The following is a 57,671-nucleotide window of genomic DNA, read 5'->3' as shown; positions in this document are numbered from 1 at the left end:
GTCCAGCCGGGTACCTCGGCGGCATCCGGACCTGGTGCCGTCGGGGTATCGACGTCGACGATCAGCAGATGCTCGACGAATTGAGGGGAGCGGCCCCACATCGAACCGTCCGGCCCGACGACGAAGCTCGCCCCGTCGAACACCAGCTCGTCCTGTCCACCGACGACGTTCACGTAAGCAATCGGAGCGCCGATCTCGGTGGCCCGTCGCAGGGCGATGGAGCGCCGCACCTCGTCTTTGCCCTGCTCGAAGGGACTGGCATTGAGGCAGAGCAACATGTCGATCCCGGCCGCGGCATAGGCGGGCACGGACCCGCCCGGTTGCCAGATGTCCTCGCAGACAACGACACCGAGCCGCAGGCCGTTCACCGTCGTGATACTCAGGCCGGATCCCGGAGCGAAGTAGCGGGCCTCGTCGAACACTCGGTAGGTGGGGAGCGAGTGCTTGTCGTATCGAGTCGTCACCCGTCCGTCGGCGATGACTGCCGCGCTGTTCCGCGAGCCCTCGGCGTCGCGATCGAGGTAGCCGACCACCACGATGCGGTCGCCGCACCCGGCACTGTCCAAGGCGGTCGCCAATTCGGTGAGGGCGTGAGCCGATGCGGCGGCGAACGACGGCCGCAGAGCGAGATCCTCGACGGGATATCCCGTCAGCGCCATCTCGGGAAACACCACCACGTTGGCACCGTCGTGGGCCGCGCGGACCGTCCACTCGACGATCGCGGCTGAATTCGCTGCGAGATCGCCGACGACGGAGTTGATCTGGGCCAGGGCGAGTCGAAGTGCCTGCACTGCGCCCACGCTAGTGCTCGGACGACGTCCCCGCCGGGCAGCGGGAGCGGAGCGCCCGAAAGACCTGGCACGATCGTGCCATGAGAACGCGCACCAGGAGCACGGCCGTGGCACTGTCCACGGTCGCCGTGCTGGCCGTCGGCTGCTCGAACTCGGAGCCGACTGCCACTCCCGAGAACTCCGCCGCGCCCGACAGTTCGTCGTCGGCATCGGCCGTCGGTCCGATCCCCTCGGGGCTCGAAGCGTTCTACACCCAGACTCCGGAGTGGGAATCCTGCGACCGGTACAACACCGACGGCAGCGAACTCGGAAGTGCTGTCGAATGCGCGATGGTGACAGTGCCGTTGGACTACGCCGACCCCGAGGGCACAACGATCGAGGTCGCCATCTCGCGGACGAAGGCAACGGGCGAGAAGATCGGATCGGTACTGATGAACCCGGGCGGGCCCGGCTCGTCGGGGCTCTACCTCGCCGGGCAGGCCGAAGGCACCGCGATCGCAGAGCGCTTCGATCGGATCGGCTTCGACCCACGCGGTATCGGAGCATCCGAGCCGGAGGTGCGGTGCCTGACATCCGACGAAGTCGACCAGGAACGTAGCGAACCAGACGTGGACGTCAGCCCCGAGGGCATCGCGGCGACCGAGGCCGAACATCGGGACTACGCCGCGCAGTGCGTCGAGCGCACCGGGGCCGACGTGCTCGAGCACGTCGGCACCCGGGAAGTGGTGCGCGACATGGACGTCATCCGCGCAGTTCTCGGCGACGAGAAGATGACCTACATCGGTTACTCGTACGGCACCCGGATCGGGACCGCGTACGCCGAGGAGTTCCCGTCGAACGTGCGCGCGATGGTGCTCGACGGTGCGCTCGATCCGGACCAGTCGCCCGTCGACGAGGCCGTCGCCCAGGGTGCGGCGTTCCAGACCGCGTTCGATCAGTTCGCGGCGGACTGCGCACAGACCGACACCTGCCCGCTCGGAACCGATCCCGCGCAGGCCGTCGAGCAGTTCCGATCGCTGGTGGAACCGCTGATCGACCGGGCGGCCGAGACGACCGATCCCCGCGGTCTCAGCTACGACGACGCGATCACCGGTACGCAGCAGGCGCTGTACTCACAGCAGCTGTGGCGTCTGCTGCGAGCCGGATTGAACGAACTGCGCGACGGCAGGGGCGACACCCTGCTCCGGCTGGCCGACACCTACTCCGGACGGCTCGAGGACGGCAGCTACACCAACATCGACGACGCGTTCAACGCCGTTCGGTGCGTCGACGGCCCGCCGACCACCGATCGCGCAGCGGCCGACGAGGCAGACGTCAGGTTCCGTGCCGCCGCGCCGTATCTGGACGACGGCCGGGCGACGGGCAATGCGCCCCTCGATCTGTGTGCTTTCTGGCCGGTGCCGAACACCAGCGATCCGCACATCGTCGACGTCGAGGGACTGCCGACGTTGGTGGTGGTCTCGACGACCAACGATCCGGCCACGCCCTACCAGGCAGGTGTGGAGTTGGCCGCTCAGCTGCGCGGCGATCTGGTGACCTACGAGGGCACCCAGCACACGGTCGCCTTCTCGGGGGTCGAGTGCATCGACGATCCGTTGGTGAACTACCTCGTCGATCTGGTTCCGCCGGGGGACGGATTGCGGTGCTGACGTGCTACCTCACGACCTGGGAAGAGTGCTGAGAGTTTCACGAAGTGAGACCGAATTCACGATGTAACACAGATTTAACTCCGTTTGCTTACTCTCGCGTTCATGGATCGTCAAAAGGAATTCGTGCTCCGGACCCTCGAAGAGCGCGACATTCGTTTCGTCCGCCTCTGGTTCACCGACGTCCTCGGGTACCTCAAGTCGGTGGCCATCGCCCCCGCCGAGCTCGAAGGGGCATTCGACGAGGGAATCGGTTTCGACGGTAGCGCCATCGAAGGATTCGCGCGCGTGTCCGAGGCCGACACCGTGGCCAAGCCCGATCCGTCGACGTTCCAGATTCTGCCGTGGTCCACCAGCAAGGGGCACCAGCACTCGGCGCGGATGTTCTGCGACATCGCCATGCCCGACGGCTCGCCGTCCTGGGCCGACTCACGCCACGTGCTGCGTCGCCAGTTGAGCAAGGCCGCGGACCTCGGATTCAGCTGCTACGTGCACCCCGAGATCGAATTCTTCCTGCTCAAGGACGCCCCGCAGGACGGCTCACCGCCGACCCCGGCCGACAACGGCGGTTACTTCGACCAGGCCGTACACGACTCGGCCCCGAACTTCCGCAGGCACGCCATCGACGCGCTCGAGTCGATGGGAATCTCGGTCGAGTTCAGCCACCACGAGGCCGCACCCGGCCAGCAGGAGATCGACCTCCGCTACGCCGACGCACTGTCGATGGCCGACAACATCATGACCTTCCGCTACGTGGTCAAGGAAGTCGCCATCGAAGAGGGTGTGCGCGCGACGTTCATGCCCAAGCCGTTCAGCGATCAGGCCGGTTCGGCGATGCACACGCACATGAGCCTGTTCGAGGGCGACGCCAACGCATTCCACAACCCGGACGACCCGATGCAGCTCTCGGAGACCGGCAAGTCGTTCATCGCCGGCATCCTGGAACACGCCAACGAGATCAGCGCCGTGACCAACCAGTGGGTCAACTCCTACAAGCGACTCGTGCGCGGCGGCGAAGCACCGACCGCAGCGTCGTGGGGACCGGCGAACCGCTCGGCACTGATCCGCGTGCCGATGTACACCCCGAACAAGGCATCCTCGCGTCGCGTCGAGATCCGCAGCCCCGACTCGGCCTGCAACCCGTACCTGGCGTTCGCGGTGCTGCTCGCTGCCGGTCTGCGCGGAATCGAGAAGGGCTACACCCTGCCGCCCGAGGCCGAGGAAGACGTGTGGGCGCTGACCTCCGCGGAGCGTCGCGCCATGGGCTACAAGGAACTGCCGGGCAACCTCGATCAGGCACTGAACGCGATGGAAGGCTCCGAACTGGTCGCCGAAGCACTGGGCGAGCACGTCTTCGACTTCTTCCTCCGCAACAAGCGTCGCGAGTGGGAGGAATACCGCAGCCACGTCACGCCGTACGAGCTGAAGGCCTACCTGGGTCTTTAACAGCACGGCGTCGTCATGGGCTACGTTCTAGTCGATCCTTCAATGGTAGTTCCGATGCCGACGCGAGCACCCTCGCGCCGCTGTGTACTGACGACGAGGTAATTCTGTGGCACCCCGAGGTGGATTCTGATGGTGCGTCCTCCGACCTCCAGATCCGTCGTTCCCGGACCGGGCCGTCTCGGCCTCGTCGAAGAAACTGCGCCGTCCGACCTGCGCACCCTCGGCTGGACGGGGGAGGAAAGCCTCGAGCTGCTGTGGTCACTCTCCCGTGCGCCCAACGCTGACCTCGCTCTGCGCACCCTGGTGCGGATGTACGAACTGCTCGGTGCCGGGTGGACGGAGTTCGACTCGGCACTACGCACCGACAAGGGATTCCGCGGGCGCATCCTCGGCCTCGTCGGTGCGTCGAGTGCGCTCGCCGATCACCTGGTAGCCGACGACAGCACCTGGCGTCTGCTGCTGACCAAGGCGGGTCAGAGCAGCGGGGTCTCGGCCAAGATCGAGCTCCCCACCAAGGCCACCCTGGTTGCGGAACTGCTCGAGGCCGTCGGGGCCGAGCCCGAGACCGGCCCCAATGCCGCACCCGACCTGTATCGCGCGTCCGTCATCGGGCCGCCCGCCGTGATCGCGCTGCGCAAGAAGTACCGCGACCAGATCATGGTGCTGGCGGCTTACGACCTTGCCGCGACCGTCGAGAACGAACCCGTCCTGCCGTACACGGTGGTCGGTTCGCAGCTGTCCGACATGGCCGACGCTGCACTCACAGCTGCGCTGGCCGTTGCCGTGGCCACCGTGTGCCCTGACGCTCCGTGTCCGACGCGTCTGGCCGTCGTCGCGATGGGCAAATGCGGTGCGCGCGAACTCAATTACGTCTCCGACGTCGACGTCGTGTTCGTCGCCGAGCCCGCCGACTCGCAAGCAAGCCGCATCGCCGGTGAGATGATGCGCATCGGATCCTCGGCGTTCTTCGAGGTGGACGCGGCACTGCGGCCCGAGGGCAAGCGCGGCGAACTGGTCCGCACCCTGGATTCGCACGTCGCCTACTACAAGCGCTGGGCCAAGACCTGGGAGTTCCAGGCGTTGCTCAAAGCTCGCCCCATGACCGGCGACATCGCGCTCGGCAACGACTACGTCGACGCGGTCAACCCGATGGTGTGGTTGGCCAGCCAGCGCGAGGACTTCGTGCCCGAGGTGCGGGCCATGCGGCGTCGAGTCGAGGAGATGGTGCCGCCGGAGCTCCGCGAGCGCGAGATCAAACTCGGACGCGGCAGCCTGCGGGACGTCGAATTCGCCGTCCAGCTCCTGCAATTGGTGCACGGTCGCACCGACGAGTCGTTGCGCGTTCTCGGCACGACCGACGCACTGACCGCGCTCACCGAGGGCGGCTACGTCGGCCGCGACGACGCCGCGAACCTGACGGCCTCCTACGAGTTTCTTCGGCTGATCGAGCACCGCCTGCAGATGCAGCGGATGCGTCGCACACACACCCTGCCTCCTCAGGACGACGAGGAAGCCCTGCGGTGGCTCGCCCGTTCGGCGCACATGCGACCCGACGGCAACCGCGACGCCCTCGGCGTGCTCAACGCCGAGATCAAACGCAACGCGCAGCGCATCAGGCGGTTGCACGCGAAGCTCTTCTACCGGCCGTTGCTCGACTCGGTGGTCAAGTTCGACTCCGAGACAGTGCGTCTGACCCCCGACGCCGCGACGCGTCAGCTCGCCGCACTCGGCTACGCGACCCCGCAGAACGCGTTGGGCCACCTGCGTGCGCTCGTCGGCTCGGGTACCCGCCGCGGTCAGATTCAGGCCGTGTTGCTTCCGACGCTGCTCGAGTGGCTTGCCGACACCCCCGATCCCGACGCCGGACTGCTCAACTACCGCAGACTGTCCGAATCGGCGGGGGAGCAGACGTGGTTTCTGCGCGTGCTGCGCGACGAAGGCGCTGTGGCACAACGGCTGATGATCGTGCTCGGCTCCTCGGCCTACGTACCGGACTTGCTGATCAAAGCCCCGGAAGTCATTCGGTTGTTCGCCGACGGACCGACCGGCCCGCGACTGCTCGACGTCGAGCCGGAAGAGACGTACCGCGCCATCCTGTCGTCCTCGGCTCGGTACGAGGACCCGGTGCGAGCCATCAACGCGGCCAGGGCATTACGACGCCACGAACTGGCGCGGGTGGCCTCGGCGGACATTCTGGGAATGCTCGATGTGCCTCAGGTGTGCCGCGCGCTGTCCTCGGTCTGGGCCGCCGTCATCAATGCTGCTCTGGCAGCTGCCATTCGGGCCAGCGAGATCGAGCGCGGCGAACCGGCTCCGGCAACTCTCGCCGTCATCGGCATGGGACGGCTCGGCGGCGGTGAGCTCGGCTACGGCAGCGACGCGGACGTACTGTTCGTCTGCGATCCGGTGGACGGATTCGACGAGACCATTGCGGTCAAGTGGGCCAACACCATTGCCGACCGTATCCGGAAGCTGCTCGGTGCGCCCAGTACCGACCCACCCCTCGAGGTCGACACGGGTCTGCGGCCCGAAGGCCGCAACGGCCCGGTGGTGCGCACCCTGGCGTCCTACGCCGCGTACTACTCGCAGTGGGCACAGGCCTGGGAAGTGCAGGCGCTGCTGCGCGCACATCAGGTCGCCGGAGACCAGGATCTCGGAATCCGATTCCTGCTCATGGCCGACAAGGTGCGCTACCCCGAGGGCGGCGTGTCCGCCGATGCGGTCCGCGAGATTCGACGCATCAAGGCGCGCATCGACTCCGAGCGTCTGCCCAAGGGGGCCGACCCCTCCACCCACACGAAGCTCGGACGTGGCGGACTGGCAGACATCGAGTGGACCGTTCAGCTCATCCAGCTCAGGTACGCGCACAAGGTCCTGACGCTGCACAACACCTCGACCCTGCAGTCACTCGACGCCATCGGTGCGGCCGAGCTGATGAGCGAGACCGATGTCGAATTGCTCAGGGAGGCATGGATCCTGGCGACGAAGGCGCGCAACGCACTGGTACTGGTCCGCGGTAAGCCGACCGATCAGCTGCCGGCACCGGGAGCTGTGCTCTCCGCAGTCGCGCAGGTGGCGGGCTGGGAGAACGGCGACGCCGGAGCGTTCCTCGACAACTACCTGCGTGTGACGCGTCGGGCAAAGGCAGTGGTGGAGCGGACCTTCGGCGGGAACTAGTCCCGTCTGTCTCTAATCACTGCCGACGGTGACGAACCCCTGCTGAACCATCCAGTCCCGTGCGACGTCCGCAGGCTCGCGCCCGTCGATGTCGACCTGCTTGTTCAGCTCGGAAATGGCCTCGTTGGTCAACGCGGCCGAGATCGGCGCGGTCACCTCGGCGATCTCGGGGTACTGATCGGCGACCTCCTGGCGGATGATGACGGTCGCGTTGTACCGCGGGAAGAACGACTTGTCGTCTTCGACGACGGTCAGATTCAGGCCCTTGATTCTTCCGTCGGTGGTGAACACCTCACCGAACCTGCACTGCGCGCCCTCGGCCGTGGCCTGATAGATGACGCCGGTCTGCAGAATCTGCACCGGCAACGTGCTCGCGTCGAACCCGTACGTGGCGGCGAGCCCGGGCAATCCGTCCTGGCGACTGTTGAATTCGGTCTCCACACACAGTGCGCCTGCGGCGGGGTCGCGGTTCACCAGAGCGGCGTAGTCGGACAGGGTGCGCACCCCGGTCTCCTGTGCAACCTGCTGATTCATGGCCAACGCATACGTGTTGTCCATCGGTGCCGGGTTGACCCAGTCGATGCCGTTGGCCTTGTCCGCGTCGCGCACGGCCTCGAACTGCTCGGTGGCGTCGGGAATGGGGGTTTCGTTGCCCAGGAAGTTGATCCAGCCGGTGCCGGTGTACTCGTAGGCAACGTCCACCTGGCCGCTCTGCATGGCCAGCCGCACGCTCTGCGAGCCGGCGATGTTGGTCAGGTCACGAACGTCGGCACCGGCCGCGCTCAACGCGAATTCGAGGATGTAGCCGAGGATGATCTGTTCGGTGAAGTCCTTGGAACCGACGGTGAACTGGGCACCTTCGAGGCCGGGGAGCGGGGTGATGCTTCCCGGTTCGACCGACAACGGCATGGCACCGCCGGATTGCAGTCCGCATCCCGAGAGCGCCAGTGTTGCCGCAGCGCACAGGGCCGCGAGTCGTCGAGTGGTGCGCCGCATCAGCGGAGTCCTTTCGGTCCGAGGAATGCCTCGGCGAGTGCGCCCAGCCAATCGACCAGAAGTGCGAGAGCGACGGCAAGAACCGCTCCCACCACCAGGATGATCGGTTGGTTGAGCTTGTAGCCGGTATCGATCAACACGCCCAGACCGCCCGCTCCGACGAGGAAGCTCAGGGTCGCGGTGCCCACGGCCAACACTAGTGAGGTACGCAGACCGGCGAGAATGAACGGAACCGCGAGGGGAAACTCGATGCGCCGCAGGATGCCCATGTTCGACATGCCCTGTCCGCGTGCGGCATCGATGTAGTTGGGATCGACTGTCTGGAAGCCCAACATGGTGTTCCGCAGCACCGGAAGCAGCGAGTAGAACGCGATGGGCAGAACGCCCGCAGTGAATCCGGTCCATCCGGTGGCCAGGAACAACAGAACGAGCAATCCGACTGCCGGCGCTGCCTGACCGATGTTGGCGATACCGATGAACAGCGGAGCCAGCTTTCGATACCCGGGCCGCGTCAGCAGAATCCCGAGCGGTACCGAGATGGCGAGTACGAGTGCCGTCACGACGAACGTGATCGCCACGTGCTCGCGGACGGCGGTGGTGATGCTGCCGGCGTTCAGGGTGCCCGACTGGGTGGCGGTGAGGTCCCGGCTGAACGTGTAGACCAGCAGCGCCGCCACGATGGCGAGAACGACGACCGGCTGGATGAGAAGCCGTAGTCGCTCGGCGCGCTTGGCGGCTCGCGCAGTGTCTTTCGTGTCGTCGCCGGTATCGGCGAGTGTGGTCACGACGGCGTCCCGACGTCGCTGCGCGCCTCGTCGTGATCGTTCGCGTGCTGAGACCGCAGGGATTTGATGGTGTCGATCAGTACGTCGATCGTCACGGTGCCGACGTACTCGCCGCGGTTGCCGGTCACTGTGGCCGTCGCGTTGCCCTCGGACAGCAGCGCTTCCAGTGCGTCCTGCAGGGTGGACTGCGTCGAGACCATCTCACCCATCGGCACACCGACGTCGCGCAGGCTCCCGACTCCGACGAGGTGGCGTCGATCGGTCCAGCGGAGCGGGCGCTTCCGTGCGTCGAGGATGATTCCCCACGCCTCGGGATCGGAGCCCAGAGCGGTGTTCATCGTCTCCACCGAATCGTCCTCGCCGAAAACCGGGACGTCGGACAGTTCGATGTCGCGTACCCGCATCAAGGTCAACTGCTTCAATGCCGCTCCGGCACCGACGAAACCGGCGACGGTGTCGTCTGCGGGGTTGGCGAGAACGGCCTCCGGAGTGTCGTACTGGAGGATGGTCGACTGGTTGCCCAGAACGGCGATCCGGTCGCCGAGTTTCACGGCCTCGTCGAAGTCGTGGGTCACGAACACGATGGTCTTGCCCAGTTCCGCCTGCAGCCGCATCAACTCGTCCTGCAGCAGTCCTCGGGTGATCGGATCGACCGCGCCGAAGGGCTCGTCCATCAGCAACACCGGGGGATCGGCGGCGAGAGCGCGGGCGACGCCGACACGCTGCTGCTGGCCACCCGAGAGCTGGCGCGGATAGCGCTGCCGGTACACCGCCGGATCGAGCCCGACGAGATCGAGCATCTCGTCGGTGCGATCGTCGATGCGCTTCTTGTTCCACCCGATGAGCCCGGGCACCATGCCGACGTTCTGCGCGATCGTCATGTGCGGGAACAGACCCGCCTGCTGAATGGAGTAGCCGATGGTGCGACGCAACTCGTTGGGGTCGATCGAGAGCGCATCCTTGCCGCCGATGGTGATGCGGCCCGACGTCGGCTCGATCAGCCGGTTGATCATGCGCATCGTCGTCGTCTTGCCGCAGCCCGAGGGCCCGACCAGAACGACGACCTCGCCGGCGGGAATCGTCATGGACACGTTGTCCACCGCCGCGAGCTTCTGGCCCGGGTAGCTCTTGGTCACGTTCTCGAGCACGATTTCCGCGCCGGAGACGTTCGATGTACGGGTCGAGTCACTCACGGATACCCCTCGAGGTGGTCAGTTTGCCGATCAACACGTAGATCCCGTCCAGGATCAACGCCAGCAGGACGATCAGGACAGTGCCGGTGAGGGCCTGCGGTAGGGCCGTTGGGCTGCCTACGCGTGCGAGCCCGGAGAACAACAGGTTGCCCAGGCCAGGGCCCTTCGCATACGCAGCGATGGCCAGGATGCCCAAGGCCATCTGCGTGCTGATCCTCATCCCGGTGAGAATCGACGGCCAGGCGAGAGGGATTTCGATGCGTCGCAGCACCAGCGTGCGACTCATGCCGATACCGCGGGCGGCGTCGGCGACGGCCGGATCGACTGCCGCCAGCCCGACGACGGTGTTGCGGATGATGGGCAGCAGGGAATAGAGGACCAACGCAGTCACCGTGGGCCGCACGCCCAATCCCATGATGGGGATGAGAACACCCAGCAGCGCGAACGAGGGGATCGTCAGGATCGTGCTCGCGAGCGCCGTCGCGATCGCCGACCCAGCGGGGCTGCGGTAGACGAGAACTCCGATTGCGACCCCGATGACGGTGGCGATGACGACGCACTGCACGACCGCCGAGACGTGCAGATAGGAGTCGATCGCCAGTTGCCTTCGCCGTCCGACGATGAATTCCCACAGTGCATCCATGCAGTTGTCGTCCTCTGTTCGCCGGTAGCGGATAAATACCTTTACCCCGCGTACCGACTATCAAACTCCGACCGGTACGAATTCTTTCGTCGCTTGCCCGAAACGACGCCGAACGGAAACAATCGAGAACGCGACAACGCCCGGCCGAAAAGATTCGGCCGGGCGTTGTCGGTGAGAAATCAGACGATCACACGTCGTAGTACAGCGAGAACTCGTACGGGTGCGGACGCAGGTTCACCGGAGCGATTTCCTGTTCGCGCTTGAGCGAGATCCAGGTCTCGATCAGGTCGGTGGTGAACACGCCACCCTCGGTGAGGTAGTCGTGATCGGCCTCGAGCCGGTCGATCACGGCATTCAGCGAAGTAGGTGCCTGAGGAATGTTCTTGGCTTCCTCGGGCGGCAACTCGTAGAGGTCCTTGTCGACCGGAGCCATCGGTTCGATCTTGTTCTTGATTCCGTCCAGACCAGCCATCATCTGAGCGGCGAAGTTCAGGTAGGGGTTACCCGAGGAGTCCGGCGCACGGAACTCGAGGCGCTTGGCCTTGGGGTTGTTGCCGGTGATCGGGATACGAACCGCGGCGGAGCGGTTGCGCTGGCTGTAGACCAAGTTGATGGGGGCCTCGTAGCCCGGCACCAAGCGGTGGTACGAGTTGATCGTCGGGTTGGTGAACGCCAACAGCGACGGCGCGTGGTGCAGGATGCCGCCGATGTAGTGGCGTGCGAGATCCGACAGTCCGGCGTATCCGGCCTCGTCGTGGAAGAGAGGCTTGCCGTCCTTCCACAGTGACTGGTGGACGTGCATACCCGAGCCGTTGTCGCCGAAGAGCGGCTTCGGCATGAATGTTGCCGACTTGCCGTTCTGCCACGCGGTGTTCTTGACGATGTACTTGAACAGCTGCAGGTCGTCCGCTGCGCGAAGCAGCGTGTTGAACTTGTAGTTGATCTCCTGCTGGCCGCCGGTGCCGACCTCGTGGTGCGCACGCTCGAGCTCGAAGCCCGCGTTCTGCAGGTTGGTCGAGATCTGGTCGCGCAGGTCGACGTAGTGGTCGTACGGAGCGACGGGGAAGTAGCCACCCTTGAAGCGCACCTTGTAGCCGAGGTTCGGGCTGCCGTCGGCCTCGGTCTCGGCTCCGGTGTTCCACCAACCCGAGGACGAATCGACCTCGTAGAACGCGCCGTTCGCCTGCGAATCGAAGCGCACGGAATCGAAGATGTAGAACTCGGCCTCGGCACCGAAGTACGCGGTGTCGGCGATGCCGGTGCTGGCCAAGTACTCCTCGGCCTTACGTGCGACGTTGCGCGGGTCGCGGCTGTAGGCCTCACGCGTGAACGGATCGTGAACGAAGAAGTCGATGTTCAGCGTCTTGGCATTGCGGAAGGGATCGACCTGAGCGGTGGCGTAGTCCGGAAGCAGAATCATGTCGGACTCGTGAATGGACTGGAAGCCGCGGACGGACGAGCCGTCGAACGCAAGGCCGTCTTCCAGCGTGTCCGCCGTGAACGCCTTGGCGGCGATCGAGAAGTGCTGCTGTGCACCCGGCAGATCCGTGAACCGGATGTCGACGTATTCGATTCCTTCATCCGCGATGAACTTGATGACCTCTTGGGCCGTGGAAAACGCCACGCTTTTGCTCCTTTGTTGAGTCCGTCGACCTGACGGTATGGACTTGGTGTTGCCCGCCCGTCAAGCTCGTGTTTCGCCCGTGTTACGCGTCCTGGTTCACGAGTGGCACGAACAACAGTACGTCCGCGTGTTTTCCCGTGTGCCCGTCCGCGCCTATCCTGGAAATCATGGCACGAATGACAGGGTCCTGGTTGTCCGGACCGGCGGCCGCGAACCCGCGTGAACCCCAGAACTTCCGCGGGGAGGAGTTGGGCCTTCCGAAGCAGGGCGTCGGCGCGCTGGCCGGCACGGGACGTCGAATCCTCGCGCTGGTGCTGGATTGGACGATGGCCACCGGCGTGGCGTCGCTGATTCTCGGTGGTTACACCACGAGCGGACTGATCTCGACGATCGTGCTCGCCGTGTGGTTCGGCGTCGGACTGGTGAGCGTCTCGCTGTTCTCGTTCACCCCTGGCCAGTTCATCGTCGGTATTCAGGTGGCACGCATCGACGCGCAGGCGCGGGTCGGCTTCGTGCGCGCGCTGGTGCGCCAGTTGATTCTGCTGTTCGTCGTCCCGGCCGTCGTCACGGACATGGACGGCCGAGGCATGCACGACCGCGCAACGGGAACAGCCCTGCTGCGGGCCCGCTGAGGGGTCGTCGCACCAGGGCTGTCCGAGTGATCGTGAGAGGCTAGCGGCGCTTCATGGTGCGCTGAACGCCCTTCATCTTGGCTCCGCCGGGAATGGGTCCCTTCGGCATCGCCGGGCCCCCCTTGGTGCCCAATGCGGAGAGCCGCGACTCGATGGTGTCCATGCGCTTGCCGTCGATGTTCTTCGGCAACTTGGACAGATACTTCTGCAGACCCGAGAGCGGAATCTGGTTCTCTTCGTTGCCGACGATGATGTCGTAGATCGGAGTGTCGCCCACCAGGCGGGCGGTCTTCTTCTTCTCCTGAGCCAACAGTGACTTCACGCGATGCGGTGCACCCTCGGCCACGAGAATGACACCGGGCTTGCCGATGACGCGATGCACCGCGTCGAGATGGGTGGTTCCGGCGATTGCGTTGGTCACCCGCCACGATCCCTGCAGATTGTCCAGGGCCCACGCGGCCGCGCCGGCCTGACCGTCGGCCTTCTTGTACACCGACTTCTGCACGCGGCGTCCGAAGATGATGAACGCGACCAGGACGCCCAGGAGCAGTCCGATGGGGAGCAGGAACCACTGGAAATCGAAGGCCAGGCCGATGAGGAATCCGAGGAGCCCCAGCCCGACCACCGCGCCGATCATCAGCGGAAGGAGAACCTTGTCGTCCTTGCGCTGCATCTGAAACGCCTGCCAGAGCTGCTTGCGCCGTTCCCTCGATGCCTGCTTGCGCGCTGCCTTGGCAGCCGCTTTTGCTTCCTTGCTGGGCTTTGCTGCTTTGCCAGCCTTACTGCCGTTCGCCATACCTCACAGGATACGTCCTGTGCCGGCGCTCACTCGCACCGCGCCGGGTTGAGGCGAGGATCAGCGAGCAGCCAGTCGTGCCATCAGCGAACTTGCCTCCTGTGACGCTTCGCCACCGTCGGTCAGGTGGCTCATGCTCTCGGGAAGCTGGCGGCCGTGATGTGCCATGGCCTGTGCGTAGAGGCGTCCGGCTCGGTAGGAGGAGCGGACCAACGGCCCGGCCAACACACCGGCAAAGCCGATTTCGGTCGCGTAATCGGAGTGCTCGACGAACTCCTCCGGCTTGACCCAACGCTCGACCGGATGGTGGCGCGGCGACGGGCGCAGGTACTGGGTGATGGTCAGGATGTCGCATCCGGCCTCGTGCAGGTCGCGAATGGCTTCCTGCACCTCTTCCGGGGTCTCACCCATGCCGAGGATCAGGTTGGACTTGGTGACCAGACCGTCGTCGCGGGCTGCGGTGATGACGTCCATCGACCGCTGGTACCGGAAGGCGGGACGGATGCGCTTGAAGATGCGCGGCACCGTCTCGACGTTGTGAGCCAGCACCTCGGGGCGTGACGAGAAGACCTCGGCCAACTGATCGGGCTTGGCATTGAAGTCCGGGATGAGCAGCTCGACGCCGGTGTTCGGATTCAGCTTCTTGATGTACCGAACCGTCTCGGCGTACAACCACGCGCCGCCGTCCTCCAGATCGTCCCGAGCGACTCCGGTGATCGTGGAGTAGCGCAGACCCATGGCCTGCACGCTCTCGGCCACCCGGCGCGGCTCGTCTCGATCGAGATCATCCGGCTTGCCGGTGTCGATCTGACAGAAATCGCAACGGCGGGTGCACTGCTCACCGCCGATGAGGAAGGTCGCTTCGCGATCTTCCCAGCATTCGTAGATATTGGGGCAGCCGGCTTCCTCGCACACCGTGTGCAGACCCTCACGCTTCACAAGACCCTTGAGCTCGGTGTATTCCGGGCCCATCTTGGCTTTGGTCTTGATCCAGTTGGGTTTGCGTTCGATGGGGGTCTCCGCGTTTCGGATCTCGAGGCGGAGCAGCTTGCGTCCTTCTGGGGCCACAGTCACAGCTTCGATGCTACGCGCCGAAGCGAACCGTCGTGAACTGCGGGTTGATCGACGCCTCCGTGAGCGCCGGATGCTCGATCTCGTGATCCTGCACGGGCATCGACCCGTCGAGCGCGGCCAGAACGGCCTCGGTCACAGCAGCGGTGACCTCGGCGACGGTGACGTCTCGGCCCAGCTCCAGCGACAGCGACGTCACACCCGCATCGGCGATGCCGCACGGCACGATCGCATCGAAACCGGTCATGGCCGCGTTGCAGTTCAGTGAGAAACCGTGCAGCGTCACTCCGCGCTGAACACGGACCCCGATCGCCGCGATCTTGCGTTCGGGCAGCCACACGCCGTCTCTCGGCTGCGCGGCGAGCCACACCCCGGACCTACCGTCGACGCGCCCGCAACCGATGCCGTAGGCGGACACGACGGAGATCAGAGCTTCTTCGATACGGCGTACGTACCTGACGACGTCGATGGGCTGCGCGAGCTTGACGATGGGGTACCCGACCAACTGGCCGGGACCGTGCCAGGTGATCTTGCCGCCTCGATCGACCTCGACAACGGGGGTGCCGTCCCGCGGCATGTCCTCCTCGGAGGTACGCCTGCCCGCCGTGTAGACGGACGGATGCTCGAGCAGCAGCATCGTGTCGGAGCCGGTACCGTCCGCCCGGGCACCGGCCAGCTCGCGCTGCAGTGCCCACGCCTCCGTGTACTCGACGGTGCCCAACTCCTGCACCACGACCGGCTCGGAGCTCGCGCGTGCCGACACGGCGACCGACGAAGAGTTCGCATCACTCATGAATCGGAACGGTACGCCGCGTCAGCCACCCACAGCCACCCGCAGTGCCTCTCCCACGGTGTTGTGCTCGAACGTGTAGCCCGCGTCCTCCAGGGCTTTCGGAATGGCGCGTGGGCCGGTGAGAATGGCTTCCTCGGCGAACTCGCCGATGACGGCCTTCAGCGCGAAGCCGGGGACGACCCAGGGTGCCGGACGGTGCACCGCGCGCGACATCGCGCTGTTGAACTGTGCGTTGGTCACCGGAGTTGGACCGACCATGTTGACCGGTCCACGCAGGGAGTCGTTCTCGATACCGTGGACGATGGCACCGATCTCGTCTTCCAAGGAAATCCACGGGAAGTACTGGCGTCCACTACCGAGCCGCCCGCCGAGGGCGAACAGATACAGCGGGCGAAGCTTGCCCAACATTCCGCCGCGCTGCGACAGCACGACACCGCTGCGCAGCATGATCGTGCGGACACCGGCTTCCGACGCCGCTGTCGTGGCATTCTCCCAATCGCGACAGACCTCGGCCAGAAATCCGTCACCGACGGGAGCCGTCTCGTCGACCACTCGATCGCCCGTGTCGCCGTAGAAGTTGACGCCGCTGGCATTGATCAGGGTGGGTACACCCGCGTCGGCGGCAGCCCCGGCGAGAACCTCGGTGGGAGCGATGCGACTGTCTCGCACCAGCTGCTTGTACGCACCGGACCACCTCTTGTCGCCGATTCCGACACCACAGAGGTTGACGATCGCGTCGGCACCATCGAGCGCGGCCGCGTCGATGCTCCCGCGCGACGGATCCCACTGCGACTCGTCCGGCCCCGCCGGCGATCTCCGAACCAGGCGGGTGACGTCGTGGCTACGACCCCGCAGCGCTGCGACCAGGGCAGTGCCGATCAAACCCGATGAACCTGCAATGACTACGCGCATGTGAACGAAAGCCTCCTTGACGCAAACGGGGCACCATTCGCGAACGAATGATGCCCCGGATGCACGGTTCGTGCCCCTCTTGTCGAGACTCCGATGCGAATGTTTCGCGCTCTCACGAGAATACGTGAGAGGCGCGATTCGCCGGTTGCCTACAGGCCGAGATCGGCCTCGAACGACGCCACTTCGAGACGCTGCTTGATCGTCGTCAGGAAGCGTCCGGCGTCGGCTCCGTCCACCAGACGGTGGTCGTAGGTGAGCGGCAGGTAGCACATCGAGCGAACACCGATCGACTCGTTGCCCGAGTCGTCCTTGACGACGACCGGACGCTTGACGATCGCACCCGTGCCCAGCATGGCCGCCTGTGGCGGAACCAGGATCGGGGTGTCGAACAGCGCGCCCTGGCTGCCGATGTTGGTGATGGTGAACGTGCCACCGGACAGCTCGTCGGGCTTCAGCCCGCCCGAGCGTGCACGGGTGGCGATGTCGTTGATCGCCCGAGCCAGTCCGGCGAGCGACAGGTCGCCCGCATTGTGGATGACGGGGGAGAGCAGACCCTGCTCGGTGTCCACGGCGATACCGAGGTGGACATCGGCGTGGTACGTGATCTCCTTGGCGTCCTCGTTGATGCTCGCGTTGACGTTGGGGTGCGCCTTGAGAGCCTCCACGACCGCCTTCGCGAAGAACGGCAGGTACGTCAGGTTGACGCCCTCGTTCTCGGCGAACTTCGCCTTCGCCTTGGTCCGCAGACCGGCGATCTTCGTCACGTCGACCTCGAAGGTCTGCGTGAGCTGTGCAGACGTCTGCAGCGACTCACGCGTCTTCTTCGCGGTGATCTGCCGAATCCGGTTGATCTTCTGCGTGGTTCCGCGAAGATGCGCGAGCTCCGGACGAACACCTGCGGTGGCCGGGGCAGCGGGCTTCGATGCGGCGGCGGGCGCAGCAGCGGCGGCCGGAGCGGCCGGAGCCTTCTTGGCCTCGGCTGCGGCGAGCACATCCTGCTTGCGGATGCGTCCACCGACACCGGTGCCCTTCACGGTCGACAGGTCGACGTCGTTGTCCGACGCCAGCTTGCGCACCAGGGGAGTGACGTACGGGCTGGAATCACCCGAGGGTGCCGACTCCTTGGCGGGAGCTGCCTTGGGAGCCTCCTGCTTGGGCTCGGCCTTCGGCTCGGCCTTCGGAGCTTCCTGCTTGGGAGCCTCTTCCTTCTTCGGCTCTTCGGCCTTCGGAGCCTCGGGCTCCGGGGTGGCCTCGGGCTCGGGGGCCTTCTCGGCCGGCGATCCCGATCCGATGACGGCGAGCTGGCCACCGACGGCGACCGTGTCGTCTTCCTCGGCGGAGATCTCGAGCAGAGTTCCGGCGACCGGAGACGGGATCTCGGTGTCGACCTTGTCGGTGGACACCTCGAGCAGCGGCTCGTCGACAGCAACCTCGTCACCGACAGCCTTGAGCCACCGAGTCACGGTGCCCTCGGTGACGGACTCGCCCAACTCGGGCATCGTCACCGGCGTGCCGGATCCGGACGAGTCGGACGATGCACTCGCTGCGGGTGCCTCCTCCTCGGCCTGCGGCTCGGGCTCGGCTGCGGGAGTGGGCTCCTCGGCAGCTTCCTCGGGTGCCGATTCCTCGGCGGGCGCTGCGTCCTCGGCCGGTGCATCGGACGAGGGAGCCTCGCCTGCGTCACCGATCTGGGCGAGCTCGCCACCGATCTCGACGGTGTCGTCTTCCTGAGCGACGATCTTGGTCAGGACACCGGCTGCAGGCGACGGGATCTCGGTATCGACCTTGTCCGTGGAGACTTCGAGCAATGGCTCGTCGACTTCGACGGTGTCGCCTTCTTGTTTGAGCCACCTCGTGACAGTTCCCTCGGTGACGCTCTCACCAAGAGCTGGCATCTGGACGGAGAAGGCCATGTCTGTTGACTCCTCGACAGTTGTATGCGGGTGATGTGGTTCGACGACTTGTGGTCGCAGACCATTGTGCTGGCGGAACAGGGTTCATGGACGAGAGTTGCGTGATTCGGTTTGACGGAGGCACCGGTGCACACGGCACCGATCGAGCGTGTTCGGCTCGACACAGCGCCCACGTGGACACTCCCTCTCGGCAATTCACTCACTCACTTCACGAGCCTTGGTTCACTATCAAGAGAGCTGAACCCTCTAATGTCATCCTTCCATTGTTATCGCCTCGCCGTTCCCCTAGGGCGTGCAACACGCCTGGCAAACTGGCGGGTAACAACATTCCGGCACCAGAACCGGTGATCCATCGGCCGTACGAAAAGGATGTTCTCGTGGGATTGTTCGATCGACTCAAGCGCAGCGGCGGGGGCGCGAAACGGGCCCCGGAGGGGTCGGTTGCCCAGTACCTGGCCGATTGGACCGCGGCGCGAATCGGTGTCGAGGCCTACGTCGAGCCGAAGACGACGGTCACCCCGCTGACCGTCGTACTGGTCGCGAACGACGGCGAATGGACCCGTCGGCCGCTCGATGAAAAATATGCACGAAAGATCGGACCCGACCTGAAGATCCCGGTCTACGACGTCCGCAAGACCGGGTATCCCCAGCGCATGCGCGACCACGACGCTCGCCAGAAGATCATCAGGAAGCGCGAGCAGCAGCAGCGCGATCTCTGACCTCACCCGTGCGTGCGGGCGACGATCCGCACGCACGGTCGAGCGCGATCAGCCGTTCTCGACGATGTCCTCGAGGACCGCGAACATCGTCCGCACGGGAACACCGGTGCCGCCCTTACCGGTGTATCCGAAGGGGCCACCGGTGTTGTACGCCGGACCCGCGACGTCGATGTGAGCCCACTCGACGCCGTCGGCGACGAATTCCTTCAAGAACAGAGCGGCGGCCAGCATTCCACCGGCCCGGCCGTTGGTGACGTTCGCCAGATCGGCCACCTTGGAATCGAGTTCGCGTCGGATCTCCTTCGGCAACGGCATCGCCCATGCGTTTTCGCCGATGGCCTGAGAGATCTCGGCGACGCGGTCGCGGAAGTCCTCGGTGCCCATGACCCCCGGAGTTCGATTGCCGAGTGCGACCACCTGAGCGCCGGTCAGTGTCGCGGTGTCGATGAGGTAATCCGGATCGTCCTCGCAGGCGCGCACGATCGCGTCGGCCAACACCAGGCGGCCTTCGGCGTCGGTGTTGATGACCTCGACGGTGATGCCGCCGTACTGGGTCAGGACATCGCCCGGACGCTGCGCAGTGCCCGACGGCATGTTCTCGGCCATCGGCACCGTCGCGATGACATCGAGTGGCAGACCGACCTTCGCGGCCAGGATCACCGTCGCGATGACCGCAGCCGCGCCGCCCATGTCCGAGGTCATGTTCTCCATGCCCGCAGCGGGTTTGATGGAGATGCCGCCGGTGTCGAACGTGATTCCCTTGCCCACCAGGGCGACCTTCTTCGCGCCCCGCTTACCGCCCGAGTGCGTCAGCCGAACCAGTCGCGGCAGGCGTGAAGAACCCTTGCCGACGCCGTGAATGCCGCCGTAGCCGTCCTTCTCCAGTGTCTTGTCGTCGAGGATCTCGACCTTCAGGCCTGCAGCCGTACCCAGGGCCTTGGCCTGCGCCGCGAACTCCTCCGGGTAGAGGTGGCTCGGCGGGGTGTTGACGAAATCGCGCGCTACGGCGACGGATTCGGCGATGGCGAGCGATCGTGCCAGCTCGTTCTTGGCGTCCTTGGAGCGGGTGTCGGGAACGAGCAACTCGACGCGGGCGAGGGGAAGTGCGTCGGACTTCGGTGCCGACAAGGCCGACTTGAACTCGGTGAACTGATATGCGCCGAGAAAGAAGCCTTCAGCGGCCGCACCGAGGTCGAGTGCCGACAGCGTCGTTGCGGCCGTATCGACGCCTTTCAGCGCACGAGCTGCGGTTCCGGCCGACTGGCGGATGCGCTCGCTGTCGATGTCGGCTGCACTGCCGAGGCCGACCGCCAGCACGCTGTCCACGGACAGGCCGGGCGGTGCCGGAATGCGCACCAGCTCGTCGGCCTTGCCGGTGGCACCGACGGACTCGAAAGAGTCCAGCAGCGCTGCGGCGACGGCGTCGTCGGAAATGTCGTCGGTGATGGCGAGTTCGAGTCCGTCGTCACTCGTACTCAGCGCGACGACGAGAACGTCGACTTTCTTACCGAGCTTGCCCGCGAGGACCAGGTCGGGTCCGAGAGTGCGGGAAGGCGTCGAGGGTGAAGGCACGTGGCTGCTCCTGTAGGGGTTGACGTGTACGTACCCCGATCCTAATGACGACTCGTCGCCGGACGCAGTCGGTCTGCCGGGCCCGCAACGGCCGCCATGTGAGCTAGCGTGACCGCCATGACCGACACCGAGCTGATCGAGGGACCACTTCACGCCGTGCACACCGAATTGGGCGCGACATTCGCACCTTTCGGCGGCTGGACCATGCCGGTGTCGTATGCCGGTGTCGTCGTCGAGCACACGGCAGTGCGAGAGGCCGTTGGCCTCTTCGACGTCGGGCATCTCGGCAAGGCGTCGGTGACCGGACCCGGAGCGGCTGCGTTCGTGAACTCCGTGCTCACCAACGATCTGAACCGAATCGAACCGGGCAAGGCGCAGTACACCCTGTGCTGCACCGAATCCGGCGGTGTCGTCGACGACCTGATCGCGTACTACGTCTCGGACGAGGACGTCTTCCTGGTGCCGAACGCAGCCAACACGGCGGCGGTCGTCGCGGCGATGGCAGAGCAGGCACCCGACGGGGTTTCGGTGGTGAACCAGCATCGTGAGTTCGGAGTGCTCGCCGTGCAAGGACCGAAATCGACCGAGGTCCTGCAGGAACTGGGGCTGCCGACCGACATGGACTACATGGCGTTCGAAGACGCCACCTGGAATTCGGTGGCGGTCCGCGTCTGCCGGACCGGATACACCGGCGAACACGGCTACGAGCTCGTTCCTCCTGCGGGAGATGTGGAACCGCTCTTCCGGGCACTCATGGCTGCCGTGCGATCGCGTGGAGGGCAGGTGTGCGGGCTCGGTGCACGCGACACGTTGCGCACCGAGATGGGGTACCCGTTGCACGGACACGAACTGGCACTGGACATCTCGCCGCTCGAGGCGCGCTGCGGCTGGGCGATCGGGTGGAAGAAGGACACGTTCTGGGGCAAGGAAGCCCTGTCCACCGAGAAGGCGAGCGGACCGGCGCGAGTGCTGCGCGGACTGAAGGCCCTCGACCGCGGTGTGCTGCGCCCCGGCCTCGCCGTCAGGGCTTCGGGACAGCAGATCGGAACGACGACGTCCGGCACGTTCTCGCCGTCGCTCAAGATCGGAATCGCACTCGCCCTGCTCGACGCGGAAGCCGCTCCTGAGGTCGGCACGGAGGTCGAGGTCGACGTTCGTGGGCGAGCGTTGCGCTGCGAAGTGGTCGCGCCGCCGTTCGTCGCAGCGAAGACCAGGTGACCGCGCGAGAGCTCGGTGACGTTGACGATAGGATCTCCGGCATGACAGGTGTTTCCGAATTCACGCACGTGCAGCATTCCTCGCCCGCCACTGCCGCGGAGCGCGACGCGGTGCTCGCTGCACCCGGTTTCGGAAAACACTTCACCGACCACATGGTGTACATCGACTACACCCGTGAGAGCGGTTGGCACGATGCGACGATCGCGCCGTACGGTCCGATCGAACTCGACCCCGCAGCGATGGTCCTGCACTACGGCCAGGCCATCTTCGAAGGACTCAAGATCTACCGTCAGCCGAACGGCGACCTCTCGACTTTTCGGGTTGACTCCAACGCCGAGCGTTTCCGCTCCTCGGCTCGCCGTCTGGCGATGCCGGAGTTGCCGGACGAGCTGTTCATCGGATCGATCGAGAAGCTTCTCGAACTCGACCACGACTGGGTTCCCGCGGCCGGCGGCGAGGACGCGCTGTACGTCCGGCCGTACATGTTCTCCACCGAGGCCGGGCTCGGTGTGCGCCCCGCCGACTCGTACCGCTACATGTTGATCGCCTCGCCCGCGGGCGCGTACTTCCCCCGCGGCGTCAAGCCGGTGAGCGTCTGGCTGTCCACCGAGTACGTCCGGGCGGCTCCGGGCGGAACCGGTGCGGCGAAGTTCGCGGGCAACTACGCCGCGTCACTGCTCGCGCAGGCGCAGGCGAGTGACGAGGGATGCGACCAGGTGGTGTGGCTCGACGCCACCGAGCGTCGCTACGTCGAGGAGATGGGCGGGATGAACCTGTTCTTCGTCTTCGGCTCGGGCTCCGACGCGCGTCTGGTGACGCCCTCGCTGTCCGGATCGCTCCTCCCCGGCATCACCCGCGACTCGCTGCTGGCCCTGGCGACGGATGCAGGTATTCCCGTCGAAGAGCGGCGGATCTCCACCGAGGAGTGGCGCAAGGGCGCCGATTCGGGTGAGATCACCGAGGTGTTCGCATGTGGCACGGCAGCGGTCATCACACCGGTGGGCAGCGTCAAGTCCACCGAGGGAACGTTCGAGATCGCAGGCGGCGAGCCGGGCGAGATCACGCTCGCACTGCGTGACACGCTCACCGGCATCCAGCGCGGAACGTTCGCCGACACGCACGGCTGGATGACGACGCTCCGCTAGCTCCCGACGAGCAGACCGATCGCGGCCAGCGCGGTGGTGGTCTCGATCCCGGCTCCGAGCACGTCGCCGGAGAGCCCGCCGAAGCGTCGGACGCAGTGCCGAGTGGCCAGTGTCCCGAGCACCAGAACGGCGACGACCACCAGCGGTCCCTGCCACGGGTGGTCGGGCTCTGCGAACACCGAGATCGCTACTGCGACAACCACCCACAGCGCTGGAGTCACGTTCGACTGCGTGCCTGCGACCAGTGCACCGAAACCGTTCGGAGACGACGCGGCCGTGCCCCGGCGGCAGGCGAGCACCACCGACACCCGGCCGATCGCCGGCAGGACAGCGATCGCCCACCACAGCTGCTGCTCCGCGAGCTGGCCCAGGCCCGCGGCCTGAACCGCCAGAACGAGTGCGATGGTCGCAACTCCGAACGGCCCGGCACTGCCGGACTTCATGACGTCTCGCGCGCGCTCGGGAGGTCCGTAACAGCCCAGTCCGTCTGCGGTGTCGGCCAACCCGTCGAGATGCATCCCCCGAGTGAGCAGTGCCGTGGCCGCGACGGCGATCAGTCCGCCGAGCAGGGGAGACAGGCCTGCCGTCGTCGATGTCCACAGAATGATCGCGCTGATGGCGCCCAGGGCGATGCCGACGATCGGAGCGAGCGCTATCGCGCGCCCGGCGGAGTCCCTGTCGACCTCGTCCGGGCCGCGTACAGGCAGCACCGTCAGCCAGGAGAACGCGAGCACCAGTGAATCGGCTCGCCTGCGCACCGTCAGTGCTCTTCGATAGTGCTGTGGGCTTCGATATCGCTGCGGACTTCGCTGTCGCCGGTACTGACACCGGAGTCGGCGAAGGTGGCCATCGAATTCAGGGTGCTGACACCCGCACGAACCAGAGGCAACGCCGCCAGCGCACCCGAGCCTTCGCCGAGGCGCATCTCCAACTCCACGATCGGCTCGAGACGCAAGTGCCGCAACGCAAGTGAATGGGCGGGCTCGGCCGAACGATGCCCGGCAACCCACCAGCTGCGTGCCCCGGCTGCCGCGTCCTCGGCCACCAGAGCGGCCGCTGTCACCACGAGGCCGTCCAGAATCACGGGGGTTCGCCGATGCGCGGCCTGGGCGAGAAAGCCGGCGAGGGCCGCGATGTCGGCTCCGCCCGCGACCCGCAGCAGATCGGTTGGGTTCTTCGCGACCGGTCGTGCTCGACGCATCGCGTCCCGGATCGCTGCGGTCTTCCTGATCCACCCGGCATCGTCGATTCCGGTGCCGCGACCGACAGCGGCAACCGGCTCGGTGTCGGTCAGGGTGGCGATCAATACCGTTGCAGGAGTGGTGTTTCCGATACCCATGTCGCCTGCGATGAGAAGATCTGCGCCGCCGTCCACTTCTTCGTCGGCGATGGCGGCTCCGGCGGCGATCGCGGCCAGAACCTCGTCCTCGGTCAGTGCGTCCTCGCGGTCGATCGATCCGCTGGACCGTCGAATCTTGAACGCGGACACAGAGGAATCCGTATCGGCGTCGACAGCGATGTCGACAACCCGAACCGCGGCACCGGCGATATCGGCGAGCACATTGACCGCGGCACCACCGGCGCGGATGTTCTCGACCATCTGCGCCGTCACCTCGGGAGGGTACGCAGAGACCCCGTGCGCAGCGACGCCGTGATCGCCTGCGAACACGACGACTCGCACTCGTTCGAGAGAGCGCGGCGGGCAGGTGTCCTGGCAGGCGGCGATCCACTCACCGAGCGCCTCGAGGCGACCGAGGCTGCCGGCAGGCTTGGTCAATTCCCGTTGCCGGTCCGCGGCGGCCGATCGAGCCGAGTCGGACGGAGCGGTCACCGGACGGAACGGCGATGACGCCGAATTCTCTTCCGAAAGAATTGTCACACTGTGCCTTTCGCGGTGATGAAGTCCGCCGGAGGTTCCTTGAGAGTCAGCGCGAGTCCCGCGACGACCAGCAGAACCCTGTCACACACTGCTGCGAGCCGAGAATTGAGCAAGCCCAACTCGTCTCGGAAGAGGCGACCGGAACGGGATTCGGGCACCACGGACAGGCCGACCTCGGGACTGACCAAGACGAGAGTGGAGGTGCAGTCCGCGACCGCCCCCACCAGGTTGTCGACAGCCGGTGCGATGGTGCCGCGGGGGAGCTCCCACGCCTGCGCGTCGTCGAGCATTCCCGTCAGCCACGTTCCGAGATCGTCGACGACGGTGGTGCCGTCCCACGGCTGCGACAGGACTCCCGACAGTGTTGCGACGGTTTCGACAGTGGACCAATGTGTCGGTCTCGACGCGCGATGACGGTCGATGCGGAGCTGCCAGTCCTCGTCCGTGGCGTCGCGCCTGCCGGTGGCGAGATAACGAACCGGCTCGAGAAGGGCAAGCGACTCGGCGTGCCCGGACTTACCGGATCTGGCTCCACCGAGCACGAGGGTTCGTCTCGGTTCGCCCACCGACGTCAGACGGCCTCGCCGGCGCTGACTCGCGGCTTGGGAGCGCGCATCTTGCGGATCTGGGACGCACGAACGAAGGCGTACCAGCCGATCTTGAAACCGCCGTCGGTGGTCTCGGGGAACCGCACCCGAATCTTGTTGTTGATCATCTTGCCGAGGTAGACGCCCTCGCCGACCATGAAGAGCATCATGACGAACATGCCGAGGGTGACGTACTGCTGCACCTGAGGCTGCAGGAACAACGCGAAGATCAGGATCAGCGCGAGTGGCATGAACAGACCAACGAGGTTGCGCCGCGCGTCGACGATGTCGCGCACGTAGGCGCGGACCGGACCCTTGTCTCGCGGGAGCAGGTACTTGTCGTCGCCCGCAAGCATGCGTGCGCGTCGTTCGGCTGCGGCGGCGCGTCGCTCGTTGGACGCGGCCTTGCGATCTTCCTTGCTGCCCTTGTTCGCCTTGCGACGCTCGCGTGCCTCTTTGCTCGTCAGCGGAGCAGGAGCAACCGGTCCGCGACGCCGGGCCTCGGCGTCACGGCGCTTGGGGGTCGGTCGGCCCTTGCCGAGAGACACCGAAGTGGTCGCGTCGCTCCCGGCCGTCGTCGACTCGGATTCGTTCGAGTCGTTTCCGTCCGAATTGTCAGAGTTTCCACGGCGTAGCAGCTTCACGCACTCAGAGTATGGGATGACTCGTCGGTGTCGAACACCGGCCAGGTCAGCGGCGAAACAGCGGATGCCGTTCCGGCGCTGCAGCCCTAGACTTCCGACGATGCGAGTGATGATTGCGCCGGATTCGTTCGGAGACACCCTGACTGCCGCGGCCGCGGCGGAGGCCATCGCCAGGGGATGGGCCTCGGTTCGTGAGAACGATCGACTCGAACTCGCGCCCCAATCCGACGGCGGCCCCGGCTTCGTCGAGGTCCTGGCCTCGCGCATCGGCACCGTGCACTCCGCGGACGTCGACGGGCCACTCGGCAACCCGGTCCGAGCCCACTGGCTGCTCGACGGTACGGCGGCGTACATCGAATCGGCCCAGGCCTGCGGTCTGCATCTGCTCGGCGGCCCGCCCACCACACTGTCTGCCCTGAAGGCAAGCAGCTACGGCGTCGGCCAGCTTCTCGACGCCGCCCTCGATGCCGGCGCTCGAACGGTGTTCGTCGGACTCGGCGGAAGCAGCTGCACCGACGGCGGGCGCGCGATGATTCGTGCACTGGGCGGACTCGGAGCGGCAGTCGTGCGGTTGTCGGACATCGACCTCGTCGCCGCGTCGGACGTGGAGAACCCGCTGCTGGGCGATACCGGTGCAGCCCGCGTGTTCGGCCCGCAGAAGGGCGCCGACGCGGACACCGTCGCTCGGCTGGAGGAGTTCAACACCGATTGGGCCGCAGTGCTCGCTGCCGCCGGTTACGACGTGGCAGATCGTGCCGGTGCCGGAGCCGCAGGCGGACTGGGAGCCGCCCTGTTCGCACTCGGCGGCAGGCAGCTTCCCGGCGCCGTCGTGGTGGCCGAACGGACCGGTCAGCAGGAACTTCTGGACTCCGTCGACCTGGTACTGACCGGTGAGGGCAAATTCGACTCGCAATCGCTGCGAGGCAAGCTGGTGACCAGAATCGCTGCCGCGGGCGGCGCGACCGGTATCGACACGATCGTGCTGGCGGGACAGGTCACCTTGTCCGAGGACGAACTGGCCTCGGCGGGTATCTCGGCAGCGCATTCGATCAGTGAGTTCGCGGGATCGGTGGAGCTGGCGATGTCCGACGCGGCGAACCAGCTCGAACAGCTGGCCGCGCGCGTCGCGGCCGACGTTGCCGACACTGCGGTCGAACCGAGGCGGCGAGCGTGAGGAATAGAGCCACCGGGAGTACGGTTGAGTAATTCACGGGTTGTACGACTGATAGGGAGAGCCCATGACCGTTTCGAATGAGACCACAACGACCGAAACCACGGCGCACAAGGTCACCATGACGGAGACCGCATCGACCAAGGCCAAGGCGTTGCTGGATCAAGAAGGCCGCGACGACCTCGCTCTGCGCATCGCCGTGCAGCCAGGTGGTTGCGCAGGACTGCGCTACCAGCTCTTCTTCGACGACCGAAGCCTCGACGGCGACCTCGCGGTCGACTTCAACGGCGTCACCCTCGCGGTGGACCGGATGAGCGCTCCCTACGTGGAGGGTGCATCCATCGACTTCGTGGACACGATCGAGAAGCAGGGCTTCACGATCGACAACCCGAACGCCACGGGATCGTGCGCGTGCGGCGACTCGTTCAACTGAGCTGACTCGTTCTCGACTGTGACCGGTACACGCACGCGTGTATCGGTCACAGTCGTGTCTGCCTGTCAACACCCCAGCATTTCCGAACCGAAAGGCCCTCCTTCGTGACTCTCGCGGTATCCGGCTCGATAGCGACCGACCATCTGATGCGATTCTCCGGACGGTTCGCCGAGCAGATCGTCGCCGACCAGCTCTCGAACATCTCGTTGAGCTTTCTGGTGGACGATCTGGTCATCCGCAAGGGCGGCGTCGGCGGCAACATCGCATACGCACTCGGAGTGCTCGGCGGTGCGCCACTGCTCGTCGGAGCTGTGGGACCGGACTTCTCCGAATATCGGAGCTGGCTCGAAGAGCACGGAGTCGACTGCAGTGGTGTGAGCGTGTCCGCTACCGCGCACACGGCCCGCTTCGTCTGCACCACGGACGAGGACATGGCGCAGATCGCGTCGTTCTACCCCGGAGCGATGAGCGAGGCCCGTGATATTTCCATCGAGGCACTGGCAGCGCAGCACTCGATGGACCTGGTTCTGATCGGTGCCAACGACCCCGACGCCATGACGGCGCACACGGCGCAGTGCCGCGCTGCCGGCATCCCGTTCGCGGCCGACCCGTCACAGCAGCTCGCCCGGCTCGACGCCGCGCAGGCAACCGACTTGATCGACGGTGCCGCGTACCTGTTCACCAACGAGTACGAATGGGCGCTTCTCAAGCAGAAGACCGGAATGTCCGACGCAGATATCGCCGCGAAGGTGGATCTGCGTGTCACCACCCTGGGTAAGCGGGGCGTCGACATCGTCGCCAAGGGCGGCGAACACACTCACATCGGTGTCGTACCCGAGACGAGCAAGGTCGACCCGACCGGTGTCGGCGACGGTTTCCGAGCAGGTTTCCTCACCGCGCACATGGCCGGAGCCAGCATCGAACGTGCAGCGCAGCTCGGTTCGCTCGTGGCCGTGCTGGTACTCGAGACCACCGGCACCCAGGAGTGGGATCTCAACCGCGACGACGCGATCAAGCGTCTGACGGCGGCCTACGGTGCCGACGCGGGCGAGGAGATCGGGGCATTGCTCCCCGCCTGATCGAGGTTGTTCGTTTGCCCGCCGGATCAATGTGGCTTTGTTGCACTCCGAGTGACCGAAAGTCGCATTGATCCGCCGGGGACGGTCGGTCAGGTCAGATGTTGACCGGATACTCCGGTTCGGCGATCTGCGGCACGATGCGCTTCTCGACGAAGATGCCGTGCCACACCATGAAGATCAGCAGCGTCCACAGTCGTCGGCTGTGATCGGACTTGCCTGCGCGGTGGTCGTCGAGCATTGCGACGACGGCGGCCTTGTTCAGCAGGTGATCGGTCTGCGAATCGGCGATCTGCTGGTGCGCCCAGTCGAAGAGTTCCGGGCCGCGCAGCCAATGGCGCAGTGGCACGGGGAATCCCAGCTTGGCGCGATGCAGCACGTGACCGGGAACGATTCCCTCCAGCGCCTGGCGCAGTGCGTACTTGGTGGTGCTCTTGGTGATCTTCTGCTCGAGCGGAAGCTTCTCGGCGACCTTGTAGACCTCGGAGTCCAGGAACGGAACTCGCAGCTCGAGTGAGTTCGCCATGGTGATCTTGTCGGCCTTGACCAGAATGTCGCCGCGCAACCAGGTGAACAGATCCAGATGCTGCATCCGAGCAACCGGATCCCAGCCCTGCGACTGCGCATAGATCGGCGCGGTGACGTCCTGATGAGTCCACTCGGATCGGAACTCACGCAGCACCGATCGCAACTGCGCGTCGTTGAAGCTGCGAGCGTTGCCGTAGTACCGCTCTTCGAGAGTCATCGATCCCCGGTTGAGCAGGCTCTTGCCGCGCGTGCCCTCCGGGATTCGCTCGCTCAACGAGCCGGCCGCACGACGAAGGAAGGCGGGGAGCGACTCGAACGGCTTCAACGACAGCGGTTCGCGGTAGATGGTGTAGCCACCGAACAATTCGTCCGCGCCTTCACCTGAGAGCACGACCTTCACGTGCTTGCGTGCTTCCTTGGCGACGAAGTACAGCGGCACCAACGCGGGGTCGGCCACGGGATCGTCCAGATACCAGACGATCTCGGGGATGGACGCCGCGAACTCCTCCGGCCCGACGACCTTCACGATGTGTCGGGCACCGATTGCGGCCGCGGACTCCGCTGCCACGTCGACCTCCGAGTAGCCGTCGCGCTCGAATCCGGTGGTGAACGTGATCAGGTCGGGATTGTGACGAATCGCCAGAGCCGCGATGGCCGTCGAGTCGATGCCGCCCGAGAGGAACGAGCCGACGGTGACGTCGGCACGCATGTGTTTGGCAACCGAGTCCTCGAGTGCCTCGGCGATTTCCTGGTACCGCGCCTTCTCGCTGCCGGGTGCGAAGGGCTGCACCGGAAACTTCGGGGTGAAGTAGCGGGTGACCTTCGGCGCGGTACCGGGGGAGAGGGTGGCGTAGCAACCGGATTCGAGCCGGCGAACGCCTGCGTGCAGGGTTTCGGGCTCCGGGACGTACTGCAGCACCGTGTAGTGCTCGATCGCGCGAGGATCGAGATCGGCGTCGACGCCGAGCAGATCCATCAGCTCGAGCACGCTCTTCTTCTCGCTACCGAACGCGGTGCCGCCCGGACCGGTGGCCAGGAACAGCGGCTTGATGCCGAAGGGATCGCGTGCGATGAACATCTCGCGAGTCTCGGTGTCCCATACGGCGAACGCGAACATGCCTCGCAGTCGCTGCACGGCGGCAGCGCCCCAGTAGTGGAACGCCGCGACGATCGACTCGCTGTCACCTTCGGTGGTGAACTCGGCACCGTGGTCGCGTGCAAGTTCTGCGCGCAGTTCCAGATAGTTGTAGATCTCGCCGTTGAAGACGAGCGCGTACCGGTTCGGTGATTCCGGCGGACCCCAACGCATCGGCTGATGGGAGTGTTCGATGTCGATGAAGGACAACCGATTGAAGCCGTAGACGACGTCGTCGTCGTGCCAGGTGCCACCGGGTTCGTCCGGGCCACGGTGTCGCATGCAGTGTGTCGCCGAAGCGACGAGTTCGACTCCGGCGGCGGTCGTTCCGTGAGACGTGAGTACTCCGAGCAGTCCACACACGGCGTCTGCTACCTCTTCTCGCAGTTGGGGACAGTGCAGGGGTCCTGGTCTCCGCGAGTGTCGTCAGCGGGACTGTAGATCAGGAACCGAGTATGCCGCAGACACGCTCGGACGTAGGTAACGACCCAAGGGTGGTTCTCCTCGGGCTTTGGTCTACGCTGCGTAGTACTCGGGCATCTCCATGTGGAAGCCCTTATTCTTCAGTGGTGGGCAATCAGGAAGGCGTGAACGTGGCGCAGAGTCGGATCCTTCGGCGAGCGGGGCTGACAGCATTTCTCGGTGTAGCCGCGTTGATGCTGTCGGGCTGTTCCATCAGCAGCGACAACGTACTCAATTTCGGTTTCGCCTCGGGCGTCACCCCTCAGGGGCGACGCATCGGCGACCTGTGGACGTGGTCGGTCATTGCCGCCCTGGTCATGGGCATCATCGTGTGGGTTCTGATCTTCTGGGTGGTGCTGTTCCACCGTAAGAAGAAGAGCTCACCGGAGTTCCCCCGCCAGACGGCGTACAACGTTCCGCTCGAGCTGTTCTACACAGCGGTTCCGTTCGTGATCATCGCCGTCCTGTTCTACTTCACCGTGGTGGTGCAGAACTACGTCGACGAGAAGCAGGCCGATCCCGACGTCCAGGTGGATGTCACGGCGTACCAGTGGAACTGGAAGTTCGGATACCGGACCATCGACCTCAAGGACGGTGCCGCCAAGTACGAGGGCACCGACGAGGAAGAGCAGGCTGCCGCCGAGGCCGCCGCCACCCCGGGCGAAGGTGCCGAGGGCAGCGAGGACGGCGAGTTCGTTCCGGGCCCGATCAACGGAGCATCCACGCAGGACCTGTCGTACCTGCACTACAACAAGATCGAAACGGTCGGCTCCAGCGAAGAGATCCCCGTGCTGGTTCTGCCCACCGGCAAGCGCATCGAATTCGTGCTCGCGTCCTCGGACGTCATCCACGGATTCTGGGTCCCGGAATTCCTGTTCAAGCGTGACGTTCTCCCGAACCCCGAGGAGAACCACTCCGACAACGTGTTCCAGATCAGCGAAATCGAACGCGAAGGCTCCTTCGTCGGACGGTGCACCGAGATGTGTGGCACCTTCCACTCGATGATGAACTTCGAGGTACGTGCCGTGTCTCCGGAGCGGTTCGAGCAGTACATCGAACTTCGCAAGCCCCTGTCCGAAGGCGGAGAAGCGCTGACCAACGCGCAGGCGCTCGAAGCCATCGGCGAGAGCCCCGTCGCAACGAGCACCGCGCCGTTCTCGACCGACCGCACCGTCCGAACAGCCGCTGTCGCTGAAGGCAACTGACCAAGGAAGCATGCTGATATGAAAATCGAAGCCAAGATCTTCGAAATCCTCACTGTCTTCTTTCTCCTGGTCGGCATCGTGTACACGTTGTTCACGGGCCTGAGCCGCACAGGAGTCGAGTGGGCCGGAGTCACCGCGATCTTCCTGTCGGTGGGTCTGACCTTGATCATCGGTACCTACTTCAGGTTCGTCGCCCGACGCCTGGACACGCGCCCCGAGGACTTCGACGACGCCGAGGTGAGCGACGGCGCAGGCGACCTCGGCTTCTTCAGCCCCGGCAGCTTCTGGCCGATCGTGCTGGCAGCAGCGGCATCCGTCACCGCCATCGGATTCGCGTTCTTCCAGCCGTGGCTCATCGCCCTGGGAGTCGTCTGCGTCATCGCTGCGGCCGCAGGTCTGGTCTTCGAGTACCACGTGGGTGCCGAGCGCCACTGACTCCACCAGCTACACCCGGAAAGGGCCCCGGTCGTTCTCACGAGCGACCGGGGCCCTTTTCTGCTGTCCGGGGCACAGGCGGCAAGGACGGGATGATCGGCTCACGGCGCAGTGGGGTGTGAACCCGCGCAGATGAACGGGAGAGCTGAACGAGGTGGGGCCGTCAGGAGACGTCGGCCTCCGAGTGGGACCGGACGGAGCTGGACGTCGAATCGGCGAGCGAATCGAGGGAGATGTTCAGCGCACCGCACAGTGCGGCGACGGTGAAGAACGCCGGCGTCGGAATTCTGCCGGTCTCGATCTTCCTCAGAGTCTCGACCGAGATACCGGCCGCATCCGCGACGTCGGTCATGGTTCGACCACCACGGGCATGACGGAGAGCAGAGCCGAGCCTGGCACCTCGGGCGAGTTCGCCGGGGGTGAGGGGAATGCGAACCATGACACCGATAGTAATACCGGTGTTCGCAAGCACCTGAGCCGAGAACGGTCGGTACACCGGGTCGGTGGGTCATCCGCCCGGTGGGGGAGGGGAGGGGCCGGCAGGACCTTCGCCGGTGTGGAGCCGTCCTGTAGCGAAGGCTTCGAGCCCGGATAATCTTCGCAGACAACAAAAGAGGGCGACACCGTTGCCGGTGTCGCCCTCTTTTCGGACTCTGTCAGATGTCAGCGTTCTCTGTCGTTGTCGCTTCGACCCGAAGCGATAGCGGTGTCCTCGTCCGAGTGCAGCCCATTGCCGTTCCCGTTCGAGTGGCCGTTCCCGTTCGAGTGGCCGTTGCCATTGGCATGACCGTTCCCGTTCGAGTGGCCATTGCCGTTCGAGTGACCGTTGCCGTGGATGCCCGCCTGGTAGTTGCGGAGCATCGTGAGCTGCTCGTGCTCACCCTTGTGGTGGGCGTCTTCGAGAGCCTTGCTCTGTGCCACCGGATCCGGCGTGAACAGCGATCCCGAGCCGGGCTTTCCGGCCGAGCCGAGCTTGTTCATCTTCTTCGGTACGGGTGCGCCCTGGTAATCGAGGGGAATCGGGTGTCCGTGATCGTCGACCGGTCCGAGCGGCTGGTGGATTTCCACGTACTGGCCGTGCGGGAGTCGCTTGATGATTCCGGTTTCGATGCCGTGCTCGAGAACAGCCCGGTCACTGCGCTGCAGTCCGATGCAGAATCGGTATGCAATGAAGTACGCGAGCGGGGGCATGGTCAGAATTCCGATACGACCGATCCACGTCATCGCGTTCAGCGAGATGTCGAACTTGTATGCGATGAGGTCGTTGATGCACGAGAGCGTGAGGATCACGTAGAACGTGAGGGCCATCGCGCCGATCGCGGTACGCACCGGAACGTCGCGGGGACGCTGCAGCAGGTTGTGATGCGCAGTGTCTCCGGTGAGACGCTTCTCGATCCAGGGGTAGGCGATCATCACGGTGAAGACGAGACCCATGATCACTGCCACCCAGAACACTGCCGGGATGGTGTAGCGGCCGGCGATGTATATCTCCCAGGCAGGCCACAGTCGTGCCATGCCGTCGGTCCACATCAGATAGAAGTCGGGCTGTACGCCTGCCGACACTTGCGACGGGTTGTACGGTCCGAGATTCCAGATCGGGTTGATCTGGAGCAGTCCGCCCATTGCTGCCAGTACACCGAAGGTGACGGCGAAGAAGGCACCGGACTTGACTGCGAAGACCGGGAGAATACGAACGCCGACGACGTTCTGCTCCGTGCGGCCCGGTCCGGGGAACTGCGTGTGCTTCTGGTACCAGACCAGGGCCAGGTGGGCTGCGATCAGCGCCAGGATGATGGCCGGTAGAAGAAGCACGTGAGCGACGTACAGGCGCGGGATGATGATCGTGCCGGGGAAGTCGCCGTCGAAGATGAGCCAGTGCATCCACGTGCCGATGATCGGGATGCTCATCGTGATGCCACCGAGAGCGGCGCGGAGGCCGGTGCCGGAGAGCAGATCGTCGGGGAGCGAGTAGCCGAAGAAGCCCTCGAACATCGCGAGGATGAGCAGCAGGCAACCGATGACCCAGTTGGCCTCACGCGGGCGACGGAACGCACCGGTGAAGAAGATGCGCATCATGTGCACGATGATCGACGCCGCGAACATCAGAGCGGCCCAGTGGTGAATCTGCCGCATGAACAGACCGCCACGAACCTCGAACGTGATGTCGAGAGCGGTGGCGTATGCCCTGGACATCGTCACGCCGTTGAGGGGGGTGTACGCACCGTCGTACACGACTTCGCTGAGCGACGGATCGAAGAACAGGGTGAGGAACACACCCGAGATCAGCAGGATGACGAAGCTGTACAGCGCGATCTCACCGAGCAGGAACGACCAGTGCGTGGGGAAGACCTTGTTGATCTGGCGACGCAATCCCGGCGCCAAGTGGTAACGACTGTCTACGCCGTCGGCCTGCTTGGCGGCGAGGGTTTGCAATGTACTCATGAGTCACGCTCCGGACGACGTTCCCAGAAGGCGGGTCCAAGAGCTTCGGTGAAGTCTCCCGAAGCGACGAGGAATCCCTCTTCGTTGACAGTGATGGGAAGTTGGGGCAGCGCACGCGCAGCCGGTCCGAAGATCGGCTTGCCGTACTCGAGCGCGTTGAACTGCGACTGGTGGCAAGGGCACAGAATTCGGTTGGTCTGCTGCTCGTACAACGATGTCGGGCAACCCAGGTGCGTGCAGATCTTCGAGTAGGCGAAGTAATCGCCGTAGTTGAAGCTTTCTTGGCCCTTGCGCTTGACGACGGTGCTGGCGGCGTCCGGGCGAAGGCGGATGAGCATGACCGAGTTACGAACACCGCGCAGAGATACGAGCAGGTCGTGCTCGCTCTCGCGGTCCGCTTCGCGGAACGGGAAGACGGTCTCCATGGCACCAGCGTCCAAGTCCTCGGGCCGAACGAGAACGACATCTTCCGGTCGCCCGGTGTCTCGTCGGAGGTAGATGGTCTCTCCATCGTAGCGAGGAGTCCAGCCGGATACCCACAACGGAGAATCTTCGCCCTTCGCCCACGGGTTCTTGATCAGGCCACCGAGGGGAAGCAGCGCCATGACGCCGAGTGCGCCACCACCGAATACCAGCGATCGCTTGATCACCTTGCGACGACCGATGGTCGACGTGTCGAGGGAGTCGCCCAGCTCGGCGACGAGCGTCTTGCGGTCCGTCTCCGACGAACCACCGTCGTGGCGATCCTGGATCGAGACCTCTTCCGGGATGAACTTCTTGGTGAACTGCACCGCGCCGACACCGACCGCGAGGATCGCCAGGCCCATCGTGCCGCCGATCAGCGGGGTGTACAGCGAGTAGGCCAGGTAGTTCTCTTCGCCGATGCCGGCGTACTGCCACGGCCAGAACAGGTAGATACCGATGAACGCGACTGCGGCGAGACCGGCGATCGTGAACCAGATCGCGACGCTGCGCTCGGCGCGCTTCTCGGCGCGGGTACCTTCCACAGCCCAACGGTTGCGGCGGAAAGCGACGTCGACGCCGTCGAGGTTGGTACCGAGCTCGACCAGTTCGTCGCGGCTCATCGCGGCGAGCTCTTCGTCGGTGTACTTCTTGTCCGCGTTCACGCCTTCGGAACCGGTCGCATCCTTGCGTCCGGATTCGTCGTCGTTGTTCGCGTCCTTACGGCCGGAATCGCCGTCGGTCATGATCTAGCTCCGATCCACAAAGTTGCTCCGACGACGGCGATGATGCCGACCGTCCAGATAGCGATCATCTCGGTACCGGGACCGAAGCTTCCGATGCTCCAACCGCCTGCGGGAAGCGTTTCCTGGGCCGACTTGACGTACGCGATGATGTCGGACTTCTCCTCGATCGTCAGCTGACGATCGGAGAACTTCGGCATGTTCTGCGGACCGGTGACCATCGCGGTGTAGATCTCCTGCTCGTTGGCAGGGCCGAGGGACGGTGCGAACTTGCCCGAGGACAGAGCGCCGCCTTCACCGGTGAAGTTGTGGCAGGAAGCGCAGTTGAGACGGAACAGTTCGCTGCCGCGTCCGATGTCGCCGCCGCGCAGCGACTCCTGGGCGATCTCACCGTTCTCGTCGCGGATGACTGTGGGTCCGCCGCCGTTGGCGTTGATGAACGCACCGAGGGCGTCGATCTGCTTGTCGTTGAACTTCGGCGGCTTGCGCATCGCCTGTGCCTCGTTGCGAACGGCGGGCATACGGCCGCTCGACACCTGGAAGTACACGGCTGCTTCGCCGACGCCGATGAGGCTCGGTCCGCGATCCTGAACACCCTGCAGGTTGGCACCGTGGCACGTGACGCAGGACGTGTCGTAGAGCTGCTTGCCCTCGCGGATCAGCGCTGCCGAATCGGTATCGGCGGTCGCGACCTGCGGGGTCGGCGTCAGAGCCGAAGCGAGGAACCCTGCGCTCAGAAGGCCCATCATCAGTACGAGCGCACCGGTGATGCGTCGGCGCGTCTTACGCTGCCGTCTCGTCTTGGAGGCGGCGTTGTCGTCGGATGCTGCTGGGGGAGATGAACTCATCTTCTATCCCTTGTCGTGTCGGGACGGACCGAACGTCGGGGGCTGAATCCGTTCGCTCGTTATCTTTGGCGTGCTGACTGTCACTAGCGGATGAAGTAGATCGTTGCGAAGAGGGCAATCCAGACGATGTCGACGAAGTGCCAGTAGTACGAAACGACGATGGCGGCGGTGGCCTGCGCGGGCGTGAACTTACTGACCAGCGTCCTGGTGATCAGGAACACGAAGGCGATGAGTCCGCCGATCACGTGCAGTCCGTGGAAGCCGGTCGTGATGTAGAAGACCGAGCCGTACACGCTGCTCGAGAGCGTCGTGCCCTCGTGGACCATGTGGTAGTACTCGTACGCCTGGCCGGCCACGAAGAACGCGCCCATGACCAACGTGATGATGTACCAGCGGCGCAGTCCGAAGACGTCACCTCGCTCGGCGGCGAACACACCCAGCTGGCAGGTGAACGACGATGCGATCAGCACCGCGGTCACCGGCACAGCGAGAGCGAGGTTCAGTTCCGTCGGCTCCGGCGGCCAGATTCCATTCGCCTGGGCGCGTGCGACGAAGTACATCGCAAACAGCCCGGCGAAGAACATGAGTTCACTAGACAGCCACACGATCGTGCCGACGCTGACCATATTGGGGCGGTTCAGCGAGTGCACGCGTTGGGTGATTGCCGATCCTTGAGTCCCTACAGCGCTCGTCACAAAGAGAAGTATGACCCGTCGTAGTACGGAAGGCATATCCGGGTCCGCTCTTGGCGCGTCGTGTCGGAACGAATCCGAGTGCCTCCTTGTTCCCGTGCTGGTGGGAGGCCCTGTACGGGCCGGTAGGGTCCAGTCGTGCAAGGCTGGCCTCATGGCAAAGCGCACCGAAGGTGGATGGTTTCGGAGACTGTTCTCGCGATCGACGGCCGAACGTCTGGACCCCACCCGTGACGACCTGGTGGCAGTGGCGAGTTGCTTCGACGATGCACAGGCTTGCTCGGCCGTGCTCGACGAAGCGGCGAGGACCCAGCCGGTGTGGACGGAGGCGTCGGACGTGCTGCTTCGGCACCATCTGCTGTTGCCCGCTCACGAAGTGGAGGACGCCGCGTCCGTCGCGGCGCAGGACGGTTACGAAGTCGGACCGAACGTCGAACTCGCGGACAGCGAGGGCTATCGCCCGAAGGTCGACGACGGCGTCCCTCTGGTGCTGCAACGTGTGCAGGTGCTCGACGCCTTGCACTGCTCGCAGGAGCGTTCTCGCATGGCGGGCCTCGCTCAGCGTCGAGGGGGAGCCGTACTCGGCTGGGACGCGCTGCAGCCCGCGCAGCCCGACGCAGCGTCTGGCTAAGCTTCCACGGCACCGAGTGCATCGACGGCAGAAGGGCACGGCAGAACCACCATGACCGCAGCGATCAGCGACGAACAGCCGCGAACCTGGCGTCGAATCCTCGGCGCGTTGACGAACCACACCGACCTGTCCAGCGCCGACACCGGCTGGGTCATGGACGAGATCATGGCCGACAACGCGACAGCCGCGCAGATCGCAGCCTTCGGCGTAGCGCTCAAGATGAAGGGCCCGACGCCGGCGGAGGTGAACGGACTGGCCGAGTCGATGCTGGCGCACGCAGTGCTGGTGCACACCGACACCGACGCCGTCGACGTCGTGGGGACCGGAGGGGACGGAGCAGACACCGTCAACATCTCCACGATGGCCGCCATCGTCGTCGCTGCCAGCGGCATCCGAGTCGTCAAGCACGGCAACCGCGCAGCCTCGTCGAAGAGCGGCACGACCGACGTGCTCGAGGCGTTGGGTGTCCGCGTGACACTCGGGGCCGCCGCAGTCGCGGCGAGCGTCGAGCAGGTCGGCATCGGCTTCTGCTTCGCGCCGATCCACCACCCCGCACTGCGCTTCGCTGCCGCACCGCGCAAGGAAATCGGAATCCCCACGGTCTTCAACGTGCTGGGGCCACTGACGAACCCGGGCCGTCCGCGCGCAGGCCTGATCGGCTGCGCGTTCGAGAACCTGGTCCCCGTGGTCGCCGACGTGTTCGCCGCCAGGGGCAGCTCGGTGCTCGTCGTCCGCGGCGACGACGGACTGGACGAGATCACCCTGTCGACCACCACGACCGTGCACGTGGTGTCCGGTGGTTCGGTGAAAGTCGAGACGATCGACCCGCTCGACTACGGCATCGCCCGAGCGCCCATCGAAGCTCTGAAAGGCGGAGACGCCCAATTCAACGCAGCCGTGGCGCATCGCGTGTTCGCCGGTGAACACGGCCCCGTGCGCGATGCAGTACTGCTCAACGCGGCCGCAGCAATGGCAGCGCACCATGGCGTGTCCGGCGACCTCCACACCCGGATCGAAGCCGGATTGGCCACTGCCGCAACGACAGTCGATTCGGGCGCGGCAGCACGTCTGCTCGCCGATTGGGGTCGATGCACCAACGAACTCGTCGACTGATGTAGAGGACGCCTACTCGCCTATCGAGAAGCCGGCATCGACATCGGCGCTCGAATAGGACTGGAACGCAATGTGAGTGGTGGTGCTGCGCACTCCCCGCACACGATTGATGTGCTTGGTGATGACCTCTGCGATCGAAGCATGATCGCGAACCTTGACGATGGCGATCAAATCGACATCCCCAGCACACGAGTAGACCTCCGACACCCCGTCGACATCGGCAACGGCCTGAGCCGCCTCCGGAATCAAGTCGGCCTCGGCGTCGATCAAGACGATGGCATTGATCATCTGTGCTCCTCAAGCATCTCGAGCTCGGTGTCCGACGCGAGCTACCCCCAGACCCTAGTTGCTGCCGTGCTGCATGAGTCGTTCCGCAGGCTCCACTCCTGCCCTGAACGGTCGTTCCGCAGGCTCCACTCCTGCCCTGAACGGTCGTTCCGCAGGCTCCACTCCTGCCCTGAACGGTCGTTCCGCAGGCTCCACTCCTGCCCGTGCTGCTTCTCGCGCCGTCCGACACCACGACCCCCACGAACCCGCCGACCGTGCCGGGCTGCAGTACCCACTGCTCGTACGCACGATTCGGACGCCGTCCGTACGCAGCCAGGCCGCAATCAGTCCGACTTCCTCCGGCGGCGCGCCGCGAAGCGGGGTGGTATCGGGCAGCACCGTCTCGGCCGACGCGGTGATGGCATCGACAACAGGCATCGGATGCACTCCGCGCGGCGCGACGGCAGCGCCGGCCAGACGCCCGAAGCGCACCACGATCAACTCCCACCCGCCGTCGGACGTCCGCTTCGCCGCAACCAGTTCGGCAATGGTGGCCACTGCTGCCGATCGGTGCATCCTGCGCAGTGCATCGACGGTGATCGCGATTCGGTCGCGTAGACGAGCTGCCGTCTCGTACAGCTCCTTGTCCGCCAACTCGGCGACGCGGCGGCGCATGGAGTAGAGAACGGCATCGTCCTGACCGCACACGAGGGCGAGAAACTGTGTCGGGGCGTCCGAGTACTCGTCGGCCGTCAACGGGCCGGACAGTGCCGCTGGGCAGCCTCCGACGTCGGTTGCCGGGCAGTGGTCACCGTGTCGGACCGAGCGAGCCAGACGTCGAGTGCACGTTCGTAGGCGGCAGAACTCCGCGACGAGCGCAGCGGCCTCGGCGGCGTCGCCGCGAACCGAGAACGGTCCGAGGCTATTCGGCGTCGGCGTGCGAACGATCGACAGGCGGGGAAACGCCTCGTCGGTCAGGGTGATCCACCACCCCTTCCTGGGAAACTTCGAGCGGCGGTTGTACGGCGGGATGTGCGCCGAGAGCAGCCGTAGCTCGCGGACTCCGGCCTCGAGCGCGTGCGCACACTCGACGTGGTCGACGCGAGTGGCCAATGCGACCATCTCCTTCATCCGGCCTCTCGTCTCCGAGCCGGTGAAGTAGTTGCGCACGCGTCGCTTGAGGTTGTTGGACGTACCGACGTACAGCACCTCGTCGGACGGGCCGCGGAACAGATAGACGCCGGGGGTGCCGGGTAGATGAGCAGCCAGGCCGCGTTTGGCGCGCTGGCCGGCCGACACCGCGGGTAGGTAGTCGACCAACTCGGCGTAGCTGTGGACTCCCTGATTGCCCACACGTTCGATGAGGCCGTGCAGAACGTCGACGGTCGCTCGGGCGTCGTCGAGTGCGCGGTGCGTGGGCCTGGTGCCGGACCGGAACAACGTCGACAGTGCGGACAGCTTCACCGACGGGGCTTCGTCGCGCGTCAGAACTCGACGAGCCAGCTTGACGGTGCACAGCACCTGAAACCGTGGCCACGCGATGTCGAGACGACTGGCGGCCGCTTTGAGGAATCCCGTGTCGAAGCCGGCGTTGTGCGCCACCAGCACCGAACCGCGGGCGAATTCGAGGAAACCGGGCAGGACCCGTTCGATGCGCGGCGCGCCGATGAGCATCGCCGATGTGATGCCGGTCAGCTCCACGATGTACGGCGGGATGGATCTGCCCGGGTCGATCAGGGTGGCGAACTCGCCGAGAATTTCGCCGCCTCGAACCTTGACAGCCCCGATCTCGGTGATGGCCTCGGTGTCCGCGCTACCACCGGTGGTCTCGAGGTCGACGACGACGAACGTCGTCTCGTGCAGAGGGGTGTCGAGTTCGTCGAACGTCAGCTGGATGGGCAGGCTCACCGGGACGACGTTAGGGCCGACCTCCGACAAGAACGCTCAGCGCGCCGCCGAACGTCGTCGTGTCACGAAACCTGTCGGTGCCCGACGCTATCTTTCGCTTCGTCGGCCGATTCGGCCGCCGGAAACCATAAAGAGACAAGGATCACAATGATCATCGACTGCAGTGACTGCCTGGTCCGTGACATCGCCTGCGCGGACTGCGTCGTAACGGTGCTTCTCGGGGCTCCGGGGATGCCGTCGAGATCGGACGGGCGGTGGGTCGGTCCGCCGTCTCGTATCACTCTCGAGCAGGAAGAACTCGGTGCCATGGGTGTGCTCGCCGATGTCGGTCTCGTGCCCACTCTCAAGCTCGTCGTGAACGACGAGGACGCCGCCGAGGTTCCGTTGTTATCGACTCGTGACACACCGGGGGATCAGCGCGCCGGCTAGCGAGAATCGGGGCGAATTCACTCGCCTCGGCGAGTTGGGGTCGACACAGGGGTATGCCATTTCGTAACCTTCCTGAGACCTTGCGGAGTCTCGCCAGTCCAAACCGGAGTGGCGTCGCAAGTCACCGCCTAATCGTTCACTCGCGAGAGTGTTCGTACCGGGAACCCGATATCTACTGGGGTGAATCCCGCTGAGCCACCACACGGTGGCCGGTGGGTAGGGCTGCTCTTCCCAGCCCGAACCCGTCAGCTAACTCGGTCGGCGGACGATAGGAAGAAACGGAGCACCATCTTTCGTGGCGTCACAACTTTCCAACCGATCATTGCGGCGAGTCCTCGTAGCCGGAGCGCTCACGGCAGGCGTGGTCATTCTTCCCGCTGCACCCGCAATGGCGGCCCCCCTCACCATTCCCGGCGTCGGAACCTTCGAGATTCCTGACATCCCGGGCCTCCCTCCCCTCAACATTCCTGGTGTGCCTGCGCCTGGTGCGCCGTTGGCACCCCAGGTCACCCCGGCAGCGAAGGCCGTTCAGGCTGCAGAATCCAAGATCGGAGCACCGTACGTGTACGGCGCTTCGGGTCCGGATTCGTTCGACTGCTCCGGCCTCGTTCAGTGGGCGTACAAGCAGGCCGGCATCAGCTTGCCCCGTACGAGCTACGACCAGGCGGCCGCAGGCACTCCGGTCTCGCGCGACAGCCTCGCCCCCGGCGATGTCGTCTCGTTCTACGACGGATCGCACTCGGGCATCTACGTCGGCAACGGCAATGTCGTGCATGCATCCACGTCCGGCGTGCCGGTCAAGGTTGCTCCGCTTGCCTCGATGCCGTTCGACGGTGCTCGCCGTTACTGATTCGAGCGACCGACGTCTGCTGTGATCGACCGACAGGGTCGAGCCGTTCATCGGCTCGGCCCTGTCGGCGTATCCGGACACGGACCGCGCGACACGCCGGTCCGGTGGACAGGGAAGCATCCAGTTCGTAATCTGATCGAGACCTGGTCGATGTTTATTTTGTGACCTGTCACCTCGAACCCCCGTCGATTTCGGACCGTGTTCACGTCCGCGCCCGTAAGAGCATGGGTATGGTTCGTTTTCGGTTTACTTTTCCAACCGTTGCCTCGGTCGAGGTGACATCTGTGAGGACGGAGAGTCGCTTTCCGTGGCGATATCGAGATCTACCCGAGCGTTGCGTACGGCCCGTAACTCGCTGGTTGCTGTTGCACTGACTGCATGCATCGCCGTGGTGCCGACGACGACGGCGACCGCGCAGCCGGGATTCGGTTCGGCGTCCGACGCGCAGACCGAGCTCGCCGAGCTTTCTCGCCAGTCCGAGCAGACCACCGAATCTCTGCACAATGCTCAGATCGATCTCGACGCCAAGAACCAGCAGCAACTCGACGCGCAGGTCGTCGTCGACCAGAGCCGTGCCGCGGTGGACGCAGCGCAGGCTCAGCTGGAGCAGCTCAAACCGGCCATGGACAAGGTCGCCAACGTCAACTATCAGGGCGCGCGGACCAACCGACTGTTCGCCGTCATGGTCAGCGACTCGCCACAGCAGTTGCTCGACCAAATGTCGGCGCTGGACGTGATCTCTGCGGAGACCGCCGACCAGGTTGCTCGTTTCAAGCAGGCGAGCTCGGATGCCGAGACGGCCGAGCAGGCCGCGACGACGGCCGCCGAGCAGGCGCGCGTCGCCGCGGAACAAGCCAAGGCCGTCAGCGACGACCTCCAGGCCAAGCAGAGTGAGTTGCAGGGGCAGATAGCCGAGGTCATGGCCGCCTACAGTGCGCTCTCGTCCTCGGAGCAACTGGCTCTGGCCGGTTCGGCCCTGCCCGACGGATTCGACCCCGCCACGATTCTGCAGAACCTGACGCCGGGATCGGGTGCCAGTGCGCTGCAGGCCGGCCTGACGCAGATCGGCAAGCCGTACGTGTGGGGCGCAACCGGCCCGGACGGCTTCGACTGCTCAGGGTTGGTCGTGTGGGCGTACAAGCAGGTGGGCAAGACGTTGCCGCGGTCGAGTCAGGCGCAGGCGGCAGGCGGAACTCCGGTGGATCAGAAGGATCTGCAGCCGGGTGACGTCGTCCTGTTCTATCCGGACATCTCACACGTCGGCATCTATGCCGGAAACGGCAACGTGCTGCATGCCTCCACCTTCGGTGTTCCCGTGAAGGTGCAGTCGATGGCTTCGTTCCCGTACTACGGGGCGCGTCGATACTGAGGGTGTGTCTCGACGATCGACTGACGGCGGCATGAACGCCTCGAACCGGCCATCCGGGTTGCAGGTTCTCCTCCGATCGTCATGGCTGCGTTGGACAGCGGTCGTGGTCGTCGCAATCGTGGCCGTCTCGGTCGTCCTGATTCACCGATTCGACGGCACGCCCAGTGCCGGGACCGCCGACGTGACAGTCGCTCAGGCCCCGCCGACCTACGATCAGCAGCGCCGCGCCGATGTGACCGTCCTCCTCGACCAGTGGGCGCGGGCGGTTCGCTCCGGAGATCTCGATGCACTGCGCGAGTTGATGGATCCGCAGGCCGACCCCGACTTCGTGGAAGCACAGATGCGTCGGGCGGCAGTGGTTCCGGGCGTCCCCTTCGCCGAGTTCGGCTACGACCTGGGTGACGACCCCGAGACCCCGGTGCCGCCGCCGATCGCCGCGGCGCTCGATTCCACCGATGTGTGGGCACCCTCGGTGTATCTGCGCTACGCGGTCACCGGTCCGGACGTATCGCCGACGCGGCGGCCGGTCTCACTGGTCGTGGCCGAGCGGGACGGTCGGTGGCGGCTGGTCGACGACGCGGACCTGACCGAGTACCGACGCCACACCTGGCGTGGGCCGTGGGATTTCGACCCTCTGACCGTGCGCTCGGTGCCCACCGCAGCCGGGACATCGGTGGTCATGGGCCATCCGGACCGCGAGCAGTTCGTCGAGAGCCTCGCGGCCGAACTTCCGTCGGCAACCGCAGCCGTCACCGACTTCTGGGGAGACGACTGGGCGCGCGACGGGCTGGTCTTCGTCGCATCCTCCGCGGAGGAGTTCGCCGAACTGACGGGATCCGATCCGTCCACCGATGTGGCCGCGGTGACGGTGTCCGACGCGGTTGCGGGGGACGGCTCCCGGCCGACGGGTCAGCGGGTGGTGTTCGGTCCCGACGCGGCGACGCGGTTGACTGCGTTCACCGCGCGCTCGGTTCTGCGACACGAGTTGACCCATGTGGCGGCGAGGGCGCGGACGTCCGACGGTACGGAGTTGTGGGTGTCGGAGGGGTTCGCCGACTACTCCGGGTACCGAAATTCGGGTGCCGACTTCGGGCAACTTGCGCCCACTCTCGCGGCGATCGTGGCGGCGGGTGGGCCGCCGACGGTGCTGCCGAAGAACGAGGACTTCGGGGCCGGTGGTGCCCGGTCGAGTGTGGCCTACGAATCGGCGTGGTCGGTGTTCGCATACGTGGCCGATCGGTTCGGGGAGTCGACCCTGCGTTCGCTGTACGAAGCTCTTGCGTCCGAGAGCTCCACCGATTCTGCCTTCGCGTCGGTGCTCGGGTCGGACCGAGCACAGTTCGTGGCCTCGTGGGGCGACTGGGTGGCTCGCCAGGCCCGCTGAGACGGGGCGCTACGGTTGACGCCATGCGTCGTACTCTGCTCGTGACGAACGACTTTCCGCCTCGCCCGGGTGGTATCCAGTCCTATCTGCACAGCTTCGCCTCGCAGCTGCCGGCCGACGAGCTGGTGGTCTACGCACCTCGATGGCGCGGCGACTCGCACGAGAAATTCGACGCCAGGCAGCCGTTCGAGGTGATCCGGCATCCGACGACTCTGATGTTGCCCACTCCGCTCGTCGCGCGTCGGGCAGCTCGAATCCTGAAGTCCCGAGACTGCGATTCGGTGTGGTTCGGTGCGTCGGCTCCGCTGGCCGTGATGTCGTCGCACCTGCGCAAGGCCGGGGCCGAGCGCATCGTGGCGAGTACGCACGGTCACGAGGTCGGTTGGTCGATGGTGCCGGGTGGGCGGGCGACTCTGCGCACGATCGGCGAGAACACCGACGTGGTGACCTACGTCAGCAAGTACACCCGGGGGCGCTTCAGCTCGGCGTTCGGTCGGACCGCAGCCCTCGAGCACCTGCCGCCCGGTGTCGATACCGATCGCTTCGTGCCCGACGACGCTGCACGAGCGGAACTCCGCGCGCGCTACGGCCTCGGTGATCGCCCGACCGTTCTGTGCCTGTCCCGGCTCGTTCCGCGCAAGGGCCAGGATTTCCTGGTCCGGGCGCTCCCGGGGATCCGCCGGGCCGTCGACGGTGCGGTTCTGGTCATCGTCGGCGGCGGGCCGTACGAGAAGACTCTGCGCGAGCTCGTTCGATCCACCGGGATGGAGCAGCACGTGGTGTTCACCGGCACCGTGCCGTCGGCGGAGCTCGCCGCCCACCACACCGTCGCCGACGTGTTCGCGATGCCGAGCCGAACCCGAGGCGCCGGTCTCGATGTCGAAGGTCTCGGCATCGTGTACCTCGAGGCGTCTTCTTGCGGAGTACCCGTTGTCGCAGGCATGTCCGGGGGAGCGCCGGAAGCTGTGCAGCACAACAAGACCGGCCTCGTCGTCGACGGGACGTCGGTCTCGGACATCACCGACGCGATCGTGAAGATCCTGTCCGATCGCACGCTGGCCACGCAGATGGGCAACGCCGGCCGCGCCTGGGTGGACGCGGAATGGCGCTGGGACGTACTGACCGAAAAACTGCGTTCGTTGATCTAGGCAGTACGGCTCAACGGGCGTAGATCGCCTCGATCTCGTCGGCGTACGCCGCGGTGATGACGTTGCGCTTGAGCTTCATCGTGGGAGTCAGCTCGCCGCTCTCCTCCGAGAAGTCGTGGGGGAGAAGTCGATACTTCTTGATGGACTCTGCATGCGAGACGGACCTGTTCGCGTCGGCGACGGCGGCGTCGATCTCCGCGACGAGTTCGGGATCGGTCTGCAGATCCGCTGCGGTGGCGTCGGCGGCCTTGCCGTGGGAGGACTTCCAGCGATCGAACGCGTCCGGATCGAGGGTGATGAGCGCGCCGATGAAGGGCTTCTGATCGCCCACGACGACTGCCTGGCTGATCAACGCGCCCGCCCGCAGCTGGTCTTCCAGTCCGGCCGGTGAAACGTTCTTGCCGCCTGCGGTGACGATCAATTCCTTCTTGCGCCCCGAGATCGTGATGTAGCCGTCCTCGTCCACGGAACCGAGATCGCCGGTGCGGAACCAGCCGTCGTCCAGCGATTCGGCGGTCGCGTCCTCGTTGCGCCAGTAGCCGTCGAACACGACCGGTCCGCGGAGTTGGATCTCGCCGTCCTCGGCGATGCGCACGGTGTTGCCGGGCAGTGGACGCCCGACGCTGCCCACGCGTTGGAATCCGATGGTGTTGACCGCGAACGCCGCGGTGGTTTCGGTCAGCCCGTAGCCCTCGTAGATCGTCACGCCGATGCCCCGGTAGAAGTGGCCGAGACGGGAACCGAGAGGCGCGCCGCCGGAGATGGCGAGTTCGCACTTGCCGCCGAGCGCTGCCCGCAGTTTGCCGTAGACCAACTTGTCGAACACGGTGTGCTTGGCGCGCAACACGATTCCCGGTCCGCCGGTGTCCTGTGCCTCGCTCCACGCCACTGCGCATTCGGTGGCGAGGTCGAAGATCTTTCCCTTGCCGTCGGCGTGCGCCTTCTGCTTGGCGGTGTTGAAGACCTTCTCGAACACTCGCGGTACCGAGAGGATGAAGTCCGGCTGGAACGTGCCGAACGTCGCAACGAGGTTGGGGATGTCGCTGGTGTGCCCGAGGGTGACCCCGGCGTCGAACGAGGCGATGGACACCGCGCGTGCCAGTACGTGCGCCAACGGAAGGAACATCAGCGTGCTGCGGCCCTGCCTCATCAGTGATTTCAGCGACGTCTCACGAATGCCGAGTGATTCGGCGAGCAGGTTGGCGTGGGTCAGCTGGACGCCCTTGGGGCGACCCGTGGTTCCCGAGGTGTAGATGAGGGTTGCCGGGTCCGACGAGGCGAGTGTCGAAACCCGTTGGTGCACCTCGTCTTCGGTGATCCCGGTCCCGCCGTCGATCAGTGCCTGCACTGCGTCGGTGCCTGCCGAGTTCGCGATGACGAACGTCTGCCGGACCGACGGGGCAGCTGCCACAACGGACTTCGTCTCCTGCACGTGCGCGTCGTTCTCGAGGATCAGCAGGACCGGCTCGGCGTCTTCGAGAATCCACTCCACCTGCCCGGCCGAGGACGTCTCGTAGATCGGTACCGTCACGCCGCCCGCGGCCCAGATCGCGTAGTCGAGAACCGACCACTCGAAACGCGTCGACGACATCAGTGCGACCCGATCGCCCTGCGCGATGCCCGCGGCGATCAGACCCCGCGCCACCCCGACCACCAGGCGCTCGAACTCGGCAGCGGTGACGTCGATCCACTGCCCGTCCGACAAGCGGCGGAACACGACCGCGTCCGGCGAGGTGCGGGCGCGAGCGAAGACGGTATCGACAGCCGAGTCGGTGTCCGCGATGGCGTATTTTGCGGCGACGGTGAACTCGCGCACGGGATTACCTCCGGATAGAACGGGGAGAACGAAAGTCGATAGCTCGGCTTCACAGATACTCTAGACCCGGGCTCACGGCGTCGAAATGCGCCTCGAAAGAAGGCTGCAGGAACGAGCCTGAACAGACGCGAGTGGAGCCTGCAGGAACGAGCCTGAACAGACGCGAGTGGAGCCTGCAGGAACGAGCCTGAACAGAGGGGACGCGCATTGCCCCGGACCCGATATGTGAAGCTCTGTCGATGAGCAGTATTCAAGTTGCGGATCAGACATTCGTGGCCGCCCCCGGTGAGCGGGTGGCGCAGGCGTTCGCGTCGCCCGAGCGGTGGCGTCGATGGTGGCCGGATCTGAACCTGACCATCACCGAGGACCGGGGTGAGAAGGGGATCCGCTGGGCAGTGCGCGGCGGGGTCGTCGGAACGATGGAACTGTGGCTCGAGCCTGCGCTCGACGGTGTGATCGTGCATTACTTCCTGCATGCCGAACCTGCCGCGGACGTCGACGTGGCGGCGCACCAGCACACTCGTCGGGTGGCCGGACGAGCGATGACGTTCGAGCTCAAACGACAGCTCGAGGCCGGTCGGTCTGCAGGTGAGGCACCCCACCACGTAGCGTCGACTCCGGCTCGAGAATGAACCGCGCGGTACGGTCGGCCGGTTCGCGTTGTGCGTCGGCGGATCGATCGTGTGAGATAGGCCTGCGCGAGTTCGGCGGTGCAGAAGCGAGCCGAGCTGATCGAAGTACCCGAGAGGAAGCGGACGAGTAGTCATGGCGGAGAAAACCCAGAGGTCGATCGTCGTCGAAGCCCCACCGAGCCGGGTCATGGACGTCATCGCCGATTTCGACGCGTACCCCACGTGGGTGTCGGCCGCGAAGTCCGTCGAGGTCCTCGAAGTCGGCAAGGACGGTCGTGGCAAGCGCGTCAAGTTCGTGCTCGACGCAGGGATGGTGAAAGACACCTACGAGCTCGAGTACGACTGGGCAGCCGACGGCAATTCGGTCTCCTGGAACCTCGTCTCGGGCGAGATGCAGAAATCCCAGAACGGCTCGTACACGTTGCGCGAGTCCGGTAGCGGCACCGACGTGACGTACGAGCTCACCGTGGACCTGAACATTCCGATGATCGGTCTGTTCAAGCGCAAGGCAGAGAAGGTCATCACCGACACTGCGCTCAAGGAATTGAAGAAGCGGGTCGAAGGCTGAGCGAAGCTCGCACCGAAGCCCGCACCACGGTGTTGCTGTTTCTCGGCAAAGGTGGCGCGGGTAAGACGACGCTGGCGGCTGCGTCGGGGCTGCGACTCGCCCAGGCCGGTGAGCGGGTGCTGATCGCCTCCGTCGACCAGGCGCACTCGCTGGCCGACGCGTTCGCGGGGGACGCCGAGGCCGAGGACCCGTCCGGTGTTCGTTCGATCGCGCCCGGCCTGGACATCGTCGAGATCGACACGCTGGCGTTGCTCGAAGTGCGGTACCGGGGGCTCGGCTCGCTGATGGCCGTGGCGTCCGCCGGACACGAACACGGGGTGAGCTTCGGGGCGATCGAACCGGAGGAGCTGCTCGGTCTCCCCGGAGTCGAAGAGTTGCTCGGAATGCACGAGATCGGCCGTCTTGCCGACGAGAATCGCTGGGACACAGTCATAGTCGACCTGCCCGCATCAGCGGATGCCCTACGCATGCTGCAGTTGCCCGACACCGTCGCCGCGTACGTCGAGCGGATCTGGCCTCTGCACGCACGGATGGTCGCCGGCACCGGTTCCGATGTACGTCTGACCCTCGTGGTGGCGATGATCGAGCGAATCCTCGCGCAGGTCGACTCCGTACGGTCCCTGATCACCGACTCCGCCCGAACCGGCGCGACCGTGGTCGTGACCGCCGAACAACTTTCGGTCGTCGACGCGGAACGAACACTGTCGGCAGCTGCTCTGCTCGGAATCAGAATCGATCGTGTTCTGGTCAACAAAATCCTGCCGAAGCTCAACGCGTCGTCGATCGGTCTGGTGGGCGCTCATCCGGCCGTGTTCTGGTTCGAGAGGTGGCGGGCGGCGCAGCTCGACGCGGTCGCCGAGCTGCGCCGACGCGTCGGCACGGTGCCGATCGTGGAGGTGGAGCACGCTCCCGGCGAACCGGTAGGGTTGGGGCCCTTGCAAGATGTGGCCGATCGCCTCGAACCGGACTCCCTCGAACGGCGCGCGCCGGGCTGGGGTGAGCAACCTTCGGTTGTGCTCGAGTCGGGTCGCGGACTCGAATCCGTGTACGCGATGAGAATGCTTCTGCCGGTGGTGGATTCGACGACCTTGGGCCTGGGGCGAGTGGAGGACGACTTGATAGTGAGTGCCGACGGGAGGCGACGGCGCATCAGATTGGCGTCGGTGCTGCGTCGGTGCGTCGCGGACTCCGCCGAACTCGACGGACCGTGCCTGGTGGTGCGTTTCCGTCCGAACCCCGACGTGTGGCCACTGTGACTCCTACAACCCCGACGGTCGGGGTGTGTCGATGAACTCGGACCATTCCGAGCTGGGGGCGGACCTGCTGGCCCTGGCCGAGACCGTGTTGACGCGACTGGAGCCCATCCTGCGTCGCGTCGCCGAGACACAGCAGGATCGTGACCAACAGGGATGCAGTTGGTGCCCGGTCTGCGCACTCGCGGCGCTGGTGCGCGGGGAGCGCCACGATCTCGTCGAACTCGTGGCCTCCGAGAGCGCCGTGGTGATCGCGCTGTTGCGTCAGTTGCTCGCCGATCACACGACCTCCGGGGCGACGCACTCCGCAACGCAGGCTCCGCCCGCCCCGTCGTCACCCGGAACCGCGGCCGAACCCGGGCCCGGCAGCGCCGGTGCCCCCTCGGACCCGGCAGAGGTCGCGGACGTGTCGATGGACACGAAATCACAGGACGACCGCCCCGCGTCGTTCGTTCCGATTACCGTTCGAGTGAAGAATTCGCGTTCGGACGAGCAGGAGCGTCCGTGATCGACGCGACTCGGGTGCAGGCCGCGTGGGGGACGGCCGAGGAAGGCATGAACGAATGAAGCGGCACCACCAGCGACTGACGGTCGGCATCGACGTGGGCGGGACCAGCCTGCGCGCGTCCGTCGTCGACGAGGACGGTCAGGTGCTCGACTCGACGGCCGCTCCCACCCCGCACACTGCTCGCGCGCTCGAACGCGGTCTGGATCGGGCCGTGCAGGAGCTGGCCGGGCGACACGACATCGCGGCAGTGGGGCTCGCCGTCGCCGGGTTCATCGACTCCGACCGCACGACGGTTCTCTTCGCCCCGCATCTGCCGTGGGTGAACACTCCGGTGGCGACGGAAATGAGCATGCGCATCGGTCTGCCGGTGCTGCTCGAGCACGACGCCAATTCGGCGGCGTGGGCCGAGTATCGCTTCGGTGCCGCGTCCGGTGGCCGCAACGTGGTGATGGTGGCCATCGGTACCGGCATCGGTGCGGCGCTGCTGATCGACGGCAGGATCTATCGGGGTAGCCACGGCGTGGCACCGGAACTCGGTCACATCCAGGTCGTGCCGGACGGCCGGGCCTGTCCCTGCGGCAAGCGCGGTTGTTGGGAGCGGTACTGCAGCGGCACTGCTCTGGTGGACACCGCAGTCGAGTTGCTGGCGGCGGACCCGGCGTCCTCGACGACCCTGGCACGTGAGGTGTTCCTCGACCCGGGTTCGTTGACCGGCCGCCGGATCGCCAGTGCTGCGCACGAGGGTGACTCGATCGCCCGCCGCACCATGGAAGACTTCGCGCAGTGGCTCGGCGTCGGGCTCTCGATGGTCAGCGACGTGTACGACCCGGATCTGATCGTGTTGGCCGGTGGAGTGGCGACGTCGTCGAGTCAGTTCCTGGCGCGCGCGACCGACAAGTACGCGGAGCTGGTGACCGGTGCGGGGCACCGACCGCTGGCCCGAATTCGCAGTACTCAACTCGGTGAGGCAGCAGGCATGATCGGGGCCGCGGAGTTGGCCCGGGCGCAGTTCGTCACCGGGGTCCGCTGACTGTTCTTCGCTCGCTTCCTGTGACCTCTGTCCCCGTGTCGGCGATGATGTGGCTGGTGTCATAAACCGTGGGTACAGTTCACTACGCGGCACGGTTCGAGGACGCACGGCCGCAGTCGATTCGCTTCAAGGCGAGGCGGCACCAAACGAATTCCGGACCATCATCAGGGAGCATGTCAATGTGGTACTGGCTGGTTAAGTACATTTTCGTCGGCCCCCTTCTCATCGCCCTGGGTCGGCCCACGATCGAGGGTGCGGAGAACATCCCGACGGAGGGTCCGGTCATTCTGGCCAGCAACCACAAGGCCGTTCTCGATTCGTTCTACCTCCCGCTCAAGACGCCTCGCCGCATCACCTTCCTCGCCAAGAGCGAGTACTTCACCGGACCGGGGCTCAAGGGCGCGTTCCAGAAATGGTTCTTCACCGCGGTCGGGCAGGTGCCGATCGATCGCACCGGAGCCGACGCGGCACAGGACGCGCTCAACGCAGGCGTACGCGTGATCGAGGCAGGCAAGGTTCTCGGCATCTACCCCGAGGGCACGCGGTCACCCGACGCGCGGCTGTACAAGGGCAAGACCGGGATGGCGCGTCTGGCATTGCAGACCGGAGTTCAGGTGATCCCGGTCGCGATGATCGGTACCGAGAAGATGAACCCGATCGGTTCGCGCGTGTGGCGTCCGGCGAAGGTCACCATCCGGATCGGAAAGCCCATCGACTTCTCTCGCTTCGAGGGCATGGCAGGCAATCGCTTCGTCGAGCGTGCCGTCACCGACGAGGTGATGTACGACCTGATGTTGCTCTCCGGTCAGGAGTACGTGGACGTGTACGCCGCATCCCTGAAAAAGGCTGCACCCGAGGCGGAGTCGGCTCCGACCGCGCAGCGTATCCCGGATTCCAAGGCCAGCTGATCCTGTTCGGCCCGCGTCGCGATCACTGCGCGGCGCGTGTACCGACTGTCGCGTTCGTTCGATCGGACCACGTGATCGCGGCCGTGGCGACGATCGAGGCGAGCGCCCACCACACGTAGCCCGAGGCAGCGAACTGATCCACGAGCGGCCAGCCCAGCCCGCTCCATCGACCCTCGCCGAGCTTCCAGTGCGGCGGGTAGAGCATCAACGCCAGCCCGACGGCCACCAGAGTCGCCAGCAGCGCACTGCGGCGGCGGTAGCCCAGTACGGCGAGCACGACGACGAACGGGATGGCCCACACCCAGTGGTGTGACCAGGAAACCGGCGACACCAGCAGTCCGAACATGGCGTTGATCGTCAGCGCGAGCGCAGTCTCGCCTGCGGCGAACGCCTTTCGCATCGCCACCGCCGCGATGGCGAGCACCACCACCGACAACGCGAGCCACAGGATCGACCGGGGTAGTTCGTCCAACCCGAGCCGCGCGAGCACCCCGGTGATCGACTGATTGGGCGGGTAGGCCGGGCCGCCGATTCGGTCGGAATCGACGATCGTCTCGGTCCAGTACTTCACCGAGTCCGACCACGTCAGCGCGAAGCCGATCGCGGTGAACACCGCAAAACTCAGTACCGACACCACTGCTGCGCGAAAGTCCTTGCGCAACAAGAAGAACAGTACGAACACTGCGGGGGTGAGCTTGACGGCGGCCACGAGACCGATCAGCACACCTCGGGGCCACGGCGTCTTCTTCGGCAAGCAGTCCAGTGCAACGAACGCCATCAACACGATGTTGATCTGTCCGTAGTTCAGCGTCGAGGTGACCGGCTCGAGGAGCAGCACGGCCACGGCGAACACAGCTCCGGCAGACCACCACACGAGCGTGCGGGGACGCAGTCCGAGCGAGGTGAGGGTCACCACGACGGTCACCAGCAGCAAGAGCATGGACAGCACGGTGACCGCGATCGAGGCGGCGTACAGCGACACCGACGACAGCGGGCTGAAAATCGCCGCGGCGATCGGGGGATAGGTGAACGGCAGCGTCGTACCGGTCGCGATCGGTGGCAGCTGACCGTAGAGATCCCCGCCCTCGGCGAACACCTGCCCGCCCAGTCGATACACGTCCAGATCGAGACGGTAATGCTCACCGATCGTCCGCAGCCCCGGAAAGCCGTTGAGATGGAACAGCACACCGACGACGGCACCGATCAGAACGAGGACCCTGCTCGACGCCACCGCCCAACTCGGCCACCGGCGTCGCGTCGGCGCGGCCGGCTCCGATGCTTCGGCGACCGGACGGTTGGAGTCGGGCGAAGTCACTGGCGTTCCCTTTCAGGGCTCTTCGGATCGGGGCTACCGGTACGTGGGGGACGTGTCGGGGACGCGCTAGGGTGAGCCGCGTGCGCTACTTCTACGACACAGAGTTCATCGAGGATGGTCGCACAATCGAGTTGGTCTCGATCGGTGTGGTGTCGGAGGACGGTCGCGAGTTCTATGCGGTGTCCTCCGAGTTCGACCCCGAGCGCGCCGGCCGCTGGGTTCGACGCAACGTGCTTCCCAAGCTGCCACCGTACTCGTCGCCGCTGTGGATGAGCCGGTCCCGAATCCGAGACGAACTGCTCGAATTTCTCGTTCCGCACTACGGTGCCGAGGTCGAATTGTGGGCGTGGGTGGCGGCGTACGACCACGTGGCCCTCTGTCAGCTGTGGGGCTCGATGACCGAGTTGCCGCGTTCGTTGCCGCGGTTCACTCGTGAGCTGCGCCAACATTGGGAGGATCGCGGCAGTCCCGAGCTGCCGTCGGTTCCCGACGATGCTCACGACGCCCTGGCCGACGCGCGGCACAATCTGGCGAAGTTCCAGGCGATCGAGGAGTACTCGTACCGCGGGTGAACACCCGTTGTCCTGCGGCTTCGGCGGTGCGAATATCCTGTAGCGGTGAACTGGACTGTCGACGTACCCATCGATCGCTTGCCCGACCTGCCGCCGTTGTCACCGACGCTGCGCTCTCGATTGGACGATGCGTTGGCCAAGCCGGCTGCGCAGCAACCGCAGTGGGATCCCGAGCATGCTGCCGACATGCGCAAGGTGCTCGAGAGCGTTCCCCCGATCACCGTCGCCGGTGAGGTGGAGGCGTTGTCGGACAAGCTCGCCGCCGTCGCTCGCGGTGAGGCCTTCCTGCTGCAGGGTGGCGATTGCGCCGAGACCTTCGTCGACAACACCGAGCCGCACATCAAGGGCAACATCCGCACGCTGCTGCAGATGGCGGTGGTGCTCACCTACGGCGCGAGCATGCCGGTGGTCAAGGTCGCCCGTATCGCCGGGCAGTACGCCAAGCCGCGTTCGTCGAACATCGACGCGCTCGGTCTGCAGTCCTACCGCGGCGACATGATCAACTCGCTCGTCGCCGACGAGAGCGTCCGCGGCCACGATCCGTCGCGACTGGTGCGCGCCTACGCCAACGCGAGTGCAGCGATGAATCTGGTCCGCGCACTCACCGGTGCAGGCATGGCGGATCTGCACAAGGTGCACGACTGGAACCGCGAGTTCGTCGCACAGTCGCCCGCCGGTGCCCGCTACGAGGCGCTCGCGGGGGAGATCGATCGCGGACTGCGCTTCATGGATGCCTGCGGCGTCTCGGACCCCAACCTGCACACCGCGCAGATCTTCGCCAGCCACGAAGCACTCGTTCTCGACTACGAGCGCGCGATGCTGCGCCTGGACAACACCGACGATCACCCCAAGCTGTACGACCTGTCCGCGCACTTCCTGTGGATCGGCGACCGCACCCGCCAACTGGACGGGGCGCACATCGCGCTGGCCGAGCTGATCTCCAACCCGATCGGTCTCAAGATCGGGCCCACGACCACGCCCGAGATGGCCGTCGAGTACGTCGAGCGGCTCGACCCGACCAACAAGCCGGGACGTCTGACGCTGATCTCGCGCATGGGCAACGGCAAGGTGCGCGACATCCTGCCCGCCATCATCGAGAAGGTACAGGCCACCGGCCACCAGGTCATCTGGCAGTGCGATCCGATGCACGGCAACACCCACGAGGCGTCGACCGGCTACAAGACGCGTCACTTCGACCGCATCGTCGACGAGGTGCAGGGATTCTTCGAGGTGCACAACGGCCTCGGAACGCATCCGGGCGGAATTCACGTCGAACTGACCGGCGACAACGTCACCGAGTGCCTCGGCGGTGCCCAGGACATCTCGGACCTCGACCTCGCCGGCCGCTACGAGACCGCCTGCGACCCGCGTCTGAACACGCAGCAGAGCATCGAGCTGGCGTTCCTCGTCGCCGAGATGCTCCGCGACTGATCATGGCAGTGACACGACCATGACCTCGGAGCCCGGTTCCACCCGAGAACCGGCTCCGGGGCTCTGGGTGATGACCAGAGACCCGTCGGTGTCCACCACCTGACGGACGTCGATCGTCAGGCCCAACGTCGCGAGCGTGCTCCGGGCCGAGCCGACCGACCGACCCAGCAACGACGGCACGGTGACGGCGTTGGACACCTCGAGCACCGCGGTGGACCCGGATCTCACCGTCTGACCGGCTTCCGGTGTGGTTGCGATCGCCTTGCCGCCATCGGTGTCCTCGTCGAAGGTCTCGCGAACCTCGCCGACGGTGATGCCCACCGATTCCAGCGTCGTTCGGGCCTGGTCGACGCTCTGCCCTCGTACGTCGGGTACCTCGACCGGCGGTGCCCCCTTGCTGCGCAGCACCGTGACCGAGCTTCCCGTCGTCAGCACGGTGCCGGGTGGTGGGTCCAGTGCTGCGACCCCGCCGATCGGAGCGGATGTGCTGAAGGCCTCGCCGCCGTCGACGGGCGTGAACGTCCGGTCTCGCAGTTGTTGTTCCATGTCGTCGACGGATGCGTCCGTGTCGATGGAGGGAACGGTGGGGCGACCCAGCGACACCAACAGGAACACCGTGTCGCCCTTGGCGATTCGCGATCCGCCGGTGGGATCGGTGCCGATGAGAAGGTCGGTGTCCACCGAGTCGGAGTACGTTCCGCGCACAGCCGACTCGAGACCGGCGG

54 protein-coding genes and 1 riboswitch (2 of these 55 only partly in view) are annotated in these 57,671 nt (G+C 65.5%); of the genes, 27 read left to right on the top strand and 27 right to left on the bottom strand.

What is annotated here, in order from left to right; translation table 11 throughout:
• On the bottom strand, positions 1–791 hold the start of the coding sequence (locus CH271_RS26215; protein ID WP_094635476.1) for an NAD+ synthase. It extends 940 nt beyond the left edge of the window; the window shows 791 of its 1,731 coding nt (coding positions 1–791); it begins with the start codon at positions 789–791; the stop codon falls past the left edge of the window.
• Between the two features lie 80 nt (positions 792–871).
• On the opposite strand from CH271_RS26215, the gene CH271_RS26210 reads away from it, so the two are divergent.
• The 3 genes from CH271_RS26210 (at position 872) to CH271_RS26200 (ending at position 7,060) form a co-directional block, all read left to right on the top strand.
• Positions 872–2,440: an alpha/beta hydrolase gene (locus CH271_RS26210; protein ID WP_094635475.1), complete on the top strand. Its 1,569-nt coding sequence runs from the start codon at positions 872–874 to the stop codon at positions 2,438–2,440.
• Between the two features lie 102 nt (positions 2,441–2,542).
• Complete coding sequence (gene glnA, locus CH271_RS26205; protein ID WP_032379097.1) at positions 2,543–3,883, top strand: type I glutamate--ammonia ligase; 1,341 nt, start codon at positions 2,543–2,545, stop codon at positions 3,881–3,883.
• A gap of 129 nt (positions 3,884–4,012) precedes the next feature.
• The gene (locus tag CH271_RS26200) at positions 4,013–7,060 is read left to right on the top strand and encodes a bifunctional [glutamine synthetase] adenylyltransferase/[glutamine synthetase]-adenylyl-L-tyrosine phosphorylase (protein ID WP_094635474.1); all 3,048 of its coding nucleotides are present in this window, start codon (positions 4,013–4,015) and stop codon (positions 7,058–7,060) included.
• Between the two features lie 12 nt (positions 7,061–7,072).
• On the opposite strand, the gene CH271_RS26195 is transcribed toward CH271_RS26200, so the two are convergent.
• From CH271_RS26195 to glnA (CH271_RS26175), 5 genes are all read right to left on the bottom strand, one after another.
• Entirely contained in the window at positions 7,073–8,056 is a 984-nt protein-coding gene (locus CH271_RS26195; RefSeq protein WP_037192922.1) for a glycine betaine ABC transporter substrate-binding protein, read from the bottom strand.
• On the bottom strand, positions 8,056–8,841 hold the full coding sequence (locus CH271_RS26190) for an ABC transporter permease (RefSeq protein WP_094635473.1): 786 nt from the start codon (positions 8,839–8,841) through the stop codon (positions 8,056–8,058). Before CH271_RS26190 ends, CH271_RS26195 begins: the two co-directional genes overlap by 1 nt.
• On the bottom strand, positions 8,838–10,034 hold the full coding sequence (locus tag CH271_RS26185) for an ABC transporter ATP-binding protein (protein ID WP_037192918.1): 1,197 nt from the start codon (positions 10,032–10,034) through the stop codon (positions 8,838–8,840). The genes CH271_RS26190 and CH271_RS26185 overlap by 4 nt, the downstream gene beginning before the upstream one ends.
• Positions 10,027–10,677: an ABC transporter permease gene (locus CH271_RS26180; RefSeq protein WP_094635472.1), complete on the bottom strand. Its 651-nt coding sequence runs from the start codon at positions 10,675–10,677 to the stop codon at positions 10,027–10,029. The genes CH271_RS26185 and CH271_RS26180 overlap by 8 nt, the downstream gene beginning before the upstream one ends.
• A gap of 187 nt (positions 10,678–10,864) precedes the next feature.
• Positions 10,865–12,301 carry a type I glutamate--ammonia ligase gene (glnA, locus tag CH271_RS26175; protein ID WP_032368128.1) on the bottom strand — a complete coding sequence of 479 codons (1,437 nt, stop codon included), beginning with the start codon at positions 12,299–12,301 and terminating at the stop codon, positions 10,865–10,867.
• 167 nt (positions 12,302–12,468) lie between these two features.
• Between glnA (CH271_RS26175) and CH271_RS26170 the strand changes: the two genes are divergently transcribed.
• Complete coding sequence (locus CH271_RS26170) at positions 12,469–12,933, top strand: RDD family protein (RefSeq protein ID WP_037192914.1); 465 nt, start codon at positions 12,469–12,471, stop codon at positions 12,931–12,933.
• Positions 12,934–12,973: 40 nt separating this feature from the next.
• Here the strand turns inward: CH271_RS26170 and CH271_RS26165 are convergent, their stop codons facing one another.
• From CH271_RS26165 to sucB, 5 genes are all read right to left on the bottom strand, one after another.
• Positions 12,974–13,729 (bottom strand): DUF4191 domain-containing protein, encoded by a 756-nt coding sequence (locus CH271_RS26165; RefSeq protein ID WP_037192911.1) that lies wholly within the window; start codon positions 13,727–13,729, stop codon positions 12,974–12,976.
• Positions 13,730–13,789: 60 nt separating this feature from the next.
• On the bottom strand, positions 13,790–14,803 hold the full coding sequence (gene lipA, locus CH271_RS26160; protein ID WP_179274619.1) for a lipoyl synthase: 1,014 nt from the start codon (positions 14,801–14,803) through the stop codon (positions 13,790–13,792).
• Positions 14,804–14,813: 10 nt separating this feature from the next.
• Positions 14,814–15,593, bottom strand: coding sequence for a lipoyl(octanoyl) transferase LipB (gene lipB / locus CH271_RS26155; RefSeq protein WP_094635471.1), 780 nt, complete (start codon positions 15,591–15,593; stop codon positions 14,814–14,816).
• 21 nt (positions 15,594–15,614) lie between these two features.
• A complete protein-coding gene (locus CH271_RS26150) occupies positions 15,615–16,505 on the bottom strand; it encodes a TIGR01777 family oxidoreductase (protein ID WP_037192907.1) in 891 nt (296 codons plus the stop codon).
• Between the two features lie 149 nt (positions 16,506–16,654).
• Entirely contained in the window at positions 16,655–18,418 is a 1,764-nt protein-coding gene (gene sucB / locus CH271_RS26145; RefSeq protein ID WP_094635470.1) for a 2-oxoglutarate dehydrogenase, E2 component, dihydrolipoamide succinyltransferase, read from the bottom strand.
• A 377-nt stretch (positions 18,419–18,795) separates the two neighbouring features.
• On the opposite strand from sucB, the gene CH271_RS26140 reads away from it, so the two are divergent.
• Positions 18,796–19,137, top strand: coding sequence for a hypothetical protein (locus CH271_RS26140; protein WP_037192902.1), 342 nt, complete (start codon positions 18,796–18,798; stop codon positions 19,135–19,137).
• A 48-nt stretch (positions 19,138–19,185) separates the two neighbouring features.
• Here CH271_RS26140 and CH271_RS26135 read toward each other — a convergent pair whose 3' ends face one another.
• A complete protein-coding gene (locus tag CH271_RS26135; RefSeq protein WP_094635469.1) occupies positions 19,186–20,709 on the bottom strand; it encodes a leucyl aminopeptidase in 1,524 nt (507 codons plus the stop codon).
• A 117-nt stretch (positions 20,710–20,826) separates the two neighbouring features.
• On the opposite strand from CH271_RS26135, the gene gcvT reads away from it, so the two are divergent.
• Both gcvT and CH271_RS26125 read left to right on the top strand, forming a co-directional pair.
• Positions 20,827–21,927 carry a glycine cleavage system aminomethyltransferase GcvT gene (gene gcvT, locus CH271_RS26130; RefSeq protein ID WP_094635652.1) on the top strand — a complete coding sequence of 367 codons (1,101 nt, stop codon included), beginning with the start codon at positions 20,827–20,829 and terminating at the stop codon, positions 21,925–21,927.
• Between the two features lie 41 nt (positions 21,928–21,968).
• Complete coding sequence (locus tag CH271_RS26125) at positions 21,969–23,072, top strand: branched-chain amino acid aminotransferase (protein ID WP_037192897.1); 1,104 nt, start codon at positions 21,969–21,971, stop codon at positions 23,070–23,072.
• Here the strand turns inward: CH271_RS26125 and CH271_RS26120 are convergent.
• The 4 genes from CH271_RS26120 to CH271_RS26105 are packed head-to-tail and all read right to left on the bottom strand — an operon-like array spanning position 23,069 to position 26,182.
• Positions 23,069–23,830: an adenosylcobinamide-GDP ribazoletransferase gene (locus CH271_RS26120; protein WP_094635468.1), complete on the bottom strand. Its 762-nt coding sequence runs from the start codon at positions 23,828–23,830 to the stop codon at positions 23,069–23,071. The genes CH271_RS26125 and CH271_RS26120 overlap by 4 nt on opposite strands.
• Positions 23,831–23,832: 2 nt before the next feature.
• The gene (cobT, locus tag CH271_RS26115; RefSeq protein WP_094635467.1) at positions 23,833–24,951 is read right to left on the bottom strand and encodes a nicotinate-nucleotide--dimethylbenzimidazole phosphoribosyltransferase; all 1,119 of its coding nucleotides are present in this window, start codon (positions 24,949–24,951) and stop codon (positions 23,833–23,835) included.
• Complete coding sequence (gene cobU / locus CH271_RS26110) at positions 24,948–25,517, bottom strand: bifunctional adenosylcobinamide kinase/adenosylcobinamide-phosphate guanylyltransferase (RefSeq protein WP_037192888.1); 570 nt, start codon at positions 25,515–25,517, stop codon at positions 24,948–24,950. Before cobU ends, cobT begins: the two co-directional genes overlap by 4 nt.
• 5 nt (positions 25,518–25,522) lie before the next feature.
• Entirely contained in the window at positions 25,523–26,182 is a 660-nt protein-coding gene (locus tag CH271_RS26105; protein WP_037192886.1) for a DUF3043 domain-containing protein, read from the bottom strand.
• 100 nt (positions 26,183–26,282) lie between these two features.
• Here CH271_RS26105 and CH271_RS26100 point away from each other — a divergent pair, with 100 nt between their 5' ends.
• The 3 genes from CH271_RS26100 to CH271_RS26090 all read left to right on the top strand — a co-directional run bounded on the left by CH271_RS26100 (position 26,283) and on the right by CH271_RS26090 (position 28,865).
• Positions 26,283–27,356, top strand: a complete 1,074-nt coding sequence (locus CH271_RS26100) for a glycerate kinase family protein (protein WP_094635466.1) — start codon at positions 26,283–26,285, stop codon at positions 27,354–27,356.
• Between the two features lie 64 nt (positions 27,357–27,420).
• On the top strand, positions 27,421–27,786 hold the full coding sequence (locus tag CH271_RS26095; RefSeq protein ID WP_037192882.1) for a HesB/IscA family protein: 366 nt from the start codon (positions 27,421–27,423) through the stop codon (positions 27,784–27,786).
• Between the two features lie 104 nt (positions 27,787–27,890).
• Complete coding sequence (locus tag CH271_RS26090) at positions 27,891–28,865, top strand: carbohydrate kinase family protein (protein ID WP_094635465.1); 975 nt, start codon at positions 27,891–27,893, stop codon at positions 28,863–28,865.
• 94 nt (positions 28,866–28,959) lie between these two features.
• On the opposite strand, the gene asnB is transcribed toward CH271_RS26090, so the two are convergent.
• Positions 28,960–30,888 carry an asparagine synthase (glutamine-hydrolyzing) gene (gene asnB, locus CH271_RS26085; RefSeq protein ID WP_037192878.1) on the bottom strand — a complete coding sequence of 643 codons (1,929 nt, stop codon included), beginning with the start codon at positions 30,886–30,888 and terminating at the stop codon, positions 28,960–28,962.
• 224 nt (positions 30,889–31,112) lie between these two features.
• Here asnB and ctaC point away from each other — a divergent pair, with 224 nt between their 5' ends.
• Together ctaC and CH271_RS26075 are read left to right on the top strand one after the other, a co-directional pair.
• The gene (gene ctaC / locus CH271_RS26080; protein WP_037193526.1) at positions 31,113–32,192 is read left to right on the top strand and encodes an aa3-type cytochrome oxidase subunit II; all 1,080 of its coding nucleotides are present in this window, start codon (positions 31,113–31,115) and stop codon (positions 32,190–32,192) included.
• A gap of 18 nt (positions 32,193–32,210) precedes the next feature.
• Positions 32,211–32,627, top strand: a complete 417-nt coding sequence (locus CH271_RS26075; RefSeq protein ID WP_037192876.1) for a cytochrome c oxidase subunit 4 — start codon at positions 32,211–32,213, stop codon at positions 32,625–32,627.
• Positions 32,628–32,790: 163 nt separating this feature from the next.
• Here CH271_RS26075 and CH271_RS26070 read toward each other — a convergent pair whose 3' ends face one another.
• The 5 genes from CH271_RS26070 to ctaE form a co-directional block, all read right to left on the bottom strand.
• Entirely contained in the window at positions 32,791–33,066 is a 276-nt protein-coding gene (locus tag CH271_RS26070) for a helix-turn-helix domain-containing protein (RefSeq protein WP_037193523.1), read from the bottom strand.
• A 224-nt stretch (positions 33,067–33,290) separates the two neighbouring features.
• Positions 33,291–35,069, bottom strand: a complete 1,779-nt coding sequence (qcrB, locus tag CH271_RS26065) for a cytochrome bc1 complex cytochrome b subunit (RefSeq protein WP_037192874.1) — start codon at positions 35,067–35,069, stop codon at positions 33,291–33,293.
• On the bottom strand, positions 35,066–36,277 hold the full coding sequence (gene qcrA / locus CH271_RS26060) for a cytochrome bc1 complex Rieske iron-sulfur subunit (RefSeq protein ID WP_255138312.1): 1,212 nt from the start codon (positions 36,275–36,277) through the stop codon (positions 35,066–35,068). The genes qcrB and qcrA overlap by 4 nt, the downstream gene beginning before the upstream one ends.
• Positions 36,274–37,122, bottom strand: coding sequence for a cytochrome bc1 complex diheme cytochrome c subunit (qcrC, locus tag CH271_RS26055; protein ID WP_037192872.1), 849 nt, complete (start codon positions 37,120–37,122; stop codon positions 36,274–36,276). Before qcrC ends, qcrA begins: the two co-directional genes overlap by 4 nt.
• Positions 37,123–37,205: 83 nt before the next feature.
• On the bottom strand, positions 37,206–37,817 hold the full coding sequence (ctaE, locus tag CH271_RS26050) for an aa3-type cytochrome oxidase subunit III (protein WP_037192869.1): 612 nt from the start codon (positions 37,815–37,817) through the stop codon (positions 37,206–37,208).
• 151 nt (positions 37,818–37,968) lie between these two features.
• On the opposite strand from ctaE, the gene CH271_RS26045 reads away from it, so the two are divergent.
• Entirely contained in the window at positions 37,969–38,445 is a 477-nt protein-coding gene (locus CH271_RS26045) for a hypothetical protein (protein ID WP_094635464.1), read from the top strand.
• A gap of 51 nt (positions 38,446–38,496) precedes the next feature.
• Positions 38,497–39,558: an anthranilate phosphoribosyltransferase gene (trpD, locus tag CH271_RS26040; RefSeq protein ID WP_094635463.1), complete on the top strand. Its 1,062-nt coding sequence runs from the start codon at positions 38,497–38,499 to the stop codon at positions 39,556–39,558.
• 12 nt (positions 39,559–39,570) lie between these two features.
• Here trpD and CH271_RS26035 read toward each other — a convergent pair whose 3' ends face one another.
• Together CH271_RS26035 and CH271_RS26030 are read right to left on the bottom strand one after the other, a co-directional pair.
• Positions 39,571–39,846 (bottom strand): Lrp/AsnC family transcriptional regulator, encoded by a 276-nt coding sequence (locus CH271_RS26035; RefSeq protein ID WP_027497377.1) that lies wholly within the window; start codon positions 39,844–39,846, stop codon positions 39,571–39,573.
• A 54-nt stretch (positions 39,847–39,900) separates the two neighbouring features.
• Complete coding sequence (locus tag CH271_RS26030; protein WP_094635462.1) at positions 39,901–41,733, bottom strand: DEDD exonuclease domain-containing protein; 1,833 nt, start codon at positions 41,731–41,733, stop codon at positions 39,901–39,903.
• Between the two features lie 147 nt (positions 41,734–41,880).
• On the opposite strand from CH271_RS26030, the gene CH271_RS26025 reads away from it, so the two are divergent.
• From CH271_RS26025 to CH271_RS26005, 5 genes are all read left to right on the top strand, one after another.
• A complete protein-coding gene (locus tag CH271_RS26025) occupies positions 41,881–42,162 on the top strand; it encodes a hypothetical protein (RefSeq protein ID WP_094635461.1) in 282 nt (93 codons plus the stop codon).
• A 115-nt stretch (positions 42,163–42,277) separates the two neighbouring features.
• Positions 42,278–42,441: riboswitch (cyclic di-AMP (ydaO/yuaA leader) on the top strand.
• A 16-nt stretch (positions 42,442–42,457) separates the two neighbouring features.
• Positions 42,458–43,012, top strand: a complete 555-nt coding sequence (locus CH271_RS26020; protein WP_037192860.1) for a C40 family peptidase — start codon at positions 42,458–42,460, stop codon at positions 43,010–43,012.
• A 307-nt stretch (positions 43,013–43,319) separates the two neighbouring features.
• The gene (locus CH271_RS26015; protein WP_037192859.1) at positions 43,320–44,381 is read left to right on the top strand and encodes a C40 family peptidase; all 1,062 of its coding nucleotides are present in this window, start codon (positions 43,320–43,322) and stop codon (positions 44,379–44,381) included.
• 31 nt (positions 44,382–44,412) lie between these two features.
• A complete protein-coding gene (locus CH271_RS26010) occupies positions 44,413–45,765 on the top strand; it encodes a hypothetical protein (protein WP_094635460.1) in 1,353 nt (450 codons plus the stop codon).
• Between the two features lie 23 nt (positions 45,766–45,788).
• Complete coding sequence (locus CH271_RS26005) at positions 45,789–46,913, top strand: glycosyltransferase family 4 protein (protein WP_094635459.1); 1,125 nt, start codon at positions 45,789–45,791, stop codon at positions 46,911–46,913.
• Positions 46,914–46,923: 10 nt separating this feature from the next.
• On the opposite strand, the gene CH271_RS26000 is transcribed toward CH271_RS26005, so the two are convergent.
• On the bottom strand, positions 46,924–48,729 hold the full coding sequence (locus CH271_RS26000; protein ID WP_094635458.1) for an AMP-dependent synthetase/ligase: 1,806 nt from the start codon (positions 48,727–48,729) through the stop codon (positions 46,924–46,926).
• Between the two features lie 239 nt (positions 48,730–48,968).
• Between CH271_RS26000 and CH271_RS25995 the strand changes: the two genes are divergently transcribed.
• The 6 genes from CH271_RS25995 to CH271_RS25970 all read left to right on the top strand — a co-directional run bounded on the left by CH271_RS25995 (position 48,969) and on the right by CH271_RS25970 (position 53,628).
• Positions 48,969–49,361, top strand: a complete 393-nt coding sequence (locus CH271_RS25995) for a polyketide cyclase / dehydrase and lipid transport (protein WP_094635457.1) — start codon at positions 48,969–48,971, stop codon at positions 49,359–49,361.
• A 133-nt stretch (positions 49,362–49,494) separates the two neighbouring features.
• Positions 49,495–49,929 (top strand): SRPBCC family protein, encoded by a 435-nt coding sequence (locus CH271_RS25990; RefSeq protein ID WP_037192848.1) that lies wholly within the window; start codon positions 49,495–49,497, stop codon positions 49,927–49,929.
• Positions 49,930–49,958: 29 nt separating this feature from the next.
• Entirely contained in the window at positions 49,959–51,185 is a 1,227-nt protein-coding gene (locus CH271_RS25985) for an ArsA family ATPase (RefSeq protein ID WP_094635456.1), read from the top strand.
• Positions 51,186–51,216: 31 nt separating this feature from the next.
• Positions 51,217–51,690, top strand: coding sequence for a hypothetical protein (locus CH271_RS25980; RefSeq protein WP_037192843.1), 474 nt, complete (start codon positions 51,217–51,219; stop codon positions 51,688–51,690).
• A 55-nt stretch (positions 51,691–51,745) separates the two neighbouring features.
• A complete protein-coding gene (locus CH271_RS25975; protein ID WP_037192841.1) occupies positions 51,746–52,720 on the top strand; it encodes an ROK family protein in 975 nt (324 codons plus the stop codon).
• 179 nt (positions 52,721–52,899) lie between these two features.
• Positions 52,900–53,628 carry a lysophospholipid acyltransferase family protein gene (locus CH271_RS25970; RefSeq protein WP_037192839.1) on the top strand — a complete coding sequence of 243 codons (729 nt, stop codon included), beginning with the start codon at positions 52,900–52,902 and terminating at the stop codon, positions 53,626–53,628.
• Between the two features lie 22 nt (positions 53,629–53,650).
• On the opposite strand, the gene CH271_RS25965 is transcribed toward CH271_RS25970, so the two are convergent.
• The gene (locus CH271_RS25965) at positions 53,651–54,943 is read right to left on the bottom strand and encodes a glycosyltransferase 87 family protein (protein WP_373453561.1); all 1,293 of its coding nucleotides are present in this window, start codon (positions 54,941–54,943) and stop codon (positions 53,651–53,653) included.
• An 80-nt stretch (positions 54,944–55,023) separates the two neighbouring features.
• On the opposite strand from CH271_RS25965, the gene CH271_RS25960 reads away from it, so the two are divergent.
• Positions 55,024–55,515, top strand: coding sequence for a polyadenylate-specific 3'-exoribonuclease AS (locus tag CH271_RS25960; RefSeq protein ID WP_027497365.1), 492 nt, complete (start codon positions 55,024–55,026; stop codon positions 55,513–55,515).
• A gap of 45 nt (positions 55,516–55,560) precedes the next feature.
• Positions 55,561–56,946: a class II 3-deoxy-7-phosphoheptulonate synthase gene (locus CH271_RS25955; RefSeq protein WP_032394396.1), complete on the top strand. Its 1,386-nt coding sequence runs from the start codon at positions 55,561–55,563 to the stop codon at positions 56,944–56,946.
• Here CH271_RS25955 and pknB read toward each other — a convergent pair whose 3' ends face one another.
• Positions 56,947–57,671: the end of a Stk1 family PASTA domain-containing Ser/Thr kinase gene (gene pknB, locus CH271_RS25950; protein ID WP_052047897.1), read on the bottom strand. Its footprint extends 1,258 nt past the window's final position; 725 of the gene's 1,983 nt are visible here — the last part of the coding sequence; its start codon lies off the right edge, out of view — the gene reads right to left on this strand; the stop codon is at positions 56,947–56,949.

The sequence above is a fragment of the Rhodococcus sp. 05-340-2 genome, from assembly GCF_002258915.1.
Lineage (GTDB): Bacteria > Actinomycetota > Actinomycetes > Mycobacteriales > Mycobacteriaceae > Rhodococcoides.
This window is presented reverse-complemented; position numbering and strand designations above follow the sequence as displayed.

What these genes read in the sequence shown, in the direction of transcription:
- trpD (WP_094635463.1), top strand. Translation starts at nt 38,497, where the DNA reads ATGACCGCAGCGATCAGCGACGAACAGCCGCGAACCTGGCGTCGAATC.
- CH271_RS26200 (WP_094635474.1), top strand. Translation starts at nt 4,013, where the DNA reads ATGGTGCGTCCTCCGACCTCCAGATCCGTCGTTCCCGGACCGGGCCGT.
- CH271_RS26035 (WP_027497377.1), bottom strand. Translation starts at nt 39,846, where the DNA reads ATGATCAATGCCATCGTCTTGATCGACGCCGAGGCCGACTTGATTCCG.
- CH271_RS26195 (WP_037192922.1), bottom strand. Translation starts at nt 8,056, where the DNA reads ATGCGGCGCACCACTCGACGACTCGCGGCCCTGTGCGCTGCGGCAACA.
- CH271_RS26045 (WP_094635464.1), top strand. Translation starts at nt 37,969, where the DNA reads ATGGCAAAGCGCACCGAAGGTGGATGGTTTCGGAGACTGTTCTCGCGA.
- gcvT (WP_094635652.1), top strand. Translation starts at nt 20,827, where the DNA reads ATGACCGACACCGAGCTGATCGAGGGACCACTTCACGCCGTGCACACC.
- CH271_RS26095 (WP_037192882.1), top strand. Translation starts at nt 27,421, where the DNA reads ATGACCGTTTCGAATGAGACCACAACGACCGAAACCACGGCGCACAAG.
- CH271_RS26100 (WP_094635466.1), top strand. Translation starts at nt 26,283, where the DNA reads ATGCGAGTGATGATTGCGCCGGATTCGTTCGGAGACACCCTGACTGCC.
- CH271_RS26165 (WP_037192911.1), bottom strand. Translation starts at nt 13,729, where the DNA reads ATGGCGAACGGCAGTAAGGCTGGCAAAGCAGCAAAGCCCAGCAAGGAA.
- CH271_RS26210 (WP_094635475.1), top strand. Translation starts at nt 872, where the DNA reads ATGAGAACGCGCACCAGGAGCACGGCCGTGGCACTGTCCACGGTCGCC.
- qcrC (WP_037192872.1), bottom strand. Translation starts at nt 37,122, where the DNA reads ATGAGTTCATCTCCCCCAGCAGCATCCGACGACAACGCCGCCTCCAAG.
- CH271_RS25980 (WP_037192843.1), top strand. Translation starts at nt 51,217, where the DNA reads ATGAACTCGGACCATTCCGAGCTGGGGGCGGACCTGCTGGCCCTGGCC.
- glnA (WP_032379097.1), top strand. Translation starts at nt 2,543, where the DNA reads ATGGATCGTCAAAAGGAATTCGTGCTCCGGACCCTCGAAGAGCGCGAC.
- CH271_RS26125 (WP_037192897.1), top strand. Translation starts at nt 21,969, where the DNA reads ATGACAGGTGTTTCCGAATTCACGCACGTGCAGCATTCCTCGCCCGCC.
- CH271_RS26170 (WP_037192914.1), top strand. Translation starts at nt 12,469, where the DNA reads ATGGCACGAATGACAGGGTCCTGGTTGTCCGGACCGGCGGCCGCGAAC.
- CH271_RS26070 (WP_037193523.1), bottom strand. Translation starts at nt 33,066, where the DNA reads ATGGTTCGCATTCCCCTCACCCCCGGCGAACTCGCCCGAGGTGCCAGG.
- CH271_RS26180 (WP_094635472.1), bottom strand. Translation starts at nt 10,677, where the DNA reads ATGGATGCACTGTGGGAATTCATCGTCGGACGGCGAAGGCAACTGGCG.
- CH271_RS26150 (WP_037192907.1), bottom strand. Translation starts at nt 16,505, where the DNA reads ATGCGCGTAGTCATTGCAGGTTCATCGGGTTTGATCGGCACTGCCCTG.
- CH271_RS26025 (WP_094635461.1), top strand. Translation starts at nt 41,881, where the DNA reads ATGATCATCGACTGCAGTGACTGCCTGGTCCGTGACATCGCCTGCGCG.
- CH271_RS25975 (WP_037192841.1), top strand. Translation starts at nt 51,746, where the DNA reads ATGAAGCGGCACCACCAGCGACTGACGGTCGGCATCGACGTGGGCGGG.
- qcrB (WP_037192874.1), bottom strand. Translation starts at nt 35,069, where the DNA reads ATGAGTACATTGCAAACCCTCGCCGCCAAGCAGGCCGACGGCGTAGAC.
- CH271_RS25970 (WP_037192839.1), top strand. Translation starts at nt 52,900, where the DNA reads ATGTGGTACTGGCTGGTTAAGTACATTTTCGTCGGCCCCCTTCTCATC.
- sucB (WP_094635470.1), bottom strand. Translation starts at nt 18,418, where the DNA reads ATGGCCTTCTCCGTCCAGATGCCAGCTCTTGGTGAGAGCGTCACCGAG.
- CH271_RS25995 (WP_094635457.1), top strand. Translation starts at nt 48,969, where the DNA reads ATGAGCAGTATTCAAGTTGCGGATCAGACATTCGTGGCCGCCCCCGGT.
- CH271_RS26005 (WP_094635459.1), top strand. Translation starts at nt 45,789, where the DNA reads ATGCGTCGTACTCTGCTCGTGACGAACGACTTTCCGCCTCGCCCGGGT.
- qcrA (WP_255138312.1), bottom strand. Translation starts at nt 36,277, where the DNA reads ATGACCGACGGCGATTCCGGCCGTAAGGACGCGAACAACGACGACGAA.
- CH271_RS25990 (WP_037192848.1), top strand. Translation starts at nt 49,495, where the DNA reads ATGGCGGAGAAAACCCAGAGGTCGATCGTCGTCGAAGCCCCACCGAGC.
- CH271_RS26010 (WP_094635460.1), top strand. Translation starts at nt 44,413, where the DNA reads ATGAACGCCTCGAACCGGCCATCCGGGTTGCAGGTTCTCCTCCGATCG.
- lipB (WP_094635471.1), bottom strand. Translation starts at nt 15,593, where the DNA reads ATGAGTGATGCGAACTCTTCGTCGGTCGCCGTGTCGGCACGCGCGAGC.
- CH271_RS26075 (WP_037192876.1), top strand. Translation starts at nt 32,211, where the DNA reads ATGAAAATCGAAGCCAAGATCTTCGAAATCCTCACTGTCTTCTTTCTC.